Source organism: Candidatus Symbiopectobacterium sp. NZEC135, from assembly GCF_025962695.1.
Genome location: NZ_JAGFPF010000032.1, coordinates 1 through 49,637 on the forward strand (window position 1 = coordinate 1; position 49,637 = coordinate 49,637).

The following is a 49,637-nucleotide window of genomic DNA, read 5'->3' on the forward strand; positions in this document are numbered from 1 at the left end:
ATTTCTGAGAAACGCTTATCGATTTCAGTCCACATCCCCGTTCCGACAATCCCCGGACAATACGCGTTTACCGTAATGCCGCGGCTGGCATATTCCTTTGCAGCAGCCTGAGTCAGTGCACGCACAGCGAATTTTGTCGCAGAATAGATGCCTAACATCGCAAAACCATCGTGCCCCGCAATAGAACATGCATTGATGATTTTGCCTTTCTGTTGGCGTTCAATAAATTTTTTCGCTGCGTGTAGCGCCGCGAATTTTTTCGCATAGAATTACGAATCATTTTGCATCGTAAAAAAATGAGGCTCACCCCAGATTTAGCGTTGTGCAAAATGATTCGCGTTGCACGCTATGGTTGAGCTTTAGGATATGGCTGGACTTTAAACAATTTGGTGTTAAGCCGCTTTTTTGCGTTTTTGTGCAGGAATTTTATGTATCTGAACTGTTTGAAACGGTGTGTTGCAGCCCTTGCTCGATGCTCACGTAAGTAACGTCCACGCTCCCCTCCTCGGGCTATCGCGTTCATTGCGATAGAGTGATACCACTCCCCGTCCAGCTCATAGAATGTCGATTCGTGAAAGCCCACGTAATCGAAATTACTTGCTTGATAAACTACACCTAACTTGCCACAACGCTCATCTGCGAATGACTGTACCCACTGGACATCTGGAAATAGCTGTTTGATAACCTTTAATGCATAGCTGATCGCTCGGGATTCTGAGTTTTTAGGCATCTTGTCATGTAGCCACAGCCTATTTAATTCCATGTATTGCCTGTTTCCAGTACCACTAACAACTCTAGCGCCTGAATTTGGATTGAGTGCATAGCCCCATTGCATAACACCAACTAATTCTCGTTCAGAGAAAACACCTAAATGTAAGTACGAATTGTTAACAAAACGTCCACTATAATGCCTGCTTGTTACGATAACCCTAGCCAGCCAGCATGGTATCGTCTCAACCCTCAACTCTGGGGAGCCATAACCTACTACGACCCCTTTGTGTGTGATTATTTCTGGTTTTTTTAATATACGAGAAGAATTTTTGTACATATGTAAGTATCCATTCCTATGCAAACGATCGTTTTAGCAGATCAATTTTCCGCAATTGATTTGCCATGCCGATCATTTGTACTTCGCTGCTGTATACCTAACTATATGAAGAGGTTCATATTAATCCCCCCCTTTGTGAGTAGCAGTCCGTCAGCGTTCAATGGTCAGGATGAAGGATTCGCTTGATAGCGTGTTGAAAAAACAGCACTTAACTTACGCTATCTTTACGATTAGAATGGGATTGTGAACTGTTGTTACTAACAGTAATTTGCATTGCACGGTAATAATATCTCTTGGCACTAAAATGGATTGTATAAGTAATGGGACTTATTCAAAGAAAGATAATAAAGACATCCGCCACCATAACGAAAAGACTGGATTTTTTGTTCTTAAAAAGAAAGGATTTTTGTATTGTATCAAATAATTGCTGGGGGCCGAGGCTTTACGAAATATTAAAGAGGGAGTACAACACCCCCTTTGTCGGGCTTTTTTTAACCCCGGAGCACTATATTGACTTCATAAGGAATATAGAATTTTATATTAACATAGAACTGACGGAACACCATTTTTTAACATTTGACCCAATCAATAAAAACCCACTAAGATTTAGCAAAAAATATCCAATTGCATGTATAGAAGGATGTGATATTCATTTCCTTCATTATAACGATAAAGCAGAAGCAATTAGCAAATGGAATAGGCGTAGGGTAAGACTTATAGATTACATCAGAAGAAATGGTGTTAACTCATTAATATTTAAGTTTTGTGACTCATATCCAAATATGGATGTTGATTATTCCATGTCAGAATTTAAATCATTACCTTATGCACGAAAAATATTTTTCGAAACAAAAAAAGAAAGAGGCATACTGAGTAATGACGGGGTTCTTGTTCATGGAGTAGACCTTTTTAGAGCAAGATTATTGTATTATAAACGATATTTAGCATTATTCTCAAATCTTCCCTCGCAAAAAAAACACCGATAAAAATGAGGCTGGGTAATTTATTTTACTATACCTAGCCTTTTTTCATTGAAAAATCAATTTTATCAAAAAAACAATTGACTTACGCAAGCTTTACGATTCTAACGCGATACTTTGCACTTGTTATACTCGCTGTCATATCATTCCATGCGTTCCCATCATGAGTTGCTATATAGACCAGTATATTTAATGCTCTAATAACAATTTTTGAAGCCCCAAAAATGCGAGTCGTGACCCCAGCTGGATTGTTGGTATTCCCATACCCTGACCCTGATGAGGATTCAGCCCAAACTTGATTTCCATCAGGGTCTTTTAGCAGCAATTCAGTTCTCACGAGACAATTCTCTGTATTGAACGGGTTATCAATTACAATTCGGCTATTATTGATTAGTGTGCCAGGGGCAGATTCCGTTCCATTAGGATACAGAATAATATACTCCCCTACTCCTATATCTTCTGGCTTCAGTGTTATATTGGTAGAACCATCGAACGGCACACCATTAATTGTTCTGGGCGTCGCTAATTTGGTCGCAGCCAGAGCCGTGCCCGCCGCCATCGCTAATTTCACATGAGCCGTTGAGGCAACCTGGGTATTGTTTGTTGTTGCTACTGCTGTTGGGGCTGTTGGCGTTCCCGTTAGTGCCGGGGAGGCTAATGGTGCTTTAGCCGCAAGAGCATTAGTCATCGTAGCGGCAAAATTCGGATCATCACCAATTGCCGCAGCCAACTCGTTTAACGTATCCAGCGCCCCAGGCGCTGAGTCAACCAGTGATGCGATAGCCGCCTTCACAAACGCCGTCGTGGCAATTTGCGTGTTACTGGTTGCTGTCGCAGCCGTTGGCGCGGTGGGCGTTCCTGTCAGTGCCGGTGATGCTAAATCGGCCTTTAATGCGGCTAGGGCCGTGACAAACGCGGTTGTCGCAATCTGCATTGAGTTCGTGCCTGCCGCTGCGGTCGGGGCGGTGGGCGCACCGGTAAATGCAGGAGATGCCAGCGAGGCTTTTGTTGCAGCAAGGGCGGCGACAAACGCAGTTGTCGCAATCTGCGCCGTGTTGGTGCCTGCGGCGGCTGTCGGTGCCGTCGGTGCCCCGGTTAGCGCAGGTGAAGCCAGTGGCGCTTTTGCCGCAAGTGCTGCATTCATCGTCGCCGCAAAGTTCGGATCATCGCCCAGTGCAGCGGCCAGTTCGTTAAGCGTATCCAACGCACCTGGCGATGAGTCTACCAGCGCGGCAATGGCGGCTTTTACAAACGCCGTTGTCGCAATCTGCGTGTTATTCACTGTTTGTGCTGCGGTGGGCGCTGTTGGCGTGCCTGTCAACACCGGGTTTGCCAGTGGTGCATAGTCAGCCACAACCGATTTAACATGTGCTGTTGTCGCTAATTTTGTGCTGTTATCCGCTTTGGGTTGTGTGGGGGCCGTAGGATTACCCGTAAGTGCCGGACTGGCATTTAACGCGAATGTCTTTTTCAATGCGGCCAGCAATTGATCGCTTTTCCCGGCATCTGCCGCAATACCCGCATCGGTCATAATAGCAATAATTTCAGCCTGCGCATTTCTGATTGCAGCCTGAACATTATTCATAAATAACGCGGTAACAATAGTTCCCAACTCTCCCGTTAACGGATTGCCATCATGGAAAACATTATCAGGTGATTCAATGGGTGGCATAAGGTTTTGCATGATTAACTGTCCTGATACGAAAAATAGCAGAATGTATGCGCGGGTTTTAAATCGTTAAATACCGATTCAATAACGGTGCCGCCAAACGTCATTAGGCGTTCGCCGACAGCCGATAAACCCGCTCTGAAATAATATTTTTTGGCCGATGTGCCAAACACATTCACACGCCACGTCCAGATAGCGTCATGCACCATCAGGCGTTCACCGCAACGGCTCGTGCCGGTTCTGAACGGATGCAGTTCATCAATGGTGATGGCATACCCCAACCGGGATGCCAGCCGGATAAAATAGGGAATGCTCAGACCGCCGGTTTCGGCAATTTTTATCAGCACATTACCCAGGCGCTGCTGGTAATTACTGTCTGGTGTTGGTGCAATATCGAGAACGCGCTCCCAGTCGGTCAGCAGGCTTTGTGCATAAATGGGTGTGATAGCCCCTAATACACGGTCGGATAGCTGCTGTGCCATATCCAGTACAGCCCCCTCCGCTGCCAGTTCGGCGGCAAGACGAGGCTGTGTCGTGTCGTAGGCAACAGGTGGAAGCAATAAGCCCAGCAGTGTTTTAGCACTCATAACGGCACCACCGTGATATTTCCGGCGCGTATCCACTCCACTTTGTTTTCATTTGTGACCGGATAGACGTTACCTGCTGGGAGTGTGATATTACGGTCAATGACTCCAGCCACTTGAGAAATCATCATTTCTGCCTGACTGCGAATAAACGGATCTCCGGGAGCCAGTGTTTTGATATAGTCAGTTAGCGCGGTAATAATGGCGGCGGTGGCATCTGCCAGAGAAACACCATTTAATAAAACACCGACGGTAATATCGATAGTTTTAATCGTGGGGCCGAGCACTATTGTGTTTTTTGCCGTCACCGGGCGGACATCATCAATATAGGCTTGCACCGCGCTAATAATGTCGGCTGAGGGCAGGCCATCCGCTGAGGTGATCACCACATCCACCGTACCCATCCCGCGACGCAACGGATAGACATAGGCTGAGGTCACACCGGTGACACTCAGCGCCCAGCGTTTGTAGTCATATTTATTGCCTCCAGCGGGCGGACGCCTGATCAACTCAAGAAGACGAGAAAGCATTTCAGCATCCGTCTCCCTGTCGGTTCCGCCCGCCATCACACTGATCGTGACGGTACTGTCAAAGCCGAACGGCGCACTGGCGAATGTGCCTACCGCTGCGGCCGTTGTGTTGCCTGCCGCGCCGCTGGCAGAAGCAATGGCCGGAATAACCACCGAGCCATTAGCACCAACCGTTCCCGCTGCCGTTGTCGTATAGGACAAACTGCCGACAGTGATAACCAGTCCCGCCGCCGCAGGCGCACCCACATTACCGGTTGCAGTGATGGAGCCGGTGGCTGTCGTCGCCGCCTTGCGTGAAATATCGCGTAACCGGCAGTGCATTTCGAGAAATTCGGTGTCGGCGGTATCAGGGAAAATCTGCCGGACAATCCAGCCCTGATGCTGATAAACACCGGTGACGACGCTGGCAACTGACGAGGCCCGGACATAATAATCGCTGTCCTTGTCGATATCGGCAGTGGGTAACAGGTTGCGGATATCACGTAATATCCGGGTGCGGGTTTCCTCAAAGCTGGGGGTGATGTGCGGCATCAGCTTACCCTCACCGGATGCTTAAAGGTCTGTTTTTGGCCCGTGGCATCAACAACGTCAATCAGCAGAATGGCCCAGCCGGGATCCCCGGCAGAGACAGAGACGGAAACCGACGTGGCGGGGCCAGCATCGATAAGCGGTTGCAACGCCTCTTCGGCGTATTGTCGGGCCAGTTTGTACACGCGCGAAACGTCTTTTTCCCGCGCCAGCAGGTGCAGCCGGGAGCCCAACAAGGGGTCTGCCCACCATGAACCCAGTGGGGTCATGAGACGCAGATAAACGGCATTGGCTAATGTCGTTGTCGTCGTTCCGGTGTAGTCACCGGTTGTCGGGTTCAGTAAATTATCCATGCCGCCAGAATGGCAGCATGGATGCAAGGGAGGCAGTGGAAGGGGTTCAGTGGGTTTTAAGGTTTGGCGGGGCCGGTCTGTCCGCCCGAATCGCCATCATGATGATGGCCTGTCAGGCTAATGTTACCCGCTTTGACATCACCATCCGTCGAATAGCTGCCGCCGGTTTGCGTAACACTGCCATTAAACGAGGCACCGTTGCCGCCTTTGATTGCCAGACCACCGTTGCCAGTGATTTTTCCCTGAGCCGTGACCTGTTTGCTGGCCGTGACCATTGGGGTATTAAAATCGGCTTTTTCTTCGGCGTTGACAACAAATTGTTTGCAGTTAACCCGGAACTCATCGCAATCCGTCTCTATCAGACGCCCGCGTTTAAGCACAATTTTTGCACCTTCATCGGTGTAGAGCGCCACTTCGCCCGACTTGAGCGCCTGCAAGCGATAAGCGGCGTGCTCTGTGGCAATCACGATGCTGTGAGACGTTCGCCCGCCCAGCGGCAGCACGACAGCCATCGTTCCGGGCAACGGATTTGAGGTAAAGCCGTAGTGCTGAAACAGTTCACTGTCCTGTAAGGACTCTCCGGCCAGCCCCTTAGCCTGGAAGGTCTGCAACGGGCCATTGCTGTTTACCCGCGTTAAACGGGTTCGGAATGCCAGGCGAATGCGGTTTAACGCCCCGTTAATACGCCTTTCAATATCAGGCCACATCGACAATTGCTGTTTCTCCTTTGCCTTTGCGCTTGCGCTTTTTCTTCTTCTTCGGATAGGCGTCGGGTATCCAGACACCATCCTCTTTGAGCCTGAGCGTGGTGGTTGTGCCGTTCGGGCGGCCACCGTTAAACTCACGCCCCATCAGAAAATACACCGCATCGATACCGTGATATTCGCTGATAACGTGAATGCGTTGCCCTGGCTCCCACAACACGCCGTCCGAGGTGCGGTGGCCGTGGACAATGGCGGTCAGGCTGTAACCGGACAACAGCGCGTCTGACAGCGCCTTGCGGGCGCGGTAGTTGATTTGTTCCTGGTTATCCGCATCCCCCACAACCATCACCTGAGGTCTGTAGTAATTAACGCTCGGGTCTTTTACTACCGCCTTCATACCGTGCTGGCCGGTCTCGGCAACGCCGGTACTCAGCTCAATGTCGCTGTCTGCATCATCCCCCACGTCGACAATCGTGGTTTGCTTCGTGGACGAGTGCGCGTGGCTTTGGGCCAATACCGTCAGTTCTGAAAAGGATTTGTCGATTGAGCTGGCATCGGACAGCGACAGCACATTATTGCCCTTGCCATCGATGCGCATGATGAGTGAGGCTACCGGGGGTTTGGTGTAATCCGGGCCACCGATGACCAGTGTCCCGTCCGGGGCGAACCACGGCCACAAACCACGCGCCGCACAGGCACGCAGCAGCATGTCCCAGGCGCGTTCGCCAGGCTCTGCGCTGATTTTATCGCTGCGGATCGTTCCCTCGGACTCAATGCGGATCTTCGTGATACCCAGCGGGCGCACAATTTGGACCACTACGTCCGGTAGTTCCATCTGGCGGGCGGTAAGTATCGGCGCAGCACAATCGACCAGAACGGCTGCACTGTCACGCCCGGAGAGCGACAGGGTAACACCGCCACGCGCTACAGCACGCTGAACGCTGTCAATGCGCCCGGTCAGCACAGTGTCATTACCCACCTTGACCATGACCGGCACACCGCGCACCACGTCGGCCGGAAATTTCCCTTCGGGCAATCCCAGGCTAACGCTCCAGGCATCAGCGGGGGTAAGGAAATCAGAATCAATCTGGTAGCGTGACCAGTTGCCGTGCTGTTTACCGTTGATAATCACGGACACCGCCGCCTTATCGGTGGCCGGGTTAGTCTGCGTAGGCATTCAGCACGTCTCCCATCGCCAGGTTGTTCGGATCACGTAATTGCGGGTTGAGGCGTTGCAGCTCTGCGGCGCGGGAATAATCCCCGTACCAGCGGTGAGCCATGAGGTGAAGGTTGCCGGGAGCGGTAACGGTTTTTTGCATCAGTTGGGGCTTTTCGTTGATCACCGCTTCGGCCAGCGTCTGCACCGCCAGCGCAATAGTGGCTAACTGGTCGATAACCGGCTGGTACGACAAGCCTGTTGGCTGTGGGCTATTGCTGATTTCATCCATCGCCGGTGCGTAGGTTATCCGGGTGATATCGATGGCGTCCTGTATCATCTGACGCGTTTCGTTGGCGATCTTCTCGATATCGACCGGCGTTAATACTGCCGTCAACGCGCTATCGCTGAGAATGGCGCTGGCTTCATCAACGGCCTCCAGTGCCACGGCTACAGCGACAATCGTTGTCAGTTCGACAATATCACTCGCCACCAGAGTCTGAGGCATATCAACCGGCGCATCGATACGCCCGCTCACCAGACTGACTGGCATAGCCTGGACGGTCTGCAACGTTGAATAGGCGCTCGTCCAGTCAGCCATAATGACAGCGGGGGCGGCAGTGTAATTGGCGGTGGCAATCTGCTGCTGCGTGACTGCCGTTGATACGCTGCCCGAGGTTGCCGACAAGGCTGTATTACCGGATGAGTTGCCACCCGATGAACTGCCCCCGGATGTGTTGCTGCCGGACGATGACACCCCCGCCAATACAGTACCGCTGCCGCTGTTGACATAGGTTGTGTGCAGCGAGCTTTTTGACGCCCCCATTTTTAACGACAGCGCGGAGCGCAGGTCGCTGAAAAAGGCCGAGGGGTAATTGATAAAATCGGTGGTGCCACTGATAAACCCGCTTATGTCGCTGCGGAAAATTGTTGTCATGTTGAGCGCCGCCGTTGCCAGGCCGCGCACCTTATTCATCATTTTCCTGGCCGTGCGCAACGGTTGCGTGACGTTCTCCATCAGCGTGTTAGCGCTGTCGATCACCGCTTGCCCTTGGTTAAAAATCTCGTCGGCTTTAGATAATGGGGAGTCTTTGACGAAAAACGGGTTGCCGGTTTTTGACTGCAAGAACTGAATATCCAGCGTGCAATAATCGACATTCTCCGCATCGTGGTTGACCTGGAACACGCCGACCAGCATGTTTGGCATCGAGCCAAAAACCGGGTGGATCAACTCACCGGCACCGGGTTTTCTTAACGCCTCACGCAGCGATTCAAGGCGTGTCTCGTAATCATCGCCCCAGATAACAGCCTGAATTTGAACGCTGTGTGGCTTGAGGCCCAAATCCTGAATATCCGCACCGTCTATATTGGGATATTCATGCTGGGCCGTGTCACGCTGCTCACTGTCACGGGCATTGATCACATCAAACTTAACGCCCCGGTAAGAGGCATCCTGTAAAGAATTTTCCCAGGACATCAGTAGCCTCCGTTTGAGCCGCGCGTGGCCTGCTGACTGTTAATCTCATTGACGGTTTCAGCCAGCACGCGGCCATCCACCTCAAGACGGATGGTGGCCTGTATCGGTCGCTCAGGTTGTTTGGGGGGAGCCGGTGCGGGCGTAGGATGCATCGCGTCCGGCAGACCGAGCGCCGCAGGCGGCAGGCCACTGCCGATACTGGTTGGTTTACTCCACCAGGTTGAACTGTCATTTTTTTTATCGGTTGATACGGTAAGCGGTTCGATACGAACGGCCGAAACGGGGCGAACACCCACGCCATTATCTGCTGACGCGCCAGGAACGGGCGGCGGGCGAATGCCGGTGTTCTGGTTCAGCAGCGGAAACGTTGTGGGCGCAGTGGTGACATAACCGGGAACCCCATAGCTTTCCGGCCTGGGGATATTTATTGCGCGGGGTTTATTCCACCATGCCTTGATTTCGTCCCAGGCATCCAGTGCGCCAGGCTGCGCCCGCATCGAATCCTGTAGCCGCTCGGTATCGTTCGCATACTGATTCGTCGACAGACGCTGGCGAGCCTGGCTATCACCGCGCTCAACCTGCACCAGTGGTGCATCCTGCGTTGCCTGATAGACGGAAAGCGGGACTAACGCTTTTCCGGCGAGACGGCCTACTCGCCCCCACAAATTAGGCATACGTGTTCCAGGGGGCGTCACTGTTGGTGCGTTAGTGCCTGGCGGAACGGGAGGTGGATTGATACCAGAGGACGCGGGGGGCGGGCCAGACAATATTTTCCAGGCTGCCAGTGCCCCACCAACGGTATATGCGCCAGCGCCAAATGTTGCAATACCCGTTGTGGCCCCTGCAATAGCTGTCGTTAGCCCAGGGTATTCATTTGCATAACCAGTCAATAGGCCAGACAAGCGCCCGATCACATCAGAGAGTGGCTTAATTGAATCTACTTGCCCAAAATCAGCCGTATTCTTCATCTGCTCGGTTTTGAAATCGTTAGTCCCGGCAATAAGCTGATAGTTAATATCGCCAGCAGTCTTCCCAGTCTCTAAATCACGCTGTTCGTTCGCCCCTTTGACAACGTCACGGGCATATTGTCGATTACTGCGATAGCCGATTAATGCCATCAGCGCTTCTCTGTCCGCAATCACTTGCCCAACGGCAGAACCTTCAAGAATTTTAGCCTGAGACTGCATAATTTTACGCCGGTCATCCCCCTTAGCTGTAGTCAGCTTCGCATCGAGTTTTTTATATGCCGGATTAGTTGCAACAACCTTGTCTATAATGGCAACAAAAGCATCTAAGGAATTCATTCCTTTGCCTTGAGCATTAGCTAAACTTCCTGGTAAATCGATGCCTTTCCCATTTACCTTTATTCTGGATGCCGCATTTGCAGCATCTTGACTGGTAATTTTTCCTAAAAGGTTAACAACATTATTGCCTGCTTGATCGCTACTCCCAGCTGTTATTGCGGCGCTTTGGTTGAGCCCCAGCAGGACTGCAAAATCATTTAAGCCTTTCATCCCGTTATTACTGGCTGCGGCTAGCTGTTGCGGCAACCACTTCGCCATATCAGCGAGTTCAAATGAACCAGCTTGCCCCGCAGAAATAGCCATATTGAGTGCCTTACTGACATCTTTATCCTCGATACCAAATGTTTGCTTTAATCGAATGGCTATCTGGGCTAAATCTGTGGGTGCGGCTCCGGTCGCGGTTGAATAACGTTGTAGTTGCGGCAATAAGGTATCGGCAGATTTCATATCGACCGCGCCGGAAGCCAGCAACGCATCAAGCGTATCCGCTGCGGATTCTTTCGTCCCGCCACCTTCTTTGACAGAACGGCGGATCAAAGCATCCATGCTTGCCATGCCAGTCTTTCGACCGTCAACGCCTTGCTCCGCGTAGGCGGTATTCGCCATTGACGCTAATCGACGCTCATAACTCATCTGGTTACGCACCGGCTGCGCGACAACGGCCGTCATGGCCGCCGCCCCTCCGGCAACGGCCAGCGCTCCAGCGCCAACGGCACGCAACTTGTCCATGCGGCTCATCGATTGGGCTGCACCACTTAGCTCCGTGCGCAACCGGCTGACGCGGTCTGTCATCGCACTAAATGCCCGTGATTGCTCACTGGCTGACATCACGCCCATGCGCGTCAGGCGACTGTAGGCCGCGATGGTTTGTTGGATCTCGCGCTGGATCTCGCGCTCGGAACGGATACCGAGCGTTGCGCGGGCGCTGTTGGCGCGTTTAAACTCTTCGCTCAACGCGCGGGATGCCCGTATGCCTTGCTGACTGTTCTGTTGCTGGGATTTAGCCAACTCATCACCGGCTTTTTCCGCCGCTTTGGTCTGTGCGACGGCATCCTGCATTGCCTTGCGCAGCACCTTTGAACCGGTATCGCGGGCCGCCAGTGTCAGGGCCAGTTGCAGATTGCGGGCCATTGATTACGTTCTCCCTTTTTTGGTGGGTTTTCTCGGGCGCTTCTGGCGCAGTGACTTCACGCGGCGGGTTGACTGCTCCCCGGCTGACGGGTTTTTACCGTGCAACCGGGCCAGTGCCTGGATGTAGCCGTCCAGTTCTGAACGGCTCATCGCTTCTATTTGCTGTCGGGTGATGCCGTATTTTCCGAGGGCGAGGACGACGCTGCGGTATCCGGCGAGGGCGGTCTCAATGCCGTCAGCTTTTTTTTAAGGGCTGAGACCTGCGCGTCGATGAGGTCAAAATCATCGTCGGACAACTGGTTAAGCAACAGTTCCGTCGTCACGCTCTCGGCATCAATACCCTCAATCGTCACCACCCGCGCCAGAATACCAACGCGGTAGTGCAGCCCTGCTGCGGCACCTTCCGTGGTGCCTTTTTCATCCTGAGTTTCTTCCAGGGCCGCGATGGTATCGCCGACCACCGGCAGGCGAACGCTGAACGTAAAATGACGCTTACCATCCAGCTCAACGCCATACAACAATGAACCTTGTTCCGTCACCATTATTCCTCCACCCGACGCAGCGCCTGGAACGTGATATCCCGCTTGCCTTCGTTATCGACCGTATACTGCGCACCGACCTGGGTACTGTACGCATCCAGATACGACACTTTTTTACCGCCACTGCCGGAGAGCGGGTATTGCGTGATTTTCACGCCCTCCATGCCCTCCCAGTCCAGATCGCCGCTCAGGGGGATCACTACCGAGACCGTGACCTGATATTCCCGGATGCCGCGTGAAAACCCTTTCGAGCGCCCGGTCTTGTTCATCGTCTTGACCGGTTTACGCCCGGTCTGCGTGTCTTCTTTCAGGTCGGTACACTCGATTTCCTGTCCGTTGATCTCGAGGATAATGGCACCGACATACTCTTCTAAGGCCATGCTATGGGCTCCTTACAGCAACAGGTCGATACGACCGGCGAAAATATGCAACCCGTTCACCACGTCCGCCGGGATGCGGCCATTAAGTCGGTTGCTATCCTGCGAATCCCGCTCGATGATGAGCGCCGCTTTGTTCGCGTCCACATCTTCGATGATCTCCAGCTCTTCGAGCTTGTAGAGCACATCCAGCAACTCGCTGCGTACCCGGTCAGGGGTGCGGGAACTCAGCTTGTCGCGCGGAAAACGCAACGCGATACGCTCACGGCACGCTTTGCGCACATAGTCGAGGGTGCGAAAGGTGGTGATATCCAGCAGCGACACGTCATCAACGCCGTCGGCGTTCTTGGTGTAGGTTGTGATCGCCCGGACAATCTGCACCGTGTCACCGGAGCCGACTTCAAACGGCGTCAGGCCGTTATACAGCGCGTTCTCCTGCTCATTACGCCCTGGACGATCGGCAAGTTCCGTCACATCCAGCGTACTCATTGCCAGCGTGTTTAACGGGCGGGCGGGGTCTTCTTCGCTGGCAATAACGGCGGCATACGCTGCCGCAACCTGAGCCGGTGTTTTCACCGAACCGTTATGCCAACCCAGGGTAATACGGCCACTATTGATGCTGGCCGCAAGCGTGGTGCCGGTGGACAAGGATTTGGGCCATCCCGCCACACCGATAGCTCCGCGTTGCTCCAGCGGGCCGCTCACATTGTCCAGGTGTGTACGTAGTGCCGTTAGCGCCGCCGAGGTGGCGTAAGGGCTGACCACGATGTTATGACCGGCCGCAAATACTGCCGCCAGGGCGGGGGCAATATCCGGGTCAATACCGCCACCGTTCATCGCGGCGACAGCCACCGTGATGCCCGTGGCCGTGCTGGCGGCACGCAATTTGATATCGTTGCCCGCTGCACCCTTGTTTTTCGCCGTCAGCGTGATAACGCCTGCCGCCACCGCTGCCGTGACCGGAAGCGCAGTTTTTTGTGCGATGGCGGTATTCAGCGCTGTCGCCACCGTTGCCGCCGCATCGTTAGCGGAAATCGCCACATCGACGCGCACCGTTCCCACCCACAGGCTGAGCGCCCCCGAGGCCGTCGCCGTGCCGGTGACGGTGATTTTGCCGCTGGCGGCGGTTGCCGCGCTGTCATCGCCGATCCCGATAATCTGCAACTGCAAATAGCTGTTGCAGCCAATCGCTTCGGCGGCCATAAGGTGCGCCATCGAACCACGCCCAAACAGGGTAGCGGCCTCTTCATCAGAGAACACATCAACCGCCTGGAGCGGCGTTGCGCTTCCGGCTTCCAGCATCTGCGCCAGCATCAATACCTTTTGCTGATTGCCAGGTAACGTGCGCACGGCCAGGCGGGTATTGAACTCAAAGTATTTCCCTGGCTTGCGAATGCTGCTGCCGATTTGGTAAAACTCAACGTTAGGACTTGCCACGGTTCACCTCCTCGCTGTCACCGGTTACTGCCTCTGTCGCTTTGCCTTTTTTTGCCGCTGTGGCGGTTTCATCGTCAGGGACGATCAGCAAATCACCGACACTCACCTGGCGCAGGTAGTAGGCCGAACGCGCCACCGGGACTGCTTCATCCGGGCCGATATAACGGCGCGGATTATCTTCTTGCGGCACCTGAATACCCGGTGCCGCCTTAACCTTGATTGTCATGATGAATAATGTCCTCTGCATCCGGGTTGACCGGCGTCTGGGGAATGTCATAGCTCAAACGGGTACGTAACCAGGCCGGATCATCGGGACTGGTTTCACCGTGATAGCCGTTAAAAATGCTGTCCGGGTGGAAGGCTGACGGGCCATCAAGCGGGTATTTGCCGTTCTCCAATGCGGTTTCAAACCACTTGGTGTCGAACTCGCAGGCGAAAACCGACAGCGCCTGATGTTCCAGGCTGGTGTTAAACAACGAGCGCACCCGGCCAGGCATCAGAAAATCGACCTTTAGCCCGAACTCGGCCAGGTCTTGCCCGGACAGCAACCGGCGTACCGCACTGACCAGACGATAGGTGCCCACCTCGTTGAGGTTTGCACCGCCGTGGCGTGAGGCTTCTTCGCTGCGAACACTGTACTCACCAACAATCACTACAAACCGCCCGACAACCTCATACTTACGTTTGCCAATATTGGCGTTTTTGGTGTTCTGGATACCGCCGAACGTCACCCATACGGCAGGCAAAGCGCGGGCAACGTCTCCCGGTTCGCCGTCCAGTTCGCCGCCGTAAGAGCACACGTTCGCGGCCATACGACCCATGCCTTTTTTAAGGCGTGCGATCATGGCATTTTCAATATCGCGGATAATCAAAATGCACCTCCCCCGGTGGCGTCCCGGTCAAATGCGCGACCCGATGACTGAAAACGTGCGCCGGAGCTGGTCTGCTGAACGACTTGCCCATCAGGCATTTTGCCCAGCGATACTTTCCCAGCGGCGACTTGCTCCAGATAACGCACTGCATCCTCATAGCGTGCCCGGATTTGCTCCGTCGATTGCACGCTCGCGCCACACAGGAAGTAACGGGCCATATCACAGCAACGACCCACCAGCACACCCGGTGTATCCGGCCACGGCACCGGATAGCGACCGACAAGATAGCTGTCGATTTCGGCACTGGCGCGGGTCAACGCGCCAGAAATCACCTCATCATCAATGTCCCCGGTGTACTTACGGTCAGTGAGCGAAACACATTCCTTCTCACCGAACGCGTGCACCATATCGGCACGGGTCGCGTACATTATTTTTTCGCCTTCGCCGTGTCAGTCGCGGCCAACTGCGCCTGAAGCGCATCACGCTCAGAGGTCAGCGCCGTGTTGCTTTCTTTCAGCGCATGGCATTCACCGGAGAGGGCATCGAGGCGTTCGTTAAGCGATGTGATCTGCTCGACGTACTTCAGTGCATTGGCCTCAAGCGTTGCAATGCAGCCGCGTGCCTTAGCCAGCACGGCTTCGGCGTCAACATCAGCCACGGCATCACCACTGACGCGAACGACGATCAACTGCGGTTCGCCCTCCAGCACCGCCAGTTCTGCGGCGGTAAAATGGTCATCGGGGTAGGTCTGGGTTTTGGCGCTGTGCGCCATGCCGCAGCGACGGAAACCGTCAGTACGGGCAGTGATTTGGATCGGCATTATGCGGCCTCCCCGGTGGAGCCATAGGCCATCTGCCAGAACGCGTAGCCGCCGTTGGCGCGGGCTTCTGCACCAAAACGGAACTTCTTACGCATAAAGACGTTGTCGTTGTTGTAGTCGGTCTGTTCAACGAAATCCGGCTTTTTACGCTCCTGGTAGATAATGGGTTTCACCGGCTTGCTGATATCGAACAGGAACCACTCGGTATCGGTTTTCAGCTCAGGAACGACCAACACTTCCGCCGTGCCCTTGTACGGGTTCGGTGTGTTATCCGGGAAGCGGTCGGCGGTCATCAGGTAGTTGGCTTCATCCTCCAGTGCGGGCGGAACAACCAGCAGACCGGGCAGGATTTTGAGTGACGCGCCTTCTTCATCCTTCATGCTGCGCAGGGCTTTACGTGCCGCACCATAGCTGGCCTGTGCGGCGGCAAGACTGGCCGTGGACAGCTTTTTCGTGCCTTTGTTCGACACAGACTTCCCTTTGACGGGGTGGTCAGTATCAAAGAACGGCTGGCCGTCATAACACAGGTTGGTAAAACCGTCGCTGACCAGCGCAAACACAATGTCGGCGGGCAACTCTGCGGCAGACTGGCCCGCCGACTGCGCCTGGATGGCATAGCCCATCAGTTGATCGTCTTCGATATCGTTGCGATCCACTTCGACGGTGGCTTCCCAGTCCTTGTTGCGGATGGTGTAATTAAACGCCGCCAGCGATTTAATGACCTTGTCGCCTACCCATTCACGCATTTTAGGAAAGCGCGACAACCAGGAATAATCGTTTTCCTTACCCGTTGATGGCACGACCATCGCGACCTTTTTCCAGTCAGACGGCGTTTGGGTAAACGCATTCTGAAAGGTGGTTTTCAGGTTAACGAAAATCGCTTTAACAACTTTTACATTCACTAACACGGTATTTCTCCTTAAATCAGAACCCAGACGCCATCGCTGCCAACGGCCTGAACTTTTCCGGCAACCGGGCGGGCATCGGCGTTGCTGGTCTTGGCGACGGTCTGACTGTCAACGACATAGCAGTCTTTGCCGATGTCAGCCTGCGTCACTGCGTCTGCGCCATGATTGGCAAACTGCCATGCCCGGCCTCGTCGCAGCAGTGCATCCACGCCGCCATTCGCGCCCGCGTGGTTATCCACCCAGCCATCACTGACGCCGAGGGTGATTTGAGCCGCGGTGGCTGTCGCGGGAACGGCATAGCCGCCCACATTGGCGGCGATGATATGCCCGCCAAAAATCTCCGTTGCCGCCGCGACAGGAACGGGGAACAGCAGCCCGTCGCGGTGAGGCGTATTGCGATCACTCATTACCTTCTCCTTTTATGAACTTGGTGACGTCGGCCGGATCAACACCCATCATGGCGCAGATGGCGATATCCACTTCCTCGCCGTCCGGGCTGGTGTCGGTTTTGGGTTTAACGCCTGCGGGCGGCTGGCCCCCGGTCTGGGTGGTGGTCAGCGCGGCGATTTTGGGCGCTTTTTCCAGGAAGGTTTTCAGGCTGTCCGGGGAAGATTGCGCCAGGGATTCCGCCCAGGCTTTTTGTGCCGGAAGCAAACGGCCATCCGACAGCGCGGCGGTGATAAGCTCCGCACTTTGCTGCTGCGCCAGTGCCGCCACGTTGTTATTTGCGGTTTCCAGCGCCTGGGCGACAGATTGCTGCATTACCTCAACCGGCACCCATTTTGCCGGGTCGGGGTTGGCAACCTGCGTGGTGAGCGCGGCAACGTTCGCGGCATCCACCGTCAGCTTTTCAATCAGATTGAACGGGGTGGCCGACAGCGTCTGAAAGGATGCTGCTGCGGTTCCGGCGCTCGCGGAGGCCAGTTGATCAATCAGTTTGTTTAGCTCAGCGGTAATGTCTTCTGCGGTTGCTGTGATTGGCAAATTCAGCATCCAGCGCAGACGCTCCAGTAATTCGTCCATAGTGTCCTCTTGGGTTGATGATGTGACGGCCAGGAGTGAGGCAGCGGCAAGCATGACCTCATCCATGCCGTCAACAGCGGGGGTGTTGGTGAGCGCGGCGTGCAGGAGCTGCAAGACGCGGCCTGATTTGTCGTAAGAAAAAACCGGGGAAATAAAGCGGTAAGCACCTTCGGCGATCATCTTCGCGGCGCTGTCTGTCCACGTCACATCGACCGCAAACAGACCGTCACCCTCACGCCACTCCAGCGTTTTGAACCACCCGGCCGCAGGCGCAGGCAAACCATTCTTGGCCGCCCGCAGAGTCTGGTGTTCAAAGTCGATAACGAAAGGGGTTTGCTGTGCGTTAGCCGCTGTGATCAATGTCTGCGCGACCTCGGCGGTCATTATCCAGGCGGCGCATTCTGTTGGACGACCATCACGTGCCCGGAACTCACCAGCAGGGAACAACTGGATGATGCCGAGAGAGGCTTTATTGATTTCTGCCGACAGAGCGGCGACAAGCGGTTTTAGTTTCATGTCGCCAGATTACGAACGGCGGCGACAGGTGATCAGTGGAAGGGGTTCAGTGGGTAATAAAGCAGCTTGTTTTTATCTTGCCACGCCAAACGGGGTGATGACAATCGGTGTAACCCCTTTTAAACCCCGTTTAAATCGCGTTGTAAGCCCCTTAACAGTGCAAGGGGCGGTTAGCGTATGGCGTGACACCCAAAATCCGTCCTGTGGCGTTTTTATGAAAGGCAGGGGATTAACCGTCGATGACACGTTGCAGATAGTTCTGCGCGGTGTTTTCCATGCCGTCCACGTCAGACTCGGTCAGATGCAGGAACGGACGCGCGGGGATAGTGATTTTGTATTCGCCGATGGTATTCCACTGCGAAAAATTGGATTTGGACTTTTTCACGAACCGATGACCAACGCTGCCGTCTTTGTGCTGTTTGTAGTAAGCCCGCTGACTGCGGGCGGGCATATTGATGGTGCCGCCCTCCTGGTGGATACGGGCATACACCACATTGGTGCCGACGGTGGCGCTGTCGTTGTCGTGATACTCGCTAATGCTGCTGGCTAATCGCCCTGATTTTTGCAGGATTTTACCGCCCTGGCGCGTCCGGGCATAACGCGGACTCCAGCCCGCCCATGCCGGGCGACCTTGCTGGGCAAAGTTCTCCTCGACCGCGTCATGCATGGCCGCTGCCAGTTCGCGCATCAACGGCTGACGTTGTTCCAGGCGGTTAATCAGTTCGCCCAGGCCACGCTCAAAGTCGCTAATGTCATATTTGATGTCGTAGCTACCGCTCATAAATTACCCGGTGTATACTGAAAGTGCGGTGGATGGAGAGTTGTTTCCAATGGGTAACGGTTGCTGCTACGCCTTGAGCGTTTGAGCATGATCCGGTTCGAGTCCGGCGCTGTTCATCCCACCGCTTAATCAAGACTGCCCCACAGCACTTCGTTAATCCCTTTGTTTTTCAGTGATTCATCGTTCGCCAGGATTTTTCCTGTTCGTATCAGATTGGTTTTTATCCGCTCTTTTTTTCCTCCCTCTGGCGGTCGGGCCTTTAGCTCGCGATCAATGAACACAACCAGCTTGCCGGACGTATCGGGTAAATCCAGCACATAGGTTAAGGCCGCATCGGCTTTCTGCGTGTTATAGAGAATGGCTCTGGGGTTCAGGATGAACTCAGGCAGACGCTGCCAGAGCGAGGCCGGAAGTTGCGCGTCCTTGCTGTCACGTATGGCGTGCAACAGGTTCTCGTCGGTCAGCGTGATAACGGATGACTCCACGGCGACGCCTTTCTCGGAAAGCCGATCCACCACCTGCGGCGGCAGTGCGCCGACGTGCCGGAGCTGGCCGCGTGCCTGCTTGTTCAGCAGCGTGTTATTGACGAACGCGTTAACGTCGGTTGAAACGGCCTTTAACAGCATATCGTTACCCAGCGTCTGGCGAACGGCCAGCGATGCCAACTGCGGTTCGGCGACGGCAGAACGCTCAAGCAGCCGCTGACCGATGGCGGCAAGATATCCTTCGCCGGGGTTGTGACCAAAACCCGCATCCGGCGTATATAACTGGCCGTTCCACTTAATCGCACTGACCATGCGCGAGTCATTCGGCCCCCAGGCTTGTTCGACCTCGACGATTTCGCTGTGCTGGATGGTCACGCTGCGTTTATCCACGTCAGCCTGAGATAACGCGCGAACGCGGCAACGGCAATGATAACCATCAGGCGGATACATAAATTGCCAGACTGGATCATCAATCCTGGCGGTGTAACCATGTAACGCGGCATGGCTTGGGCGAATGTGGGTATCCATGATCCCCACGCGCTGCAAATAGGGACGAAAGTCAGCGTTAGCGAGCTGCTCCTCGTAACGGCCCGCGTTATACGCCGCCTGCATATTGGTTTCAAAGATGGTGCGCAGACGGCGCGGGGTAAGTTTTTTCCCTTCAAGCACACCGTCTTCGTCGGCTTTTAATCCCGTACCCAACCAGCCTTTTTGCGCCAGAACGGGAAGTAACTGCTGGTCAAACTGGCGTTGGGTGCCACCGTCATCCAGCCGCTTTTTAAAGGCTGAATTGATATCGGTCAGGATATCCTGTTTTAGGATCCCCGCGACGGTGAATGAGGTGGCATGTGCTCGGGCATCGACATCATGCCAGTTAAAACCGATCACATAACCTTTTGACTCAAAATAGCGGATCGCTTCTTCGGGTTTCAGACCAATGGCATACGCCAGATTGACGTCGCCGGGGTTAGCTGTCGGCATTCAGTCGCCCCCACACATCCGCGACAAACAGCGCTTGTTTCAGCAACTGCTGGAGCTGTGCGTCATCGAGCGTTGGATAGCTGGCCGCGATGATATCCAGCGCATCATCCGGCGTTTGCCCCTGCTGTAATGCCGTGACCAGTGGCGCAATCAGCGCCTGCATGGCCTCGTTGATCGCCTCCGGCGTTGAGCGGGCGCTGTCGAGCGCTACCTGTGCCGAGTCGCTGATCTCCTCTGGCATCGTACTGAGTGCGGCAAAGGCGCGGTACGGGGAAACGGACAACCCGGCCATCGGTGCCGGTGTCGGCGCACCTTCGAGCACCGGTTCGTCATTCTGCGGCACAGGGATACCGACTTTTTTGTGTACCCATGACAGCGGGATAGTTTTCATTCCGGCCTGGACAAGTGTAGACACGCCGGTAGAGAACGAACCGATATCCTCTAATTCACTGGTATCGAACACAAACTTGGGCAACCGGCGGCGGCTGACCTGGTAGCCGTTAATCGATAACAGCATGTGGATCATGCCCTGGAAGAAGCCGTGCAACTGCTTCGCATCGGCGACCAGAATGTCGTGGCGCACTTCGTTATGAACATTCCCCAGGGCGTTGGTTGAGGATTTGCCGTCCGCCTGGCTGGTGAGTGTTCCCCCGAGTACCGCTTTTGAGACCGTCCGTTCGCACCAGTCGATCATCGCCATAAACGGGTCGGATTGTCCGTCTGCTGCCGCTTCAAACGAAATTTCACTCCCCTGAGGGATAATACCGGCGGCATTGTGGCCGAGTGTCACCAGGGCGTGCAGCAGCGCATCTTTTTGTGCGGCAGATGAGCCTTCCATGTACTTGCCAACGCGGGCGGGCAAGCCGTAAATCTCCAGAAACTCGGCAAAATCACGCACGCTGTAATTCTTAAACAGGTACGGCCAGACTAGCACGCGGTATAACCCGGACTGCGCAACGTAGCCCGATTTGGCATTGTGGGTATGCACCAGCCAGCCGAACGGCCACAGCTCGGCACCGTTCATGCTGCCATCCGACAGGCGCACGGTGTCATCAATCTCGGGGTTGGTACAGAACCAACGGTGCGGGCGCAACGTGATCCTGCCGGGCAACCAGATATTCTCTTCAAATTCCCATTCGATTTCCTGCGCCGAGAAGCCGTGGCCGATGGCCTCTGCCGCATTGAGGATAATATCTTCAAAATTGGCAATATCATCCATCCACTCGCGGATCATCGCCGTGAGGTTTTTCTCTTCGGCTGTCGCGTTGCGTGGCGGTTCGATACTCCAGTCCAGCCCCAGCAGGGCATTTTTGCGTTTGGACATCTCTGAGAAGATATGCCCGTCCTTCTCAATCATGTCCTCAAACAAATCCGCCTGAGCGGATAAATCCCCTCGCTCTGCGGCCTCAAGGATACGCGGCAGACGACGGATCGATAGGCCGCGTGACGGATGTTCAGGAAAATGCCGGGTTATCTGTGCGACGCGCGCGGTCTGCGGGCTTTTCAGCACTTCGCTATTAAGCGGACGGCCAAACTGATCCAGAATTTGAGCCATAAACTACCAGCCTCCAGAGCCAAAACGACTGCCCCGGTCATCAGAATCAGAATGACGGGGAGCGGGGGTAAATGAAAATGCACCAAATCCAGACACGGCCAGCGCCCACAGCATATGTAAGGCATCCGGGCCGTCGTCATGGTCAGCCATCGGGAAGTGTCGCAACTGGTCAATCAATGTAGATTGGCTCGGATGTAATCGAATTAATCCGTTTGCCATATGTGGCTGCAAGGACTCGATGCGCAGCAACTTATCGCTGTTTGGTGTTACCGGACGGGCCGGAACGGGGATGCCCAATATAGCACTACGTTTTACCAGTTCTGCGCGGAGGAACTCCTGAAACTGGACTGATTCAAACGACCAGACCAAACAGCAATAGACTTTCTGAAACTCGACAATGTCGGAAATGATTTTGTCAGGAACGCGCTTACGGATAGATGCTTCCACAACATCTAGGATTCCGGTGTGGCGGTTAAAACCGCCGACCAGTATTGCGGCTGGGTCACGTTTTTTCCCATGCAACCCCAGACTGGGGTCACATGAACCAAAGAAAAGCCACTCGTTAAGCCTGTTTACCCAGAATGTAATGCAGTTAGCAAAGGGGGCATCTTCGCCGCTGACCGGGTCATTCTGGTACTCGGAATCAAAGGTACTGTGACCGTCACGGGCGCGGATCAACATCAGCGTCAGTATCGGACGGGCAGACCAGGACACCACCGCACCCTCGTCCATTTCGAGCTTGTGGCTCTGGTAAAATGCGTTCGCCATCCATTCGCCATTACTGTCGTTATTGCGCAGGATCTCTTCCCACTCGTCCCACAGCGACATGTTGACCGGCCACTGGATAACGGCTTTAAAGCGTGCCGATTTCCACAGGGGATTTTTCAGGGTGCGCGACAGGACAGAATCGTAATGCAGGATGGTGCCGATATAGATAACGTCGAACTTGGCACCCGCACCACCGAGCGGCAGGATGGTTTTTTTCAGCCAGTTATCCAGCTTGTCGCGCTGCTCCGGGCTGCGCACCTGCTCGTCGTTTTCGATATCATCCAGCACTACCAAATCAGGGCGGTACGGGCCGTGGCGCAGACCACGCAGCTTTTTACCGCTGCCCGCCACCTGCACTTTGATATCGTTGTGCGTGACAATGGTTCCGGCCTGCCAGACACGACCACCGCCTGCCACCTCGGGGAAATCCATATCGATGCGGGGGTTAAACGCCAGTTCGGCCTTGATGGCTTCCAGCATCGGATAGGCCTGATCGATGGAGTCCATCACGATGACCAGGTAATGTTTAAAGCCACAGATGATGCACCACAGCGAGAACAACTGGCTGACCAGCGTTGATTTTGCCTCGCCACGCGGCGCGGCTATGGCATCATTTTCGCCTTTGGTACTGGCGATAATCTCCGGCAAGCGCGTAAACAAGTATTTATGCAGTTCGCTTTTATCGGTGTGGCGCACATAGTGCGGGAAGTAGTGCTCAACAAAATAGTCATACCCGCTGACCGGGTCGAATACGCAGGCGCGTCGCTCAGCAATGGCCGCCGCTGACGGATCAAAGCCGACACATTCGGCCTCGATAGTCCGGCGTAGCGTTGCCGCCAGTTCTTCAAGCTCTTTGGCAAAGTCTTTGGCGGTCAGCTTGTTGGATTTACGCGCCATTTAATCCCCGCTTAATGCCGCGTTAATCTCATTGATAATGCGCGTCTCGGCCTGATAGCAGGCTTCGCCGTAGCCCGGTAGCAGAGTGTGTTTTACGCCATCGGCCCAGACGAAAACATCGCCGTAGCAGCCCCGCTCTATACGGGTTATCTGACTTGCCATTACGGCGTTTTCATTGTTAACGCGAATTAATTTGTCAGCCATAACGTTTTCCTATCTCTTCACCAAAGCCATCAAGGATGCTGACGAACGCCTCCAGGTGTTTGGGGTGACGCTCACGGATGAACGTTGACAGCAACTGGATAACCTCAAGCGCGACGGACAGCTCACTGGTTTCCGGCAGGATCTTCTTGCTGGCCGACGTTGCCTTGTTAAAAGCATCTGCCAGGCTTGCCAGCAGTTCGACGCGCTCACGCGCTGGGATACCTGCCGCGCCATTGAGCATTTCCAGCGTGGTCTGGTACTGCGTTACCAGCCCGGTTAAGACCGCGCGGCCAATATCTTCAAGACCACCGCCCGCCATCACATGAGCCGCCCGCAGCTTGTCCCAGTCATCGCCCGCGTCCTGCGCCTCTTTCTTCCAGCGCCGTGCCGTTCCGAACGCGACGCCCGATTGCGCGGAGGCAATCTCAAGGGACATCTGCCCGAAAATGTAGGCCCGCCGCAGCTTGTCGCGGATCTCCTGCGGGTGCGCCATTACAACCCCATCCGTGCTTTGATTAATAAAATCGTGGTGGTAATTAGCCCACCGGCGACACCGCCCGCGACGCCACCGGCAATAGCGCCCTGGCGAACGGCGGCGGCTTCGATGCTGTCCATGCGATGCTCAATGCGATCAAGCTGACCGGCGATCGCCGAGAGGTCAGACGCCGGAAACGTCTGAGCCTGTAGCGCCGCCAGGCGGTTTTTAATGGTGTTCAGGGTTTGGGTATCAATGCCTTCGACTACCGCACTGACGCGGCGCACACGGCGTTTTTGCCTTGCCTTCATTTATCTGCTTTCCTGTCCAGTTTGTTATCGATACGTTCAATCGTTTTTTTCAGGTCGCGTAAGGCGTCCATGACGGAATCCTGATCGCGCCGTGCATCCTCACGACGCTGGTAATCGTTTTTGATGCGCTCAACGTCGGCCCGCAGCGATTTCAGTGTCTCGCTGAGGCCGCGCACTACCAGGCCAAACAGCATTGAGATCAAGGTCATTGCGACACCGAGCGTCCATTCAGGGCTCACTTGCTGCGCTCCTTGTTGTCGTTATAAAACTTGTTGAGTTGCTCAAGCTTGCCGCGTAGCGTCAGACACCATTCGCCATAGTCGCCGCTGTGGCCGAGGAGTCCGGTTGGGGAGAGTCCGCCTCGGGTGCGGGTGGCATCGGCGGGATATAAAGCAGCTCCGCCGGGGGCTTGTCCGGTGCCGGACATTCCGACATCGGTATAGCCGAGGTTGGCGCGGTAGAGGCGCAAGCTGTCAGGGCCAATGCCGGTAAAAGCATGACCATCATTTTTAATCGCATGAGGGATGTCCTTTTTACGCTGTTCATTGGCCTGGGAAAGTTCAGCCTGGGTTTGCAGCAGTTCGGCGGCGAGTTTGTCAGCGCGGGCTCGTTGTGCCGCCGCATCCGCCTGGGCTTTCTGCAAGGCGTCGGCGTGTTGCTCGGCAGCCTGGCGCTTATCTTTCTCATAGGCCAGAATCTGTGCATCCTTCTTATCGCTGCTATCCCACAGGGTTTTAATGGTGGCCTGTAACTCGGCTTGCTGGGCGTGTTCGCCCGCGTCATGTCCGAATTTGTAGCCAAATGCGGCAACGGCGGCGAGTATCAGCAGGTGCGGCCAGTAGGCTCTAAATAGTGCTATCACAGCTACGACCTCCCCATGTCAGGTAACGCGGGGCCAGTTCATGCAGAATACGCTGCGGATAGTGGCGATTCTCGCGCCAGTTGGCCGCAGTTCGTCCGGCATTAACCGTGGCAACATGACCAAACCAGCGCTGACGGTCTAACCCTCGCTGTGCTGCCAGCGTTTGATCGCGCTGTACCCAACCCAATCCGCCGTTGTAGGCCGACAGCGTCATTGCCATACGCTCGCACTCGCTGCGAGCACTGACACGCTCCCACAACCAGCGGTCATAACGCGTTAAGGCTCGAATAGCCCAGGCAGGGTTAAAGGGTTGATTGGAGGATAATTCAGGTATGAGGCGGCTGAACCAGTCAGCCGTAGAGGGCATAAACTGCGCCAGCCCCTGAGCCCCCACAGGGGAAACGGCACGCGGGTTCCAACCGCTTTCCTGATGGAACTGCGCGGCAAAATCAGCAACCGGGGCATTAATCCCCCAGTCCAGACGCGCACTGCGGATAACATCACTGCGGTAGGCTTGTGCCGCAGCCGGTGGCTGGGCGGCGTGCGCCTGACCAAAAAAACCGCCAGCCCACAGCACACCCGCCGTAACCAGCGCATCGAATAACTTCCCCCAGAAGTTATGCCTGTCGGTACGTAGCTTACCGTGCTGCATCAGGTTTATGCCCAAAACCAGCGACGTAACCACAAGCCAGGTGATTTGCGGCCAGCCCATGATCACAACCCCATCGCCACAGCCAGGCAGACAGCGGCAACGATAATCGCGCGACGAATCAGCGCCGCTGCAAATACCCGATCACAGCCAGGCTTAACCGGATAGACGCCGGATTGCATCAAGTCAGGCGAGTGCTCCAGGTATTGCCCCGGCGTGGCCTTGGGGAACAACGAGCGGTCGAGCCAATAACCCAGCACGGCGGCCAGGGTGATAAGTGAAATCTTATAGATAACAACGGTGAGTTGCTGCGGCGAGACCAGGGCGATAAGCACCAATAGCAGCACCGCCATGAACTGCCAGCCCAGCAGCCGTTTAAGGCGGGAGAGACCAAAGATTTTATTGTTGAAAATGTTCATGAAACCACCTCGTATATGTGAGGTGGTCAGTATTGAATTACGCGGGGCGGTGAGTCAGTGGAAGGGGTTCAGTGGTAAGGTTGTTATTACTTGTTCATTTTTTGTAAGATGCCGAAAACCAGTGACCAAACGTCCTTATTTTCTGTCGGATGGACATTTTTACAGTCAATTGATTCATTGCTGTAATCGTTATTATCGATTTTGTCCGTATTGGTAAGCAAGATTACTTTGCGCCACGCACAAGCATGAACAGGGCTTTTTGGGAAAAAATCAACATCACCTTTTGCCCCCCATCCGTTGCTGTAGTTAAAGGCTAAATTTCGCTGAGTTTGATAGTCACCAGTTAATGCCTTGTTTACCGTTTCCAACTGGCTCATATCGTTAGCTGACGCAGTGAAACCAATGCACATTAGAAGTATAAAAAGTGATTTTCTCATCATTTTTCTCAAAAAAGACTTTGTTGTGAGTGTGTTACCGCCGTTTTACTTTCCCGCACCAGTTCCCACGCGAACCGGTCAGAAAAACCATATTTGGGACAAAGCACTGTCATCGCCATCAGGCCAGAACTGCCACCATCACGTAACGCAGCAAACTCAGACAGAAAGCGTTCGTTACGCAACGCTCTCAGGGCGCGGTCACAGCGTGGCAGATAGAGGATTTCCCCCCCAAAGTTTTTGACCAGCAACGCTGCCTTGTCTTTGCCAATCGTTTCTCGTAACAGCTCTGCACGCTGTGCACCTAACGCTTTCATCCCCTTGCCAATCGGGAACGTCGTACCGCCGAATTTCTCCAAAAGCTGGGCGGTTGCCGGAAAGCCGATGAGGTCGGCTATTTGCAGGACTACATCGGGCAGCAGCCCGGCAACGCGTTCCAGTTCCATGATTAACCCTCGGTTTTGTCTCGACGTTTGGCGTCGATGATCAACGCCTGCATGAGTTTGGTCAATTGCTGTATATCCAGCCAGTCAACATATCGTACACCAAACATATGCTGTGCCATAGTCTCGGCATACTGCCACGGGCGCTTAGCATCAGCCAGCAGCGCCTCAATCTTGTTGAGTACGGTTTTTTTGCTGGCGGGAACGCTCGGCTTGCGACCGTGCTTTTTCGCCTTGCGTGGGTAGCCCTGCTGGTGCATATACTCCTTAACCTGCTCCAGTTCGGCGACAGTACATAGGGTGGATGAGGGCTTGCCCGTCAGTCGGGCCAGCACGCTGCGGTAGGTCACATCATCCCACCCGAGCGCGGCTTGACCCGCTTTAATCGCACCAATCATACGGCGTTGCTGAATATTCATGGCTGTTGCTCCCCACACTCATCACTTAATTGCGCGTGACCGGTCACACCCGTTAGATTCAAACGCCGAAAATCACGCGTAAACCAACATGCCGCTTCACCTTTGAACAAGCCATCACAGCCCGCAGGCAACGCTGCATGACAACGCGGGCAAACGCCCAGGGTTGCTTCCTGCCGCGCCAGGCGTTCGTTATCGCAAAGTATCAGTAGAGAAACATAATCCGTCTTACTGTAAGGTTCACGGCCCGGATTACGGCGTTTGCAGTTCTCTTCCAGCACCTGCAATTCCCGGTCGGATAACATCAACTCTAGTCTGTGCTGCCCGAACTTATTCACCTGTCGGGCACGTTGGCGGCGCTTACGCGCCGCGGCCTGCTGTTTCTTGTTAAGGTTGGTCATTGGCGTTTCTCCGCGCAAACCTGATACCCATCCTTGTCCATTCTTGGCGTAATGCCTGAACCGCCCGCGCTGAGGTACTGGCAGCCGGTGGCAGCATCGGTATACGTCACCAGCCCGGAACGGGATGCACCATCGGTATCATCTGCGGTCAGTCCCGTTTTAAACAACAGCCATGACGCCAGCGTAAAAAACAGGATTGCTATGGCTGTGTACCGGGCAACTTTGCGCACAGCTTTGCGGCCTGACATCACAAGACCGCCCATGATAGACATGCCCACGTCAGTCATGGCTTTCTCGCTCAGCCCGTCGATATGAATATTATGCTTCACTGCTTACCTCCTTCTCACGCAACCAGATAAGCCCTTCAACCTTCTTAAACTGGCGTACCAGACTGGTAGAATTCGTAAACAAGGGAATACGATAAGACAGTGATTCATGGAGCTTCGGGAAATGCTTTCGGGCAGAGCGCTTACCCAATGATTTCTCAATATCGGCCACACGCTTAGCGGAGTAATAGCGCTTTTTCTTTTCGCACCAAAAAAGCCTGGTTATCGGGTTGTAAGCCTCGCTATCTTCCTGTCCCCACCCAATAGCCATCTTTCCATCGAAATACACAGCCAGAAAGGTGCGGCTCTCGCCATAACGTTCACGCGAGATTGTTATCACCGTATTTTGATACTGGAATCTCACCAGACAAAAGTAACCTTGCAATTTTTCGGTGATCTGCGCCCACTGCGCTTTAGTGATGGATTTACCACTGGTAGCAGGCGTTGACGGGCGGCGCTCACGCGCCGCTGTTTGCTGTTGGGTAGCATTAGTCATTCTGTCAGCGCCTCCAACCGTTGCTCCATTTCGGGAGAAATCCGTGTAGCCAGCCCTAAGCGCAAAAACCAGTCAGAGAGTTTAAACAGTGCCCCCGCTGGGGTTTCCATATCTGGAAAGCCATCCAGCGTAATAGCAACCTGCCAACGGCCACAGTGCGCATTCAGCGTGACATCCTGCTCCAGAGTCTGGCCCTCCAGCGAGTGATGAAGGGTTAGCGAGAGGGTTTCAGTGTCACCATCAAGCTCATATCGATTGATGAAACAGCCCACGACCTGATTGCCAACATGACAGAGTGCCTGCTGGTCAAGTTCGCCAACTTTCGGGCGCAGCTCCAGCAGTTCGTCGCGGCAATTAGCCAGCAAATTGAGCCACCGGTCACCCAGGTCAAGATTATTGGCAATAAAATCATCCAGCAGATGCAAATTAGCGCGAACATTACTCATGACAATCTCCACAATTTTTTATGGCGCTCAATGGCCTGTTTCATTTCCCGTTGAATTGACGACTTATAAACGCGATTACCGCGTGCATCGTAAAACTCAAAGCGGGATTTTCCCGGCAATGCCGGTCGCTCTTTTACCTGGGTTCCATTATTCAGGCGGTAAATACGTCTTGCGCCGTTATCCAGGTATTCACAACTGTTCACCATTGCCATATCACACCCCGCGCACTGCACAGTGGCTACACAGATCGCTTTCAACCCAAAAACACCCGGATGCACACGCATGACTGAATGTGCAGCCACATATGCGGCAGGACTGTGAAGGGTCAGGAGAAATCACAAACTGACCTTTTTCATTAAGGGAGACGGGCTTTACCTGCGTAATAACCAGCTTTTGCAAATCACCAAATAGTTTTTTGCCTACACTATTTACCGCTACAGCAGGGTTATAAGTGCATGACGCTGTTTTCCCGTTTGCTCTCGCAAAATAAACACCGCTGGTATATCGAACGGAAACATTGACTGAAACAGACATTATTTAGCCCTCCCGCCTGATGAGAGCGTAATACCATCACGTATCGCTTTACGAGATCCGCACCATTTCAGCCAGGCTTCCAAAGCCTCGATGGCGGCATCACCATCAGGAGCCTCCGGTACACCAGGAACCAGCCATTTACCTTTGCTAGCACCTTTACCATGCCGGGCGAGCACATCGAGAAATGCACACAGGGCATATTCAGGCCCTGTGGCAATCTGAATAACGCCGGAACCATCAGGACTATCAGCAGGGAGTTCATCGCCAGTTTCAATCAGCCCACTGGCCCAGCACCACGCAACCTTCGGCGTTAAGTTGTAATAGCTTTTGCAGCCACAACGCGGGCAGGTTGAGTTATATGTAATGAAATCTTTAGCCTTGGGATCGAGCACGTCTATACGTTCAGATTTAAGGTGGTTATTTCTGCAACGCGTGCATTTAACCTGAATATCATTTTTAGTTTTGGTCACTGACATTTTCAGTTCTCCCGATTTAGGCGTAAGCCAGCCCCTGCGGGTTTACGCCATGTTTAAAGATGTTTTAATTGCGCTTTAAATCAGATTGCAGGTTTTAACGTATTAATTTTGACGAAATAAGGCTCCAGATTAATTTCAACAATAGCGCCACAATCAAAGTCGCGGGCAATCCCCACCGTTTTAACCATGCGAGAGCCACGTAAAGCGGGGTAGGAATGATGAAACGCCGCCCCGACTTTATACTTCTTATTAAACTCAATGGCGTTCACGTCACACCCCCGCAATATCCAGCGAAATAGGTCGATATTGGTCAGAGTCACCAATACGCTCATAAACGCGGATATAGGAACGGCTGCCGACAACCTGCACCGCTTCACCAATCGCATCCATTGCCCGTTTCCAGCGTTCGTCAGCAATCTCCAGACGGCGCAGTGCCAGTACCGCCCCTGTGTTAACCTCACCCGCTTTTTCAGATTGAAAAGCTCTGTTGATAATGGCGTGCACCTCGGGCCGTGCCCCTTCGACCCAATCCGCCAAGCACTCATCAATCAACGCTTTTGCGGCTTGCAGTCGTTCATCAAAATCAATACGGTCTTGCATGGCTCGCTGGATTTTGTAGCGCCCATCGTAGCTATATAGCGTCACATTGCCTTTCTTACCCCCCAGGCTAACGCCATATTCATCACCTGATAGCGCAACAAACGCGGCGATATCGGCAAAGCCTGTTAGTTTAAACTCAGCCAGTGCCTTATTAACGGTCAGAGCACGACCTATCAAATCCGCGACTAACTCATCGCGTGAGATATCAATTGGCTTGATAAGGTGCTCTGGCGTTAAAACGCCTTTGGCGTCAACCCAATACCCCGCTGGGGCAGTGGTTTCAGTGAATTGCTTATTTTTAATGGACATTAACTTTCCCCTTTTTGGCAGATTGGATCGCTTTTAAAACCTTTTCATTTACGTGACCAGCCAGTCCCGCACCGACTGCTATTGCTATCGTTTTAGCCAGGCTACTATCGCCGTTCTCTGGCTCTATCTGACATTGCACATCAATGCCACGCGCTTTATCAGCAATCGTAATTACCACTTTTGCCATTGCGTTTATCTCCATATCACATGTATGCCGCGCCATACCGTCATTTTGACGTTGCACTGCACACCATTGCGGGTTTCGGTTATATCAACCGCGCCCTTTTCCCAGGATACAAAGGGGCGATCAACAACGATGACCGGGCGACGGAATTTAGCGTGATATTCCACAACGTTAATTCCAGAGCGCATCAGTCGATTAATGGGTTTCATTAATTCGGGGTTATGAATCGGTAACTGGCACATAGCATTACCTCGTTAATTAATCAGCATTGCGGCAAACTGGCGGACAGTCTCAATATTCACGGGCCGGTCATTGATGTGGCTGGTACGGACTACACCGCGCAGTAATTTAAATAAGCGACGTGCATTGCCCTTGCTCTCTTTATAAAGAACCGCACCTATTTCAGTGGTAAATGCCTCTGGTATCAGGTTTCCCGCGATAACGTCGGTGTCATCCTGTGGTAAGGAATTGCCGATATTCAGGGCAAAGCCGACGCGGCTGTATAACTGCACGAACTCGCCGCGCTTACCTTTGAGGTTCAGAATCAACCTGGGCATTCCGGCCAGAACGATGCCGATCCCGCTCTTGTCATGGATGCGTCGCAGTACCTCCAGTGCGCGATGCGGCAATAACTCTCCCTCATCAATCATCAGCAGATAGCCCGAGTCACGCAGCTTGTTGACACATAACTCAAACAGTTCATGCATGTTGCCGCGTGTGGACAGATTGAGTCGGTTACAAATCTCTTCAAGCAGAACGCGTGCGGTATAGCTGGGGTCAGCTTCAATGAGGAGCGCCGTTGAGTTATCCGCCGCATACGCTTTCAGCGCCATTGTTTTACCCAGTCCAGCCTCGCCATAAATCACATTGATTTCGGCATCAACGTGCGCCAGACGGATAATTTCCAGCGCTTTACGTGATGTGGAGGTGGACACGAAACGCGCCTCAATGCGTTTTAATTTGTCCTTTTCACGCATACGCTCAATAAAATCAGTTACAACCTGGTTGACGCCGTCAACATCACCGTTATATTTACCTTGCAGGTACTGATTGATTACCGCAGGGCTTTTCCCGATGGCTCGCGCCACCTGAGATTGTGTTAATCCCTTGCGCTCCATCAGTTCGACTAACTGCTCTTTAATCGTCATTTAAGTTCTCCAGTCTCTAAGGCCGTCTGGTTGCCGTCAGACGGCTTTATTTTTCTGGCGCAAATAGTCTTCGCGCTCAGATTCAAATAAAAACAGCGGTTCCCGGTCATCATTAAGTTGAGCCATATCCCCTTGCAGCAACGCGCCAAAATCGGGCGACTGCTCGATAGTGCGAACAGGGTGAAGCTCGGCGTCGATTTCCTCTGCTTTCTTGTTAACAAGCGCCATACGGCGGCTGTGGCGGTCTTTGCGAACCTTCTCGATGTAATCAACAGGGAATGCCGCACGCGTGTTGCCGTTGACAATGGCAGTGCAGACAAAGGAGCCATCCAACCGACGAACGGTGACGCTTGAGGCGTCGTGAATATCGAACGCAACGAGAACCTCTTCGCCATCGACCTGGATCAACGCTTCGGCAAAATACTGGTTGTTGAAAATGGACAGCCAGCCGCGCTGCGCGATGCGCTTGACCTGCGGGCGGAACATTTCGCGCAATTCGGCTTCGGATAAACGGTCTATTTCAGCGTCGGCCAGCAGCTCGGCGCGGTATTCGGCGGGGGTGTAATGTCCACCTGCGGCGCGTAGGGGTAACTCGCTATGCCGGTGTTGCGTGTTGTATGCGGTGATTTCATCTTCAATCGCATCAATTAACTGGCTCCAGCTTGGCAGTTTGGCTATCGCAGATTTCTGTACCGCGTTTAATGCTTTGTTCTGATTCAACGCATTCATTGCAGAATCAATCGCACGGCTGGTGATACGTGCGGTTTCTTTGTCTGCTGACCTGCCGTTGTAGGTGGCAAACTTACGGGCAATGCGGGCGGGGATCTCCTTGTTCAGACGTTCGATGATCCCTCGTGCCTGCGGGTTCCCCGGAATACCGGTGGGGTGCTCGATGCCAAGGCGCGGCAGAATACCGGTGATATCAGCATCCAGCAGTTTGCCCGTTTCACCCGCCCCGTTATCGGAGTAGTAAAGCAACGGTACGCCGTGATGTTCGATACCGTGGCGCAGAGCATCAGCGACTGCCAGCGTGTTTTCGGCCAGCGCAAGACTCCAGCCCACCACGTAGCGGGTGCGGCCATCGATAACCAGTGTCAGTTCAGGCGTAAACGGGCGCCCGTGGTCGGGGTGAGCGACCTTCATTTTCATACTGTGGCCATCACCGATCCAGACGCCATTAACAGGCATCACAGACCAGTCACGCTTAACATAGGTTTGCAGGGCGGTCATGGCTGAACCCGTGACACGGCCTCGTTGGCGTACAATTTTTGGCATTTTGTCCATCACTCGGTAAACGGCATGTATAGAGGGGATGGCATCACGCATTGCAGGCTGATCTGCATAGTGATGCATCCATTCGGCGCAAAAATCTTTATAGGCTTCTGCAACAGTGGGGCCGTTGGGGCTGCGGTAATGCGCCATAAACATAGGCACCCAGGCGACTTGCTCCGGTTGTTTGGCCTTTTTATGACCAGGAGCTAAAAGCGCCAGACGCTCCGAACTGTTCCTTGCTCGCAGATAGTCAATAACCCATTGATTCAGAGCGCGAACGCTAACGCCAACGCGCTGGCCCTTACGGGCATTAGCGAGATCAACGTACTTTTGCAGGTGTTCAGGTAAGTCACAGGTGCGTGACCGGTCACAGATAAAATTAATCGCCTTAATGCGCGACAGGCCGGTATCTTCCAGACGCAGCACTTCGACGGCCAGCACCATGCGGGCGTCGGCGATATCGCGTTGTTTCTGCGTCAGTTCGGCGGTTTTCTGGTCGAGCACAGCCGGACATTGACGCACGATTTCAAGCAACTGGCTGGATGATGCAGTGGTTTTGGTTACTGCTGGAGCCTTGACGGGCTGCTGTTGCAGCAGAGTGTTGTAGTAATACTCGCGTATTTTATTTTGAATATCTGACGGCATTGAATCTAATGCATACTCATAACCGCCGCCTTGCCCTGAGCGTGGTCGAGAACTCCAACCTTCCGTTTTTGCTCGAACTGAAACTCCGGGGCGAGTACCAGGAAGACCAGGTAAACGCATAAAAGCTATTTCTTGAGCTGTATAATGTGATTTCAGGTTAATCCCACTCATATTCGCTAGTTCCACTGACCTGAAAATGGTTTATGATAACGAGTAGGCCATATCTGTTCGGGGGCAATTCCAATTGCATCGGCGATGATCCGTTCAGCTTTTGGCCAGGGACGATCAAGTGCATTTTTTAAGGCCCCTGCGCTTTTATAGCCGTGATGCAGTGATAACCTGCGCAGTGACCAACCCTGTTTATGTAAAGCCGCCACAATATCGGCTCTGTGCCAGTCAGAATCATTCTGGCTTTTTTTTGCACCGTCTAATGTACTCATGAATTGACCTCTAAGACTGATTTCATAAGTACAATATGATCAAAAACGAGTTGTGTAAACCTGAAAATGAGTTCTTATTTCTGTTTTCGGGTTTTCATTGTCGTAATTCAACTCATAAATGAGTTAATTGGCATTGTTTTCATCGACTTATATCAAGGTGAAAAACAAGAAAAATTCAACGCGAGATTTTCACGTTATGGCAAATAAACCTGAAAATGAGTTAGTAATGGAAATTGGTACTCGGATTCGAGATCGCAGAAATGAGTTAAAGATTTCAAGAGCATCTTTAGCTGAAGAGGTGGGCGTGGCTCTATCCACGATGCAAGCGTGGGAAAATGGAGAAAGGGAACCATCTGCAAGCAATGTTATGAGACTGGCAGAAGCCCTCTCAACAAGCGTACACTGTTTAATTACAGGTAATAAAATAGAACAAGCTACGCTGTCAGCAACGCTCCCAATTCAGGATGTTTTAGGAAATACCGTTGATTTAGAGGAGTTTGTATTTATCCCTAGGTACGATGTAAGGGCTGCTGCTGGTTATGGTGCCATCAATGAATCGGAAGCTCCCAGGTTTCCAATGGCCTTTCGGCGGTACTGGATAAAAAACCACCTCAATGCCGATCCTCATCATTTGTTTGTTATAACAGTCGATGGGTCGTCTATGGAAGGGACTCTTAATGATGGCGATAGCATCTTAGTAAACGGTGCAGACACCGATCCAAAAGAGGGCATCTACGTTTTGCGCGTTGATGGGCATCTATTGGTTAAATTGGTTCAGCGCATTCCTGGCGGATTGTTAAAAGTATCAAGTACAAACTCCGCATATGAACCTTTTACGGTGGACATGAACAACCAACCCGCAGATTTCGCGACCATTGGTCGAGTTGTGTGGTTTGGTCGGACAATTTAAAAGTGGTTTAAATGCCGATTAAACAGGATCAATCGGCGCTCAAAGTTATGCAGTTTTAAACACAAAAAAGTCGACTTTTGCTCATTTTTCGTTGAGCTATGCAAAATTCCTAAAACTCCATCAAAGCCGCGCCATTAAAGGCGTCGCGCTATCTGAAACTCTCCCCCTTATCTATGTAAAAACGATCACTCCCCCACATGCGGCTTGAATCCCCCACAGCGTGCCCTGAACGTTAATGCGCATAATGCGATCGACCTCTTCCGGCGTCACATCGGACAATGGCTGCACCTGAGCAATGCCTGCATTGTTGACGATAATATCGAAGCCACCCAGTTGACGCTCAGCCTGATCGATAGCCGCATATACCTGATCGCGATCGGAAATATCAGCGACAAAGGTCGCCGCCTTACGCCCTAATGCCGCCACCTCTGCGGCTACGGCCTCAATACCGGTAGCACTGACATCCACCAGCATCACAGATGCGCCATCTTTCGCCAGACGCAGGGCAATACCTCGTCCGATACCCTGCCCAGCACCGGTTACTAACGCGACTTTATTTTCGATAGCCATACTCTGTATTCACCTCATCGTGATTAACAATGCACATGATGATTTACTTTATAGGCATGCATAAGCATGGCCTACCCCCCCTGTTGGGGGGGCAATAAGAGAGAAAAGGGAAGCGTGCCACGATTATCAATCGGTAAACGTGGTTCTACGGGTTGTCCTTCGGTACACTCCGGTCACTGACGATATAATGAGGTAGCGGCAGTATGGCGTTTTTGCCCCCGATGCAGACATCCTCTGCAACCTTGGTTAACCAAGTACCTTTTCGCTTCACACGCAAGCTGCCGCTCATTCTCACCAAGTTCACACCTCCGCGATCGCCAGGCGCTTTATTACAGCGCGATCGTCTGCTGCAACGCCTTGATGGTGCAACTTCCAGCAGCCTGACGTTGGTGTGTGCGGCAGCGGGCTTTGGCAAAACAACGCTGTTAACCCAGTGGTATCAACATCGGCAGCAGCAGGGGGATGCGCTGGCGTGGCTCAGCCTTGAAGACGATGACAATACCCCGCTGATGTTTACCCGCTATCTGTTGGAAGCGCTGCGGCCGCTGTATCAGGGCTGGAGCGCGGCGTTTCAACGCTATTTCCAGGGCGATGTTCCCGTCGATTTTTCGCTGTTTGTCGCAGAGTTGGTCAATCAATTACACGGTTGCCCACATCCGCTCTACCTCATCCTTGACGATTACCAGAGCATCAGTCACCCGGATATTCACGATGGGCTGAGTTATCTTCTTAACCATACGCCAGCGTCCCTTCACGTGATCATTGGCAGCCGCAGCCAACTACCAGTGGCACTGGGACGACTTCAGGTGCAAGACCAACTGGTTGAAATTTACCACGATGAACTGCGTTTCAGCCTCGATGAAGCCAACCGCTACTTTGCGCAATCAGCCACTACGTTGCTAAAACAACCAGAGATACAGCAGGCAATCGCCCTGACCGAAGGCTGGATTGCGGGCATGAAGATGGCGGCATTGTCTCTGGGTGACGCCACTTCTCCTCATTGCGGGGTGAGATACCTGAATGCCAATTCACGGTCAATGAGCCGGTATATGGAGGAAGTGATTTTTGCCCCCCTCCCTCCTGATGTGCTGGATTTCCTCGTGCAAACCTCGATGCTTAACCGTCTCCACCCCGATCTGTGCGATGCCGTCACCGGATACCGTAACGGTGAGGCGATGCTGGCCTGGATAGCGCAACATAACCTGTTTCTTTCCACCCTGGATGAAGCCGGATTCTGGTTTCGTTATCATCCGCTGATGCGCGATGCGCTACAAAGCCGCCTGCAACATCGCATGGGTAATGATATCCACAGGTTACATGAACGAGCCGGTAACTGGTTCGCGGCTCAACACCTCTGGGCGGAAGCGATACGCCACGCGCTGGCGGCGGGGAAACCGGGCACTCAGCATGCTGAAGCCGGCGCACAATCGCTGGCTGAGGAAGGGGACATTGATACGCTGGTGCGCTGGATTCGCTACTTACCGGCCAATGTCGAACCGTCACGTATCGCGTTGCAAATCAATCTTGCATGGGCCTTATCGCACCATTTTCAGTTTAACGATGCCCGCCAACAGCTTGATGCCATCGAAACGTTTGTGGCTACTCATCCAGATGCCTTGGACCACAACACTTGGGTAAGATTACGCGTGGTGCGAGCCATCTGCGAAGCCTTCGCGGAAAACATTGCCTACAGCATGACGCTGGTTGAACCCCTGCTGCGCGAGGTTCCCTGCGGGGATATCTGGGTGGATGGTCTGGTGTGCAATATTCTGAGCTATTGCCACCTGGCAAACGCGCGCCCGCAACACGCGCTGGATGTACAAGCCCTGATACCCAACACCAAAACGGCGAACCGCAATCTTTTCGTTGAGGTGTATCGCGCGTATGTCATCGCGCAAGGGTACCTGAGGCAGGGTAACCTGGGGGAAGCGGAGCGCCACGCTGCACAGGCATTGCAACGCGCGGAACCGTTAACCGGCCCCCACTCCAGCAGCAGCGCCACACTGGCTCCGCTTCTGGCAGAGATTGCCTGGGAACAAGGGGATGAAGCACGCATCAATGCCCTGTTGACGCCGCGCCTGCAAATGATTGACGACGTCTGTCCTCCCGATGGCTTCAGCCGCTGCTACATTGTGCTGGCACAACAGGCTCAATTAACCGGTCGGGCGGAAGAGGCTAATGCACTGTTGTTGCACGCTGAAAACCTGACGCTCCAGCGAGGATGGCGGCACGCACGGGTTTCCCTGTTGGCACAGCGCATCACCTTTCGACTCCAGACAGGGGATAACGCAGAGGCAGCGAAGTTGCTTAATCAGTTACAGCGACTGACCGATGAAATGGCCGCAGAAAAAAATGATGCCCTGCGTTGGTATCGCGAACAGAGTCGGGCTCGATTACTGATTGCCACTGGAGAACTGATGGTGGCAGCAGAGATACTTCACGCCGTCATGCTTGAGCAAGAGCACTGCGGCGAATGGCTTGCCGCAACGCGTTCAAGGCTGCTGTTGTCGGTGGTGTTATGGCGCACCGGAGAAACAGAACAAGCAATAGCAATGTGCAGACCGGCGATGTTGCGCGCGGTAAAACAACATCTGCATCGCAGCCTGCTGGATGCAGGGCCGGAACTGCTGTCGCTGTTGCGCCATGTGCACCAACAGCAGAAGTCAGATGCAATGTTCAACCATGCAATAGCCGCATTATTGACCACACTTGTCCCGTCTCAGCCAGAAAACACCTTGCCAGAGGCATCACGATTAACCGAGCGGGAGCACCAGACGTTACAACTGATCGCGGATGGTTTCTCAAACAAGGAGATTGCCCGCGCACTGGGCATTTCGGCGGAAACCGTAAAATGGCACCTGAAACAGCTCTATGAAAAACTTCAGGTAAATGGCCGCATTCAGGCGGTGAATCAGGCACGAAAATGGCAATGGTTGATGTGAAAGTGTGGATAAGGCTCCCACCCGACCTTAAGGGATAATCTTGGGTGACGACGGTACACTGTTCAACAGAATGTGGTTTAGCTCCTGAGCTAAACACGCTGGGCGAAACGCTTCCTCAGAGGCCAACATCTCGTCGATGCTCCACCAGCGTTTTTGCAGCAGATTGCTTTTTTCATTATCACTCAGGTTCGGCTCTCCACTATCGCAACAGCTGACATACACCAGGTAATAGCGCTCATGACTGATAAATGGACTGCCGTTGCGCTCAAAAATCACCTCTCTTGACCACACCCATTCCGGTTTCTCTTTTATGATTAAGCCCGTTTCTTCCATCAACTCTCTGCTAAGCGCCTGCTCAAACGTTTCACTCCCTTCCAATCCACCGCCGGGCGTGATCCAAAATTCGTTGATGCTGGCATCGATATTGTCTTCGATATTTTTGAATCTGAACTTAAACAGTAAGACGTTATTATCATTATTAATCAGTAACGCGCGTGCGGAATGACGAATATTCATACTCTTCCCTTAATAGAATCTTCGTCATTTTAGGTGATTGCCAGAACCTTTGTCAGCACGTCAGGCACTTTCGTGCCTGAGCATGATTACTCAACCACAGAATTAACGATGCCGCGCGCCTGAGCAAAGAGTTGCTGATAATGGCCTTCACGATCGTCAATCCCCTCTTCGACACCGATAGTGTTGTAGAGAAAGTCGATTTCTACGTCCTCAACGCCCAAATACCCCATACCGCCTTTGATGTAATCGGTCATGTTCTTTTCCCAACCAAATTTGATAAACCCGGCTTGAGAACCGCCCACCAGCGCCAGCCAGCGGATTTTCTTGTGCTTCAGTGCATTGTCTTCTCCGTAGGCCAAACCGTAATTCCACACGCGTTCCAGATACCCTTTAAGCATGGCGGGAAAGCCATACCACCACACCGGAAACACCAATACCAACGTGTCTTTATCTTCCAGTTCACCAAACAGGCGATGCACTTCTGGCGAATAGGTTTTCTGCGGATTGTTCCAGTCTGGCTCATCGTCCTCCCTGAGCACCGGATCAAAACCGCTGCGGTAGAGATCAAGCGTGGAAACGTTAAACCCCTGACCCACCGCTTCCTCCTGTATTTCCTGTACCACTTGGGCGGTTAAAGAATCACGGCGTGGATGGGACCAGATAATATACATATTGTTTTTTTTCATGCTGTTAACCCTATTTCACGAAGGAGTAGCCACTACTTTACGGAGAGGGGATAATTCTGTAAAACATAGTATTTGAGATGGGTTAATGAAGGATTTTCACTAATGCAACTTAATTTTTCCGATTTTACGGCGTTCATTAGCGTCGCGCGCCACAAAAGCTTCCGAGAGGCGGGCAACGAGTTAGGGCTTTCCCCTTCAGCCATCAGTCATGCCGTTAAGCAACTGGAACAGCGGTTAAAAGTTCGGCTGTTTAACCGCACAACGCGCAGTGTGGCGTTAACGGAGGCTGGGGCGAATCTGTTTGAGCGTCTGCGTCCGGTATTTGACGAGTTCGATACCCTGCTCGATGAGATGAATTGCTTTCGCGACACGCCGATGGGCACGCTGAGAATCAACACCTCACGGTTAGCCTCACGCCTGGTGCTGATCCCGATGATCGCCGGGTTTAGCCGCCAGTATCCCGATATCAAGGTAGAGATCACCACGGACGACAAACTCGTCGATATCGTTCAGCAATCGTTTGATGCCGGGATCCGTCTGGATACTACCGTTGAAAAAGACATGATCACCGTCCCGATTGGTCCAAAGATCAAACGGGTTGTGGTCGCCACACCCGACTACTTTGAGCGCCATCCTGCCCCGGCACATCCACACAATCTGGTGAATCACCACAGTATTATTTTTCGTTTACAAAGCGGTCGTATCTATAACTGGGAATTTGAAGGGCCGGAAGGAAAGCTGGAGATTGCGCCTGTCGGTAGCATCATACTGGATGATATGGACTCAACGCTCGAAGCGGTATTGTGCGGCGCAGGATTGGGTTATCTCTATTACGATCAGGTGAAAACACATCTGGCAAATGGCATGCTGGTGTCGGTGCTGGATAAATGGCTACCCGAATTCCCCAGTCTGCAACTTTACTACCCTAATCGACAATACATGCCGGGCCCACTGCGGGCTTTTCTGGACTACGTAAAAGCACACCGGGATGAATAAAAAAATGTCGATATTCCCTTTCCAAATCACACTTTTCAGGTTTACTGATTCCCTTACAAAGGGTGCGTGTTATCCTTTTCCCCGTCATGTCTTATCAACACTCACCGAGGTTTTGATGCTGGAGAATGTAATCATCCGATAATCAGTTTGCCGACCCTATTCAGGCCGGGCTGGTTATCAATGCGCTGAAATCGAATGCGGACACTGCAAGGTGTTTGCACGTTTTGCACATGATGATTAACAGGTTTCCAGTATGAATTTATCCCGTCAGGAACAGCGGACGCTGCACGTTCTCGCCAAAGGAGGACGCATTGCACACGTTCGCGACACGTCCGGTCGCATCACCGCCGTCGAATGCTACAGCCGCGAAGGCTTACTGCTGAGTGACTGCACGCTTGCCGTCTTCAAAAAACTCAAAACCAAAAAGCTGATCAAGTCTGTTAAGGGTCAACCCTATCGCATTAATACCACTGGGCTGAGAAACGTCCGCGCCCAATCTGACAACCGCTAAGGAGAGGATCATGAACCCGATGTTTTCACCTGAGTTTATCAATGCCAATTTGATGGGGCCAAGCGCCTTGCTGCTGGCAGAAGAGGTCAGCGGCGCTCTGGCCTTAAAACCCGGAATGCGAGTGCTCGATTTAGCCTGCGGCACCGGCCTGACATCGCTTTATCTGGCACGCCAATATGGTGTTGAAGTGGTCGCAATGGATTTATGGATTGCGGCTGAAGATAACGCACGCCGTTTCAGTGAACACGGACTATCCCACCTGATAACGCCATTGCATATGGATGTTACCGACCTTCCCGCTGTAAAGCCGTTTCCTGAAAACCACTTCGACGCGCTGATTAATATTGATGCCTATCACTACTTTGGTGCCAGCTCAGCCTTTTTCGACAGCCACCTTGCACCGTGGATCAAACCCGGTGGCCGCGTCGCTATCGTTATTCCAGGGTTAAAAAAACCTTTCGATCGCGGTGTTCCTCCTGAACTGGCCCCCTTTTGGCAGCCCGGTATGAACTTCTTCACCGTCGATTGGTGGCGGCAACTCTGGCAGCAAAGCGCCTATTTGCAGATAGCGGAGTGCACCGAAAACACCCGTTGCGAGCAAGCCTGGCAAGCATGGCTGGCTTGTTCACACCCCTATGCCATACGCGATCGCGATATGATGGCAGCCGAAGCGGGCCACTGGTTTAACTTCACGAAAATGACGGGCGTTATCTGTAAATAAAACAACCCCCTCTTCGGAGGGGGAATACCTGAGAATGGCGTGCAAACATCACAACAACGCAACAGCACACGGCATATTGTCCAACAAACAACAGCGGTGAAGGCCCATAACTTGTGCCGTTTAATCAAATTATGTGAGCAGGATAAACACTGTACATACCGTTACACAGCAACGCTCATCATCGCCGATAAGCCTGGTATATAATGCAAAAAACGCAGGAACCGATGCCCTGCAAAGATATAAAGCAACAAACTTTACACAAATGAATATCATGTAATTATAAATTATATAATGAAAATCAAAAATACTTTTTGCCTACATATCCTGATGGCGCTCCTGGCTATCCTGTTCCTCAGCGTTCCCCCGCTGGTGAGAACTGCCGATCCGGAGCTGACATTCCAGCCACTGATTAAATCAATGGAAGGAACGCCAAAGGAACGCAAGCAAAACATGGCAACTATTTCCCATGCTTTACAGGGAAATGCGATTTTCTTTATCGGCGCGTCTGAGGTTTCTACTTCCGAAGATGAGCATTACGCGGTTTATAATTACTTCAATAACCAGTTGCATCGCCCTTTAGTGGCTTACGGTGATAGTTACGTCGATAGCATCACGCATTTTTTACTGCTCTCGCGTTTTAAAAATGACATTAACGCAAACAGCAAGATTGTTCTGATGTTAGCACCGGATACCTTTTATTCTGAGGGTATTCCTCCTGCCATTTTTGCCAACAATTTCCCCTCATCGGTGTTTAATCCCCTGATGAAAGATATGTTGGCGCGCCCCTTGCTGGTCAAATACTTACGCAATATTGATCAAGAAGACATCAGCCACTTAACCTTCAGCCAAATGGAAATCTATGGCTGGTACCCGGACATTATCTGGCAAGAAGTGAGTTATCTGTTTGCTAATTTTTGCGAAATGGTAAAAAACGAGTGGCTGGCAATGCTGAACATTACCCCGCAACCGGCAAAACCCTGGCCGGAACAACCCGTCAATATCGTCAACCCGGATTGGGATATGGCGTTGGCCCACGCGCGCGAACTCAACAAATCGCGCCAGCAAAGCGCTGACACGATGTGGATGGATAAGTCGATTTTTGCCGACGATAACACGCCGGATGAGTGGGACAACGCGCCAGCGATCCCCTCACAGTTGGAAGCGCTGCGGGCGACGGTCAAACTGCTGAAAGCGCGCAACGCCCAATTTGTGGTAGTGGTTGATCCGATTAATCCGTGGGCGATTAAAAATTCAGAGAAATTCCAGGTCGTCGATCAGCAGATCCGAACCATGCTGGAGCAACATCATGTTCCCTACTTTGATATGTATGCCCAGCCTTATCAGAACGGCTGGAACTGGGATCGTTTACACCCTACCGAACTGGCGTGGGTTGCCATAGACCGCTTTATTGCTGAGAGTTTTAAACGATGAAAACTGCCATTCGCCTTTTTTTCCTTTATTTCTTTCTGGCGGTCACCATTGTTGCGTGGACCTCTGTTGATGACAGCATGGATTTGAAAGTGCATTTCGAATACCAAAAATTCTGAAGGGTAAATGATGTACAGCTCCGGAACGTTCTTTTTCCTTCTGTTTTCATCAGCGCTCCTGTTTGCGCTGGTTAACCGCGTATTGCATTATCGGTTGACCTATTTGTCCGCGTTTTCCGTGCTGGCGGCATTTGGCTGGGCGTATATTTTCCAGGGGGATTATCTTATTCCCGTGGCGGTTTTTCTTGGGTTTTATCTCCTTGTCACCTTAAAAGAAAAAGGCTGGTTAAAAACCTGGCAGGCCGTCAGTTTGACATTACTCCCGATGTTCCTGGTGAAATTAGATCTCAACAACCACTGGAACATGATTGGCCTGTCATTCATGACCTTCCGTGCCGTCGACGTGCTGCTTTATCGCAGCAAAAAAGACGGCCAAGGTTTCCTGCATTATTTCTGCTACCTGTTTATGCCGTTTATTATCCTGGCGGGCCCGATGTATCGCTGGCGCACATGGATTACTGACATCAATAAACCGGTGTTCGCGCTTACCCGTGAACAGTTTTTACTGTCCATGGAGCAAATTTTTACCGGTATTATCCAGAAATATCTATTAGCCACGCTGATTGATACTTTGGTGGTTCAGCCGTGGAGCCATCAGCCGTTTACGTTAAGCGTAGGCGTGGTCATGTCTCTGGCCTACAGTGCCTACCTCTACTTTGACTTTGCTGGCTACAGTAACATGGCTATCGGTGCCGGACGCTTATTTGGCCTGAACATCCCGGCAAACTTCAATATGCCGTTTCTGGCAAAAAACCCGCAGGATTTTTGGCGACGCTTCCACATTAGCCTGTCTGAATGGCTGAGGGATGTGGTCTTTATGCCAATTTATATGAATCTGATGAAGCTCGACTTTTTCCGTCAGAACAAGACGCTGGCGCAGAATATTGGTATTTTCTGCACCCTGTTTTGTATGGGGGCGTGGAACGGGCTGGAACGACACTATGTCATCAGCGGCGCATTGTTTGGCGCCATTTCTGTTGCTCACAATATGCTGCAATGGTTGGCGAAACGCAGCCCGGTGCTGAGCAATGGGTTAGACCATCCGGTTAGTGAGTTTACGGGTCGAATTTTGACGCTAGCAAGCGCCGCGGCCTCCCTCTATATTTTTAGCGGAATGTCACCTCTATGAACCAACACAGCGAGCTTCTAGAACTGCAAGATTTTTTGCGTGCGGCATTACTCGACCCCGCGAACCCACAGCGACCGGCAATTAGCGGCAGTGATGAAGCCCTGACTTGGCAACAGCTTTCCGTTGCTGTCACTGACTGGGCGAAACGCTATCACCACTGCCAACAGTCCGCAGGCCCGCCGATCGTGATCTACGGGCATCAACAGGCAGAGTTTGCCGTTGCTATATACAGTTGCCTGCTGCACAACATTCCGTATATCCCGGTGGACTGCATCTACCCGCAGGAACGGCTCAAAGAGATTTGCCAACTGGCAAGCGCCCCTTACTATTATGACGTAGCGACCCGGCAATTCGTTGCCACAGGCGTAGCCGAGCAAGCGCTTGTTGAGCAGGATCTCGCCTATATCATGTTCACCTCGGGCAGTACCGGAAAACCCAAAGGGGTGCAAATCGGACGTGAAAGCCTGTGGCATTTCATGAAGTGGGTGCGTCAGGATTTTGCGCTGCCGGAAGTGCCAGTGCTGATGAACCATGCGGTGTTCAGCTTCGATCTCTCGCTGATTCCATTGCTGGCAAATCTGGCCACCGGCGGGCATATCGTACTGAATGCGAAAGAGGATATCGCCGCGGAAAACTGGCTGGATCGCCTGAAAAGCAACGGCGTTTCCGTGTGGGTTTCCACGCCCTCTTTTGCTTATCAACGGCTGCTTTCACCGCAGTTTAGCAGTGACTATTTACCCGAGTTGAGCGTGTTTGTGTTTATCGGCGAAGTGTTAAACAAAGCGCTGGTAAAACAGCTGCGTCGCCGCTTCCCGCACGCCAACATACTCAATTCTTACGGCCCAACGGAAGCCACCATCGCGACCACGGTTATCGAAATTACCGATGACATCCTGCACAACGAAAACGATCTGCTGCCGATTGGTGTGATGATGCCGGATTCCAGAATGGAGATTACCTCTGACGGTGAGCTGATTATTTGGGGCAAAAACGTGATGCGTGGCTACCTGGGGCTTGCGAAAGAGAATGCCGAGAAATTGCTGCATCGGGAAAGCGAAATGTTCCGCGGCTACCGAACCGGCGATTTGGGCTACGAAAACGTTGATGGATTGCTTTACTGCCAAGGCCGCAATGACAGCCAGATCAAACTCAATGGCTATCGCATTGAAATCAATGAAATCGAAAATCGCCTGCTGGCGATGTCCGATATCAGCGAAGCGGTGGTTCTGCCGCTGATGAAATCAGGCGGTGGCGTTTTGCGTATTGCCGCATTCTGCGTGACGCACTTAGCCCCGGAAGCGATTAAAACCTCGCTGTCGAAGGTAATTCCCCACTACATGGTGCCTTCACAGATTATAATTAAAGATGCATTGCCGCTTAACCCTAACGGCAAAATTGATCGTAAGTTGCTGGACTCTCACGCCCGCACCAACTAATTACACCAGGAAAAAATGATGGAACAAGAAATTCTCGCGCTGTTTGAAAAGGTTTTATCCCGCAAAGTGGGCTTTAACGATGAGCTGATTGAGTCTGATATCCTTGACTCGATCCTGGCGGTAGATCTGGTGCTGGAAGTGCAGGACGTATACGGCTGCATGATTCCCCCCACTGAAGTCGCAACCGTGCTGAAAACCCCGGCGGATTTGGCGCGTTACATTGAAGAGAATCGCTAAGCGAGTCGCTCTTGCAACATGCAATGGCGAAATAGTGAGCAATTGAGCACCTATCTCATCCATGCTATTGTACTGAACACTGCCTGTTCGGGAGGCGTGAGATGAGAGCGTGCAAGAGAGTGCCACCGTTTCCCCCTGATTCCGTTACTTTTAGCCGGAAATTAGGTCTTTATTCCAAAAATGCAGAGCATACAGCGCAATTTTTGGCGCGATAACTCAATCAACGACTGTGATTTCATTGTCCGACCACAGAGAAATGGCCTCAAGCACAGGTTTAAATGACTGCCCAAATTCAGAGAGTTCATAAACAACTTTGAGTGGTGGTTTCTCACCAAAAACTTGTCTTACCACAAGGCCATCTTTTTCAAGCTTTTTTAACTGTAAGCTTAATGTCATTTCAGTGATATGAGGGATATTCTTGCGGAGTTCGCTGAACCTTTTACTTCTGTCCTTTAAATAATAAAGAATAACGCCTTTCCATTTTCCCCCAATCAAATCCATCACCATACTAACCGGACAAGGATATACCTTGCCGTTCAATAAGACCTGACAAGCTGCATTCTTCGTGATTCTCATTGCCGTATCACCCTACTATCGTTCCTGATAGTTATTGTCAATATGCGAGTACTCAGTAAACTTACCACGCAAGCTATCATTTTGATAGTTACTCATAACCATTAAGGGAATCTCATGGCATTAGTCATATTGGCTCATCCAGACATAGAGCATTCGATAGCCAACAAAACCATCACAAGAGAACTACAGCATAAATTTCCAGATTTAGAAGTGCGGGATATTTTCCAATTAAATCCCGATCACAAGATTAATATACAAGAAGAGCAAGCCGCTTTGCTGCGTCATGACTTGATCATTTTACAGTACCCTATGTATTGGTATAATACACCAGCCATTTTAAAAAGTTGGTTCGATCAGGTTTTTACTTATCAATTCGCCTATGGCTCAAAAGGGGATAAACTTAAAGGTAAGAGTCTATTGCCAAGCCTTACCGTAGGCCAACCTGAGCAAAATTTCAAACAAGATGAAAATACTGCATTAATTGAAAGTTTGTTGACGCCGATAAAAAAATCCGTTGAATATACGCAAATGCATTACCTTAACCCGGTTATTTTATATGGCATATCAACGGCACTAGGGTATAACGAAACAGAAATTATCGATAAAGCAAAAAAGCATAGCTCACAACTTGAATACATCATTAAAATTTGGAAAAAAAATAATACTGAAGGGAATTAATAACAAACCACAGCATAAAAAAATGACATGGTATATCATGTATCCTCCTGAAGTAACGTGAGTTACTACGCTTCGCTGTCAGTTTTGCAACAACACGGAAAAAAGAGTTTTATAACGCCTTGACGGGCGTGAAACCGGATTAATGGTATGGGGCGTTAGCGGGTGAAGCTCAGCTTGTGATTCCCCTTTACCGGGCTTTGTATAAATAAAAAAGCCCTAGCGACATTCGCCAGGGCTTTTAGGTTACGATTAACTTAAGATTTAACATTAAGACACTTAAACACTTGGTACTGCTATTTGTACAACCTTGATGTACACGTTAAGGCGATAATATTGGGTACTGAAAAGATAACAAATCCCTCCCATATAGTTATCGGTTGAACGTTCTGCCTGCTCCACCCACAGACGAAGCTATGGCAGGCTAAATAAGTACATCTCCCATCGCGATATAAAGTATTTGATGCGTAGCCTTACTGCCGTTGCGATATTCAACACCTAGAACCGATCAGACACACTCGCAACTTAAAACAACAAAAACATGGCCTTACATCATCGCGCTTTCATTTACACCCTGCGACTGTAGAGACTGACTACATGGCCTGAATTCATGACCAAACCAGAGTACGTACTCTTGATTTGGAAACCCGATAGAAATACACTTCATGGCCTTTGTCGCATAATTATTAAAGAGCATAAAACACTTTTCAAATAAACAGCAACGTAATTTCCTCTGCTGTTAAAATACAATTTACATGCTTTTTCAGCAGTGTCAACACTGTTATTAACGACATGACTACGGCATCTTATTTTTAATCACAACCACTATAAAAACATAGGGTTATGATTATTATCGCCGTTACCTTCTGGTTAAAACACGAGCAAATGATTGCTATTTTTCGCTGTTTATAGCGAAAGAGAAACAACATCTCTATTTTATGTTCGATATGTTCTAAACATGGCACGCGCCAACGGCATGTTGACGATACGCACAAAAAACAGACCAATACGAAAGGCTCTGCGTGGCACCCAAGTGCACATCATACGACAGCGCAGCAACTACAGCGTGATAGTGCCTTTGAGGGCAAGACGCCCGGATTATTTTCTCTCGAAATATGATGCCAGTTCCGAAAATCCAATAGCGTCTTTGGAATAACTGAATGTGCCTTTTGACATGACTTCTTGAGCCGCGTGTACAAACATGCCATAGGCAAACCGCGCCATTGATGCACCAACACTAATTCGTTTTACCCCTGCATCGGCCAATTCAGC

61 protein-coding genes and 2 pseudogenes are annotated in these 49,637 nt (G+C 52.2%); 11 read left to right on the forward strand and 52 right to left on the reverse strand.

Annotated elements, in window-relative coordinates; all coding sequences use genetic code 11:
- A pseudogene (locus J5224_RS15410) lies at nt 1-242 on the reverse strand (SDR family NAD(P)-dependent oxidoreductase); the annotation flags it as partial.
- A 104-nt stretch (nt 243-346) separates the two neighbouring features.
- Nucleotides 347-1,048 (reverse strand): protein mom, encoded by a 702-nt coding sequence (locus tag J5224_RS15415; RefSeq protein ID WP_264626211.1) that lies wholly within the window; start codon nt 1,046-1,048, stop codon nt 347-349.
- Nucleotides 1,049-1,368: 320 nt separating this feature from the next.
- On the opposite strand from J5224_RS15415, the gene J5224_RS15420 reads away from it, so the two are divergent.
- Nucleotides 1,369-2,034: a DUF1919 domain-containing protein gene (locus J5224_RS15420; protein WP_264626212.1), complete on the forward strand. Its 666-nt coding sequence runs from the start codon at nt 1,369-1,371 to the stop codon at nt 2,032-2,034.
- 79 nt (nt 2,035-2,113) lie between these two features.
- Here J5224_RS15420 and J5224_RS35565 read toward each other — a convergent pair whose 3' ends face one another.
- The 46 genes from J5224_RS35565 to J5224_RS15650 form a co-directional block, all read right to left on the reverse strand.
- Nucleotides 2,114-3,712, reverse strand: a complete 1,599-nt coding sequence (locus J5224_RS35565) for a hypothetical protein (protein ID WP_319802445.1) — start codon at nt 3,710-3,712, stop codon at nt 2,114-2,116.
- A gap of 2 nt (nt 3,713-3,714) precedes the next feature.
- Complete coding sequence (locus J5224_RS15430; RefSeq protein ID WP_264626213.1) at nt 3,715-4,284, reverse strand: YmfQ family protein; 570 nt, start codon at nt 4,282-4,284, stop codon at nt 3,715-3,717.
- Nucleotides 4,281-5,342 carry a baseplate J/gp47 family protein gene (locus J5224_RS15435; RefSeq protein ID WP_264626214.1) on the reverse strand — a complete coding sequence of 354 codons (1,062 nt, stop codon included), beginning with the start codon at nt 5,340-5,342 and terminating at the stop codon, nt 4,281-4,283. The genes J5224_RS15430 and J5224_RS15435 overlap by 4 nt, the downstream gene beginning before the upstream one ends.
- Nucleotides 5,342-5,692: a phage GP46 family protein gene (locus J5224_RS15440; RefSeq protein ID WP_264626215.1), complete on the reverse strand. Its 351-nt coding sequence runs from the start codon at nt 5,690-5,692 to the stop codon at nt 5,342-5,344. The genes J5224_RS15435 and J5224_RS15440 overlap by 1 nt, the downstream gene beginning before the upstream one ends.
- A gap of 56 nt (nt 5,693-5,748) precedes the next feature.
- Nucleotides 5,749-6,399 carry a phage baseplate assembly protein V gene (locus tag J5224_RS15445; RefSeq protein WP_264626265.1) on the reverse strand — a complete coding sequence of 217 codons (651 nt, stop codon included), beginning with the start codon at nt 6,397-6,399 and terminating at the stop codon, nt 5,749-5,751.
- Nucleotides 6,389-7,573: a phage baseplate assembly protein gene (locus tag J5224_RS15450; protein WP_264626216.1), complete on the reverse strand. Its 1,185-nt coding sequence runs from the start codon at nt 7,571-7,573 to the stop codon at nt 6,389-6,391. Before J5224_RS15450 ends, J5224_RS15445 begins: the two co-directional genes overlap by 11 nt.
- Entirely contained in the window at nt 7,557-9,029 is a 1,473-nt protein-coding gene (locus tag J5224_RS15455; protein WP_264626217.1) for a DNA circularization protein, read from the reverse strand. The genes J5224_RS15450 and J5224_RS15455 overlap by 17 nt, the downstream gene beginning before the upstream one ends.
- Nucleotides 9,029-11,464 (reverse strand): phage tail tape measure protein, encoded by a 2,436-nt coding sequence (locus tag J5224_RS15460; RefSeq protein ID WP_264626218.1) that lies wholly within the window; start codon nt 11,462-11,464, stop codon nt 9,029-9,031. Before J5224_RS15460 ends, J5224_RS15455 begins: the two co-directional genes overlap by 1 nt.
- A gap of 3 nt (nt 11,465-11,467) precedes the next feature.
- Nucleotides 11,468-11,614, reverse strand: coding sequence for a hypothetical protein (locus tag J5224_RS15465; RefSeq protein ID WP_264626219.1), 147 nt, complete (start codon nt 11,612-11,614; stop codon nt 11,468-11,470).
- Between the two features lie 5 nt (nt 11,615-11,619).
- Entirely contained in the window at nt 11,620-12,006 is a 387-nt protein-coding gene (locus tag J5224_RS15470; protein WP_264626220.1) for a hypothetical protein, read from the reverse strand.
- Nucleotides 12,006-12,383: a phage tail protein gene (locus J5224_RS15475; RefSeq protein ID WP_264626221.1), complete on the reverse strand. Its 378-nt coding sequence runs from the start codon at nt 12,381-12,383 to the stop codon at nt 12,006-12,008. Before J5224_RS15475 ends, J5224_RS15470 begins: the two co-directional genes overlap by 1 nt.
- 12 nt (nt 12,384-12,395) lie before the next feature.
- The gene (locus J5224_RS15480) at nt 12,396-13,817 is read right to left on the reverse strand and encodes a phage tail sheath subtilisin-like domain-containing protein (RefSeq protein WP_264626222.1); all 1,422 of its coding nucleotides are present in this window, start codon (nt 13,815-13,817) and stop codon (nt 12,396-12,398) included.
- Complete coding sequence (locus J5224_RS15485; protein ID WP_264626223.1) at nt 13,804-14,043, reverse strand: hypothetical protein; 240 nt, start codon at nt 14,041-14,043, stop codon at nt 13,804-13,806. The genes J5224_RS15480 and J5224_RS15485 overlap by 14 nt, the downstream gene beginning before the upstream one ends.
- Nucleotides 14,027-14,689 (reverse strand): DUF1834 family protein, encoded by a 663-nt coding sequence (locus tag J5224_RS15490; protein ID WP_264626224.1) that lies wholly within the window; start codon nt 14,687-14,689, stop codon nt 14,027-14,029. Before J5224_RS15490 ends, J5224_RS15485 begins: the two co-directional genes overlap by 17 nt.
- Nucleotides 14,686-15,117, reverse strand: coding sequence for a gp436 family protein (locus J5224_RS15495; RefSeq protein WP_264626225.1), 432 nt, complete (start codon nt 15,115-15,117; stop codon nt 14,686-14,688). The genes J5224_RS15490 and J5224_RS15495 overlap by 4 nt, the downstream gene beginning before the upstream one ends.
- Nucleotides 15,117-15,509 (reverse strand): HI1506-related protein, encoded by a 393-nt coding sequence (locus J5224_RS15500; RefSeq protein ID WP_264626226.1) that lies wholly within the window; start codon nt 15,507-15,509, stop codon nt 15,117-15,119. Before J5224_RS15500 ends, J5224_RS15495 begins: the two co-directional genes overlap by 1 nt.
- Nucleotides 15,509-16,417, reverse strand: coding sequence for a Mu-like prophage major head subunit gpT family protein (locus J5224_RS15505; protein WP_264496478.1), 909 nt, complete (start codon nt 16,415-16,417; stop codon nt 15,509-15,511). The genes J5224_RS15500 and J5224_RS15505 overlap by 1 nt, the downstream gene beginning before the upstream one ends.
- An 11-nt stretch (nt 16,418-16,428) precedes the next feature.
- Nucleotides 16,429-16,824, reverse strand: a complete 396-nt coding sequence (locus tag J5224_RS15510) for a hypothetical protein (protein ID WP_264626227.1) — start codon at nt 16,822-16,824, stop codon at nt 16,429-16,431.
- The gene (locus tag J5224_RS15515; protein ID WP_264626228.1) at nt 16,817-17,956 is read right to left on the reverse strand and encodes a phage protease; all 1,140 of its coding nucleotides are present in this window, start codon (nt 17,954-17,956) and stop codon (nt 16,817-16,819) included. The genes J5224_RS15510 and J5224_RS15515 overlap by 8 nt, the downstream gene beginning before the upstream one ends.
- Before the next feature lie 229 nt (nt 17,957-18,185).
- Nucleotides 18,186-18,737 carry a phage virion morphogenesis protein gene (locus J5224_RS15520; RefSeq protein ID WP_264626229.1) on the reverse strand — a complete coding sequence of 184 codons (552 nt, stop codon included), beginning with the start codon at nt 18,735-18,737 and terminating at the stop codon, nt 18,186-18,188.
- A 125-nt stretch (nt 18,738-18,862) separates the two neighbouring features.
- Nucleotides 18,863-20,203 carry a phage minor head protein gene (locus tag J5224_RS15525; protein ID WP_264626230.1) on the reverse strand — a complete coding sequence of 447 codons (1,341 nt, stop codon included), beginning with the start codon at nt 20,201-20,203 and terminating at the stop codon, nt 18,863-18,865.
- Nucleotides 20,190-21,758, reverse strand: a complete 1,569-nt coding sequence (locus tag J5224_RS15530) for a DUF935 domain-containing protein (protein WP_264626231.1) — start codon at nt 21,756-21,758, stop codon at nt 20,190-20,192. The genes J5224_RS15525 and J5224_RS15530 overlap by 14 nt, the downstream gene beginning before the upstream one ends.
- Nucleotides 21,759-21,761: 3 nt before the next feature.
- Entirely contained in the window at nt 21,762-23,423 is a 1,662-nt protein-coding gene (gene terL, locus J5224_RS15535; protein ID WP_264626232.1) for a phage terminase large subunit, read from the reverse strand.
- The gene (locus J5224_RS15540; protein ID WP_264626233.1) at nt 23,424-23,627 is read right to left on the reverse strand and encodes a hypothetical protein; all 204 of its coding nucleotides are present in this window, start codon (nt 23,625-23,627) and stop codon (nt 23,424-23,426) included.
- Complete coding sequence (locus J5224_RS15545; protein WP_264626234.1) at nt 23,620-24,120, reverse strand: DUF1804 family protein; 501 nt, start codon at nt 24,118-24,120, stop codon at nt 23,620-23,622. Before J5224_RS15545 ends, J5224_RS15540 begins: the two co-directional genes overlap by 8 nt.
- On the reverse strand, nt 24,120-24,413 hold the full coding sequence (locus J5224_RS15550) for a hypothetical protein (protein WP_264496469.1): 294 nt from the start codon (nt 24,411-24,413) through the stop codon (nt 24,120-24,122). The genes J5224_RS15545 and J5224_RS15550 overlap by 1 nt, the downstream gene beginning before the upstream one ends.
- Entirely contained in the window at nt 24,410-24,652 is a 243-nt protein-coding gene (locus J5224_RS15555) for a hypothetical protein (RefSeq protein ID WP_264496468.1), read from the reverse strand. Before J5224_RS15555 ends, J5224_RS15550 begins: the two co-directional genes overlap by 4 nt.
- Nucleotides 24,649-25,275, reverse strand: a complete 627-nt coding sequence (locus J5224_RS15560) for a hypothetical protein (protein WP_264626235.1) — start codon at nt 25,273-25,275, stop codon at nt 24,649-24,651. The genes J5224_RS15555 and J5224_RS15560 overlap by 4 nt, the downstream gene beginning before the upstream one ends.
- The gene (locus J5224_RS15565) at nt 25,259-25,987 is read right to left on the reverse strand and encodes a transglycosylase SLT domain-containing protein (protein ID WP_264626236.1); all 729 of its coding nucleotides are present in this window, start codon (nt 25,985-25,987) and stop codon (nt 25,259-25,261) included. Before J5224_RS15565 ends, J5224_RS15560 begins: the two co-directional genes overlap by 17 nt.
- A gap of 2 nt (nt 25,988-25,989) precedes the next feature.
- Entirely contained in the window at nt 25,990-26,343 is a 354-nt protein-coding gene (locus J5224_RS15570; protein WP_413544682.1) for a putative holin, read from the reverse strand.
- An 86-nt stretch (nt 26,344-26,429) separates the two neighbouring features.
- Nucleotides 26,430-26,720 (reverse strand): hypothetical protein, encoded by a 291-nt coding sequence (locus J5224_RS15575; protein ID WP_264626237.1) that lies wholly within the window; start codon nt 26,718-26,720, stop codon nt 26,430-26,432.
- Between the two features lie 68 nt (nt 26,721-26,788).
- Entirely contained in the window at nt 26,789-27,223 is a 435-nt protein-coding gene (locus J5224_RS15580; protein WP_264626238.1) for a Mor transcription activator family protein, read from the reverse strand.
- A 2-nt stretch (nt 27,224-27,225) separates the two neighbouring features.
- Nucleotides 27,226-27,639, reverse strand: a complete 414-nt coding sequence (locus J5224_RS15585; RefSeq protein WP_264626239.1) for a gp16 family protein — start codon at nt 27,637-27,639, stop codon at nt 27,226-27,228.
- Nucleotides 27,636-28,037, reverse strand: a complete 402-nt coding sequence (locus J5224_RS15590; RefSeq protein WP_264626240.1) for a hypothetical protein — start codon at nt 28,035-28,037, stop codon at nt 27,636-27,638. The genes J5224_RS15585 and J5224_RS15590 overlap by 4 nt, the downstream gene beginning before the upstream one ends.
- Nucleotides 28,034-28,366 carry a hypothetical protein gene (locus J5224_RS15595; RefSeq protein WP_264626241.1) on the reverse strand — a complete coding sequence of 111 codons (333 nt, stop codon included), beginning with the start codon at nt 28,364-28,366 and terminating at the stop codon, nt 28,034-28,036. The genes J5224_RS15590 and J5224_RS15595 overlap by 4 nt, the downstream gene beginning before the upstream one ends.
- A complete protein-coding gene (locus J5224_RS15600) occupies nt 28,356-28,859 on the reverse strand; it encodes a hypothetical protein (RefSeq protein WP_264626242.1) in 504 nt (167 codons plus the stop codon). The genes J5224_RS15595 and J5224_RS15600 overlap by 11 nt, the downstream gene beginning before the upstream one ends.
- Nucleotides 28,856-29,305, reverse strand: coding sequence for a hypothetical protein (locus J5224_RS15605; protein ID WP_264626243.1), 450 nt, complete (start codon nt 29,303-29,305; stop codon nt 28,856-28,858). The genes J5224_RS15600 and J5224_RS15605 overlap by 4 nt, the downstream gene beginning before the upstream one ends.
- Nucleotides 29,302-29,517 carry a hypothetical protein gene (locus J5224_RS15610; protein ID WP_264626244.1) on the reverse strand — a complete coding sequence of 72 codons (216 nt, stop codon included), beginning with the start codon at nt 29,515-29,517 and terminating at the stop codon, nt 29,302-29,304. The genes J5224_RS15605 and J5224_RS15610 overlap by 4 nt, the downstream gene beginning before the upstream one ends.
- 321 nt (nt 29,518-29,838) lie before the next feature.
- On the reverse strand, nt 29,839-30,315 hold the full coding sequence (locus J5224_RS15615; protein WP_264626245.1) for a hypothetical protein: 477 nt from the start codon (nt 30,313-30,315) through the stop codon (nt 29,839-29,841).
- Between the two features lie 80 nt (nt 30,316-30,395).
- Nucleotides 30,396-30,584 carry a hypothetical protein gene (locus J5224_RS15620; protein WP_264626246.1) on the reverse strand — a complete coding sequence of 63 codons (189 nt, stop codon included), beginning with the start codon at nt 30,582-30,584 and terminating at the stop codon, nt 30,396-30,398.
- A gap of 1 nt (nt 30,585) precedes the next feature.
- Nucleotides 30,586-31,224 carry a DUF3164 family protein gene (locus tag J5224_RS15625; protein ID WP_264626247.1) on the reverse strand — a complete coding sequence of 213 codons (639 nt, stop codon included), beginning with the start codon at nt 31,222-31,224 and terminating at the stop codon, nt 30,586-30,588.
- The gene (locus J5224_RS15630) at nt 31,214-31,411 is read right to left on the reverse strand and encodes a hypothetical protein (protein WP_264626248.1); all 198 of its coding nucleotides are present in this window, start codon (nt 31,409-31,411) and stop codon (nt 31,214-31,216) included. Before J5224_RS15630 ends, J5224_RS15625 begins: the two co-directional genes overlap by 11 nt.
- 5 nt (nt 31,412-31,416) lie before the next feature.
- On the reverse strand, nt 31,417-31,650 hold the full coding sequence (locus J5224_RS15635; RefSeq protein WP_264626249.1) for a hypothetical protein: 234 nt from the start codon (nt 31,648-31,650) through the stop codon (nt 31,417-31,419).
- Nucleotides 31,651-31,662: 12 nt separating this feature from the next.
- Nucleotides 31,663-32,556, reverse strand: a complete 894-nt coding sequence (locus tag J5224_RS15640) for an AAA family ATPase (RefSeq protein WP_264626250.1) — start codon at nt 32,554-32,556, stop codon at nt 31,663-31,665.
- 36 nt (nt 32,557-32,592) lie between these two features.
- Entirely contained in the window at nt 32,593-34,644 is a 2,052-nt protein-coding gene (locus J5224_RS15645) for a Mu transposase C-terminal domain-containing protein (RefSeq protein WP_264626251.1), read from the reverse strand.
- A 5-nt stretch (nt 34,645-34,649) separates the two neighbouring features.
- On the reverse strand, nt 34,650-34,913 hold the full coding sequence (locus tag J5224_RS15650; protein WP_264626252.1) for a helix-turn-helix domain-containing protein: 264 nt from the start codon (nt 34,911-34,913) through the stop codon (nt 34,650-34,652).
- A gap of 127 nt (nt 34,914-35,040) precedes the next feature.
- On the opposite strand from J5224_RS15650, the gene J5224_RS15655 reads away from it, so the two are divergent.
- Nucleotides 35,041-35,823 carry an XRE family transcriptional regulator gene (locus J5224_RS15655; RefSeq protein ID WP_264626253.1) on the forward strand — a complete coding sequence of 261 codons (783 nt, stop codon included), beginning with the start codon at nt 35,041-35,043 and terminating at the stop codon, nt 35,821-35,823.
- A gap of 198 nt (nt 35,824-36,021) precedes the next feature.
- Here the strand turns inward: J5224_RS15655 and J5224_RS15660 are convergent.
- A pseudogene (locus tag J5224_RS15660) lies at nt 36,022-36,393 on the reverse strand (SDR family NAD(P)-dependent oxidoreductase); the annotation flags it as partial.
- Nucleotides 36,394-36,596: 203 nt separating this feature from the next.
- Between J5224_RS15660 and J5224_RS15665 the strand changes: the two are divergent.
- Nucleotides 36,597-39,335 (forward strand): LuxR C-terminal-related transcriptional regulator, encoded by a 2,739-nt coding sequence (locus J5224_RS15665; protein ID WP_264626255.1) that lies wholly within the window; start codon nt 36,597-36,599, stop codon nt 39,333-39,335.
- A 27-nt stretch (nt 39,336-39,362) separates the two neighbouring features.
- On the opposite strand, the gene J5224_RS15670 is transcribed toward J5224_RS15665, so the two are convergent.
- Nucleotides 39,363-39,851 (reverse strand): NUDIX hydrolase, encoded by a 489-nt coding sequence (locus tag J5224_RS15670; protein ID WP_264626256.1) that lies wholly within the window; start codon nt 39,849-39,851, stop codon nt 39,363-39,365.
- A gap of 86 nt (nt 39,852-39,937) precedes the next feature.
- The gene (locus tag J5224_RS15675) at nt 39,938-40,537 is read right to left on the reverse strand and encodes an NAD(P)H oxidoreductase (protein WP_264626257.1); all 600 of its coding nucleotides are present in this window, start codon (nt 40,535-40,537) and stop codon (nt 39,938-39,940) included.
- A 102-nt stretch (nt 40,538-40,639) separates the two neighbouring features.
- Here J5224_RS15675 and J5224_RS15680 point away from each other — a divergent pair, with 102 nt between their 5' ends.
- From J5224_RS15680 to J5224_RS15710, 7 genes are all read left to right on the forward strand, one after another.
- The gene (locus J5224_RS15680) at nt 40,640-41,533 is read left to right on the forward strand and encodes a LysR family transcriptional regulator (protein WP_264626258.1); all 894 of its coding nucleotides are present in this window, start codon (nt 40,640-40,642) and stop codon (nt 41,531-41,533) included.
- Between the two features lie 253 nt (nt 41,534-41,786).
- The gene (locus J5224_RS15685) at nt 41,787-42,044 is read left to right on the forward strand and encodes a YjhX family toxin (protein ID WP_264626259.1); all 258 of its coding nucleotides are present in this window, start codon (nt 41,787-41,789) and stop codon (nt 42,042-42,044) included.
- Between the two features lie 10 nt (nt 42,045-42,054).
- The gene (locus J5224_RS15690; protein WP_264626260.1) at nt 42,055-42,765 is read left to right on the forward strand and encodes an SAM-dependent methyltransferase; all 711 of its coding nucleotides are present in this window, start codon (nt 42,055-42,057) and stop codon (nt 42,763-42,765) included.
- Nucleotides 42,766-43,056: 291 nt separating this feature from the next.
- Nucleotides 43,057-44,196, forward strand: coding sequence for a D-alanyl-lipoteichoic acid biosynthesis protein DltD (locus J5224_RS15695; protein ID WP_264626261.1), 1,140 nt, complete (start codon nt 43,057-43,059; stop codon nt 44,194-44,196).
- A gap of 126 nt (nt 44,197-44,322) precedes the next feature.
- Entirely contained in the window at nt 44,323-45,441 is a 1,119-nt protein-coding gene (locus J5224_RS15700; RefSeq protein WP_264626267.1) for a membrane-bound O-acyltransferase, read from the forward strand.
- Nucleotides 45,438-46,877, forward strand: coding sequence for an AMP-binding protein (locus tag J5224_RS15705; RefSeq protein WP_264626262.1), 1,440 nt, complete (start codon nt 45,438-45,440; stop codon nt 46,875-46,877). Before J5224_RS15700 ends, J5224_RS15705 begins: the two co-directional genes overlap by 4 nt.
- Nucleotides 46,878-46,895: 18 nt before the next feature.
- Entirely contained in the window at nt 46,896-47,114 is a 219-nt protein-coding gene (locus tag J5224_RS15710) for an acyl carrier protein (RefSeq protein ID WP_008454337.1), read from the forward strand.
- Between the two features lie 216 nt (nt 47,115-47,330).
- On the opposite strand, the gene J5224_RS15715 is transcribed toward J5224_RS15710, so the two are convergent.
- Nucleotides 47,331-47,690: a winged helix-turn-helix transcriptional regulator gene (locus J5224_RS15715; protein ID WP_264626263.1), complete on the reverse strand. Its 360-nt coding sequence runs from the start codon at nt 47,688-47,690 to the stop codon at nt 47,331-47,333.
- Between the two features lie 114 nt (nt 47,691-47,804).
- Between J5224_RS15715 and J5224_RS15720 the strand changes: the two genes are divergently transcribed.
- On the forward strand, nt 47,805-48,368 hold the full coding sequence (locus tag J5224_RS15720; RefSeq protein WP_264626264.1) for an NAD(P)H-dependent oxidoreductase: 564 nt from the start codon (nt 47,805-47,807) through the stop codon (nt 48,366-48,368).
- Nucleotides 48,369-49,637 lie beyond the last annotated feature (1,269 nt).

Coding starts and splice junctions, on each gene's coding strand:
- J5224_RS15590 (WP_264626240.1), bottom strand. CDS start 28,037: ATGACCAACCTTAACAAGAAACAGCAGGCCGCGGCGCGTAAGCGCCGC.
- J5224_RS15625 (WP_264626247.1), bottom strand. CDS start 31,224: ATGTCCATTAAAAATAAGCAATTCACTGAAACCACTGCCCCAGCGGGG.
- J5224_RS15650 (WP_264626252.1), bottom strand. CDS start 34,913: ATGAGTACATTAGACGGTGCAAAAAAAAGCCAGAATGATTCTGACTGG.
- J5224_RS15435 (WP_264626214.1), bottom strand. CDS start 5,342: ATGCCGCACATCACCCCCAGCTTTGAGGAAACCCGCACCCGGATATTA.
- J5224_RS15630 (WP_264626248.1), bottom strand. CDS start 31,411: ATGGCAAAAGTGGTAATTACGATTGCTGATAAAGCGCGTGGCATTGAT.
- J5224_RS15605 (WP_264626243.1), bottom strand. CDS start 29,305: ATGAGTAATGTTCGCGCTAATTTGCATCTGCTGGATGATTTTATTGCC.
- J5224_RS15665 (WP_264626255.1), top strand. CDS start 36,597: ATGGCGTTTTTGCCCCCGATGCAGACATCCTCTGCAACCTTGGTTAAC.
- J5224_RS15470 (WP_264626220.1), bottom strand. CDS start 12,006: ATGGTGACGGAACAAGGTTCATTGTTGTATGGCGTTGAGCTGGATGGT.
- J5224_RS15600 (WP_264626242.1), bottom strand. CDS start 28,859: ATGACTAATGCTACCCAACAGCAAACAGCGGCGCGTGAGCGCCGCCCG.
- J5224_RS15680 (WP_264626258.1), top strand. CDS start 40,640: ATGCAACTTAATTTTTCCGATTTTACGGCGTTCATTAGCGTCGCGCGC.
- J5224_RS15460 (WP_264626218.1), bottom strand. CDS start 11,464: ATGGCCCGCAATCTGCAACTGGCCCTGACACTGGCGGCCCGCGATACC.
- J5224_RS15695 (WP_264626261.1), top strand. CDS start 43,057: ATGAAAATCAAAAATACTTTTTGCCTACATATCCTGATGGCGCTCCTG.
- J5224_RS35565 (WP_319802445.1), bottom strand. CDS start 3,712: ATGCAAAACCTTATGCCACCCATTGAATCACCTGATAATGTTTTCCAT.
- J5224_RS15710 (WP_008454337.1), top strand. CDS start 46,896: ATGGAACAAGAAATTCTCGCGCTGTTTGAAAAGGTTTTATCCCGCAAA.
- J5224_RS15420 (WP_264626212.1), top strand. CDS start 1,369: ATGGGACTTATTCAAAGAAAGATAATAAAGACATCCGCCACCATAACG.
- J5224_RS15705 (WP_264626262.1), top strand. CDS start 45,438: ATGAACCAACACAGCGAGCTTCTAGAACTGCAAGATTTTTTGCGTGCG.
- J5224_RS15430 (WP_264626213.1), bottom strand. CDS start 4,284: ATGAGTGCTAAAACACTGCTGGGCTTATTGCTTCCACCTGTTGCCTAC.
- J5224_RS15445 (WP_264626265.1), bottom strand. CDS start 6,399: ATGTGGCCTGATATTGAAAGGCGTATTAACGGGGCGTTAAACCGCATT.
- J5224_RS15640 (WP_264626250.1), bottom strand. CDS start 32,556: ATGACGATTAAAGAGCAGTTAGTCGAACTGATGGAGCGCAAGGGATTA.
- J5224_RS15450 (WP_264626216.1), bottom strand. CDS start 7,573: ATGCCTACGCAGACTAACCCGGCCACCGATAAGGCGGCGGTGTCCGTG.
- J5224_RS15670 (WP_264626256.1), bottom strand. CDS start 39,851: ATGAATATTCGTCATTCCGCACGCGCGTTACTGATTAATAATGATAAT.
- J5224_RS15415 (WP_264626211.1), bottom strand. CDS start 1,048: ATGTACAAAAATTCTTCTCGTATATTAAAAAAACCAGAAATAATCACA.
- J5224_RS15635 (WP_264626249.1), bottom strand. CDS start 31,650: ATGTGCCAGTTACCGATTCATAACCCCGAATTAATGAAACCCATTAAT.
- J5224_RS15550 (WP_264496469.1), bottom strand. CDS start 24,413: ATGAAGGCAAGGCAAAAACGCCGTGTGCGCCGCGTCAGTGCGGTAGTC.
- J5224_RS15700 (WP_264626267.1), top strand. CDS start 44,323: ATGTACAGCTCCGGAACGTTCTTTTTCCTTCTGTTTTCATCAGCGCTC.
- J5224_RS15615 (WP_264626245.1), bottom strand. CDS start 30,315: ATGTCAGTGACCAAAACTAAAAATGATATTCAGGTTAAATGCACGCGT.
- J5224_RS15500 (WP_264626226.1), bottom strand. CDS start 15,509: ATGCCGATCCAAATCACTGCCCGTACTGACGGTTTCCGTCGCTGCGGC.
- J5224_RS15715 (WP_264626263.1), bottom strand. CDS start 47,690: ATGAGAATCACGAAGAATGCAGCTTGTCAGGTCTTATTGAACGGCAAG.
- J5224_RS15575 (WP_264626237.1), bottom strand. CDS start 26,720: ATGAGCCAGTTGGAAACGGTAAACAAGGCATTAACTGGTGACTATCAA.
- J5224_RS15520 (WP_264626229.1), bottom strand. CDS start 18,737: ATGAGCGGTAGCTACGACATCAAATATGACATTAGCGACTTTGAGCGT.
- J5224_RS15475 (WP_264626221.1), bottom strand. CDS start 12,383: ATGGCCTTAGAAGAGTATGTCGGTGCCATTATCCTCGAGATCAACGGA.
- J5224_RS15510 (WP_264626227.1), bottom strand. CDS start 16,824: ATGAGTGATCGCAATACGCCTCACCGCGACGGGCTGCTGTTCCCCGTT.
- J5224_RS15455 (WP_264626217.1), bottom strand. CDS start 9,029: ATGTCCTGGGAAAATTCTTTACAGGATGCCTCTTACCGGGGCGTTAAG.
- J5224_RS15440 (WP_264626215.1), bottom strand. CDS start 5,692: ATGGATAATTTACTGAACCCGACAACCGGTGACTACACCGGAACGACG.
- J5224_RS15515 (WP_264626228.1), bottom strand. CDS start 17,956: ATGAAACTAAAACCGCTTGTCGCCGCTCTGTCGGCAGAAATCAATAAA.
- J5224_RS15585 (WP_264626239.1), bottom strand. CDS start 27,639: ATGAATATTCAGCAACGCCGTATGATTGGTGCGATTAAAGCGGGTCAA.
- J5224_RS15580 (WP_264626238.1), bottom strand. CDS start 27,223: ATGGAACTGGAACGCGTTGCCGGGCTGCTGCCCGATGTAGTCCTGCAA.
- J5224_RS15530 (WP_264626231.1), bottom strand. CDS start 21,758: ATGGCTCAAATTCTGGATCAGTTTGGCCGTCCGCTTAATAGCGAAGTG.
- J5224_RS15720 (WP_264626264.1), top strand. CDS start 47,805: ATGGCATTAGTCATATTGGCTCATCCAGACATAGAGCATTCGATAGCC.
- J5224_RS15485 (WP_264626223.1), bottom strand. CDS start 14,043: ATGACAATCAAGGTTAAGGCGGCACCGGGTATTCAGGTGCCGCAAGAA.
- J5224_RS15675 (WP_264626257.1), bottom strand. CDS start 40,537: ATGAAAAAAAACAATATGTATATTATCTGGTCCCATCCACGCCGTGAT.
- J5224_RS15610 (WP_264626244.1), bottom strand. CDS start 29,517: ATGGCAATGGTGAACAGTTGTGAATACCTGGATAACGGCGCAAGACGT.
- J5224_RS15565 (WP_264626236.1), bottom strand. CDS start 25,987: ATGGGCTGGCCGCAAATCACCTGGCTTGTGGTTACGTCGCTGGTTTTG.
- J5224_RS15495 (WP_264626225.1), bottom strand. CDS start 15,117: ATGTACGCGACCCGTGCCGATATGGTGCACGCGTTCGGTGAGAAGGAA.
- J5224_RS15570 (WP_413544682.1), bottom strand. CDS start 26,343: ATGAACATTTTCAACAATAAAATCTTTGGTCTCTCCCGCCTTAAACGG.
- J5224_RS15540 (WP_264626233.1), bottom strand. CDS start 23,627: ATGGCTGACAAATTAATTCGCGTTAACAATGAAAACGCCGTAATGGCA.
- J5224_RS15545 (WP_264626234.1), bottom strand. CDS start 24,120: ATGGCGCACCCGCAGGAGATCCGCGACAAGCTGCGGCGGGCCTACATT.
- J5224_RS15525 (WP_264626230.1), bottom strand. CDS start 20,203: ATGCCGACAGCTAACCCCGGCGACGTCAATCTGGCGTATGCCATTGGT.
- J5224_RS15685 (WP_264626259.1), top strand. CDS start 41,787: ATGAATTTATCCCGTCAGGAACAGCGGACGCTGCACGTTCTCGCCAAA.
- terL (WP_264626232.1), bottom strand. CDS start 23,423: ATGGCGCGTAAATCCAACAAGCTGACCGCCAAAGACTTTGCCAAAGAG.
- J5224_RS15645 (WP_264626251.1), bottom strand. CDS start 34,644: ATGAGTGGGATTAACCTGAAATCACATTATACAGCTCAAGAAATAGCT.
- J5224_RS15465 (WP_264626219.1), bottom strand. CDS start 11,614: ATGAGCCGTTCAGAACTGGACGGCTACATCCAGGCACTGGCCCGGTTG.
- J5224_RS15690 (WP_264626260.1), top strand. CDS start 42,055: ATGAACCCGATGTTTTCACCTGAGTTTATCAATGCCAATTTGATGGGG.